58 protein-coding genes, 1 tRNA gene and 2 pseudogenes (2 of these 61 only partly in view) are annotated in these 55,123 nt (G+C 70.7%); 28 read left to right on the plus strand and 33 right to left on the minus strand.

Annotated elements, in window-relative coordinates; translation table 11 throughout:
- The 9 genes from ACXNSR_RS19075 to ACXNSR_RS19115 all read left to right on the plus strand — a co-directional run.
- Positions 1-1,380, plus strand: the 3' portion of a protein-coding gene (locus ACXNSR_RS19075) for a phage tail protein (protein ID WP_458643166.1). Its footprint begins 861 nt before the window's first position; 1,380 of the gene's 2,241 nt are visible here — the last part of the coding sequence; the start codon falls outside the window, past its left edge; its stop codon occupies positions 1,378-1,380.
- Positions 1,381-1,384: 4 nt separating this feature from the next.
- On the plus strand, positions 1,385-2,287 hold the full coding sequence (locus ACXNSR_RS19080; protein WP_458643167.1) for a phage distal tail protein: 903 nt from the start codon (positions 1,385-1,387) through the stop codon (positions 2,285-2,287).
- 13 nt (positions 2,288-2,300) lie between these two features.
- Positions 2,301-3,260 (plus strand): hypothetical protein, encoded by a 960-nt coding sequence (locus tag ACXNSR_RS19085; RefSeq protein ID WP_458643168.1) that lies wholly within the window; start codon positions 2,301-2,303, stop codon positions 3,258-3,260.
- A complete protein-coding gene (locus ACXNSR_RS19090) occupies positions 3,257-4,357 on the plus strand; it encodes a hypothetical protein (RefSeq protein ID WP_458643169.1) in 1,101 nt (366 codons plus the stop codon). The genes ACXNSR_RS19085 and ACXNSR_RS19090 overlap by 4 nt, the downstream gene beginning before the upstream one ends.
- Positions 4,357-5,121: a hypothetical protein gene (locus ACXNSR_RS19095; RefSeq protein WP_458643170.1), complete on the plus strand. Its 765-nt coding sequence runs from the start codon at positions 4,357-4,359 to the stop codon at positions 5,119-5,121. The genes ACXNSR_RS19090 and ACXNSR_RS19095 overlap by 1 nt, the downstream gene beginning before the upstream one ends.
- 116 nt (positions 5,122-5,237) lie before the next feature.
- Positions 5,238-6,737, plus strand: coding sequence for an SGNH/GDSL hydrolase family protein (locus ACXNSR_RS19100; RefSeq protein ID WP_458643171.1), 1,500 nt, complete (start codon positions 5,238-5,240; stop codon positions 6,735-6,737).
- A gap of 71 nt (positions 6,738-6,808) precedes the next feature.
- Positions 6,809-7,609: a peptidoglycan-binding protein gene (locus tag ACXNSR_RS19105; RefSeq protein WP_458643172.1), complete on the plus strand. Its 801-nt coding sequence runs from the start codon at positions 6,809-6,811 to the stop codon at positions 7,607-7,609.
- Between the two features lie 55 nt (positions 7,610-7,664).
- Entirely contained in the window at positions 7,665-7,895 is a 231-nt protein-coding gene (locus ACXNSR_RS19110) for a hypothetical protein (RefSeq protein ID WP_458643173.1), read from the plus strand.
- The gene (locus tag ACXNSR_RS19115) at positions 7,892-8,161 is read left to right on the plus strand and encodes a hypothetical protein (protein ID WP_458643174.1); all 270 of its coding nucleotides are present in this window, start codon (positions 7,892-7,894) and stop codon (positions 8,159-8,161) included. Before ACXNSR_RS19110 ends, ACXNSR_RS19115 begins: the two co-directional genes overlap by 4 nt.
- 55 nt (positions 8,162-8,216) lie before the next feature.
- On the opposite strand, the gene ACXNSR_RS19120 is transcribed toward ACXNSR_RS19115, so the two are convergent.
- The 5 genes from ACXNSR_RS19120 to ACXNSR_RS19140 form a co-directional block, all read right to left on the minus strand.
- Positions 8,217-8,672: a hypothetical protein gene (locus ACXNSR_RS19120; protein ID WP_458643175.1), complete on the minus strand. Its 456-nt coding sequence runs from the start codon at positions 8,670-8,672 to the stop codon at positions 8,217-8,219.
- A gap of 666 nt (positions 8,673-9,338) precedes the next feature.
- A complete protein-coding gene (locus ACXNSR_RS19125; protein WP_458643176.1) occupies positions 9,339-9,770 on the minus strand; it encodes a DUF6082 family protein in 432 nt (143 codons plus the stop codon).
- 294 nt (positions 9,771-10,064) lie between these two features.
- Positions 10,065-10,346, minus strand: coding sequence for a hypothetical protein (locus ACXNSR_RS19130; protein ID WP_458643177.1), 282 nt, complete (start codon positions 10,344-10,346; stop codon positions 10,065-10,067).
- Positions 10,343-10,588, minus strand: coding sequence for a hypothetical protein (locus ACXNSR_RS19135; protein ID WP_458643178.1), 246 nt, complete (start codon positions 10,586-10,588; stop codon positions 10,343-10,345). The genes ACXNSR_RS19130 and ACXNSR_RS19135 overlap by 4 nt, the downstream gene beginning before the upstream one ends.
- A complete protein-coding gene (locus ACXNSR_RS19140; protein ID WP_458643179.1) occupies positions 10,585-10,788 on the minus strand; it encodes a hypothetical protein in 204 nt (67 codons plus the stop codon). The genes ACXNSR_RS19135 and ACXNSR_RS19140 overlap by 4 nt, the downstream gene beginning before the upstream one ends.
- Before the next feature lie 368 nt (positions 10,789-11,156).
- On the opposite strand from ACXNSR_RS19140, the gene ACXNSR_RS19145 reads away from it, so the two are divergent.
- Both ACXNSR_RS19145 and ACXNSR_RS19150 read left to right on the plus strand, forming a co-directional pair.
- Entirely contained in the window at positions 11,157-11,918 is a 762-nt protein-coding gene (locus tag ACXNSR_RS19145; protein ID WP_458643180.1) for an XRE family transcriptional regulator, read from the plus strand.
- On the plus strand, positions 11,905-12,372 hold the full coding sequence (locus ACXNSR_RS19150) for an NUDIX hydrolase (protein WP_458643181.1): 468 nt from the start codon (positions 11,905-11,907) through the stop codon (positions 12,370-12,372). Before ACXNSR_RS19145 ends, ACXNSR_RS19150 begins: the two co-directional genes overlap by 14 nt.
- Positions 12,373-12,460: 88 nt before the next feature.
- Here the strand turns inward: ACXNSR_RS19150 and ACXNSR_RS19155 are convergent.
- From ACXNSR_RS19155 to ACXNSR_RS19215, 13 genes and pseudogenes are all read right to left on the minus strand, one after another.
- A pseudogene (locus tag ACXNSR_RS19155) lies at positions 12,461-12,688 on the minus strand (fatty acid--CoA ligase); the annotation flags it as partial.
- 160 nt (positions 12,689-12,848) lie between these two features.
- Positions 12,849-13,382: a SigE family RNA polymerase sigma factor gene (locus tag ACXNSR_RS19160; protein ID WP_458643182.1), complete on the minus strand. Its 534-nt coding sequence runs from the start codon at positions 13,380-13,382 to the stop codon at positions 12,849-12,851.
- A 134-nt stretch (positions 13,383-13,516) separates the two neighbouring features.
- Positions 13,517-14,683, minus strand: a complete 1,167-nt coding sequence (locus ACXNSR_RS19165; RefSeq protein ID WP_458643183.1) for a lipid-transfer protein — start codon at positions 14,681-14,683, stop codon at positions 13,517-13,519.
- Positions 14,680-15,063 carry a MaoC family dehydratase gene (locus ACXNSR_RS19170; RefSeq protein ID WP_458643184.1) on the minus strand — a complete coding sequence of 128 codons (384 nt, stop codon included), beginning with the start codon at positions 15,061-15,063 and terminating at the stop codon, positions 14,680-14,682. The genes ACXNSR_RS19165 and ACXNSR_RS19170 overlap by 4 nt, the downstream gene beginning before the upstream one ends.
- Positions 15,060-16,106, minus strand: coding sequence for an acyl-CoA dehydrogenase family protein (locus ACXNSR_RS19175; protein ID WP_458643185.1), 1,047 nt, complete (start codon positions 16,104-16,106; stop codon positions 15,060-15,062). The genes ACXNSR_RS19170 and ACXNSR_RS19175 overlap by 4 nt, the downstream gene beginning before the upstream one ends.
- Positions 16,106-16,999 carry a bifunctional MaoC family dehydratase N-terminal/OB-fold nucleic acid binding domain-containing protein gene (locus ACXNSR_RS19180; protein WP_458643343.1) on the minus strand — a complete coding sequence of 298 codons (894 nt, stop codon included), beginning with the start codon at positions 16,997-16,999 and terminating at the stop codon, positions 16,106-16,108. The genes ACXNSR_RS19175 and ACXNSR_RS19180 overlap by 1 nt, the downstream gene beginning before the upstream one ends.
- Positions 17,000-17,085: 86 nt before the next feature.
- The gene (locus ACXNSR_RS19185) at positions 17,086-18,237 is read right to left on the minus strand and encodes an acyl-CoA dehydrogenase family protein (protein WP_458643186.1); all 1,152 of its coding nucleotides are present in this window, start codon (positions 18,235-18,237) and stop codon (positions 17,086-17,088) included.
- Positions 18,238-18,403: 166 nt separating this feature from the next.
- On the minus strand, positions 18,404-18,700 hold the full coding sequence (locus tag ACXNSR_RS19190) for a hypothetical protein (RefSeq protein WP_458643187.1): 297 nt from the start codon (positions 18,698-18,700) through the stop codon (positions 18,404-18,406).
- Between the two features lie 552 nt (positions 18,701-19,252).
- Positions 19,253-19,729: a DUF6344 domain-containing protein gene (locus ACXNSR_RS19195; RefSeq protein WP_458643188.1), complete on the minus strand. Its 477-nt coding sequence runs from the start codon at positions 19,727-19,729 to the stop codon at positions 19,253-19,255.
- 380 nt (positions 19,730-20,109) lie between these two features.
- Positions 20,110-20,235: a hypothetical protein gene (locus ACXNSR_RS19200; protein WP_328789715.1), complete on the minus strand. Its 126-nt coding sequence runs from the start codon at positions 20,233-20,235 to the stop codon at positions 20,110-20,112.
- Positions 20,232-20,900, minus strand: a complete 669-nt coding sequence (locus ACXNSR_RS19205) for an ABC transporter ATP-binding protein (protein WP_458643189.1) — start codon at positions 20,898-20,900, stop codon at positions 20,232-20,234. Before ACXNSR_RS19205 ends, ACXNSR_RS19200 begins: the two co-directional genes overlap by 4 nt.
- 28 nt (positions 20,901-20,928) lie before the next feature.
- On the minus strand, positions 20,929-23,019 hold the full coding sequence (locus ACXNSR_RS19210) for a bacteriocin-associated integral membrane family protein (protein WP_458643190.1): 2,091 nt from the start codon (positions 23,017-23,019) through the stop codon (positions 20,929-20,931).
- 114 nt (positions 23,020-23,133) lie between these two features.
- A complete protein-coding gene (locus ACXNSR_RS19215) occupies positions 23,134-23,421 on the minus strand; it encodes a lactococcin 972 family bacteriocin (RefSeq protein ID WP_458643191.1) in 288 nt (95 codons plus the stop codon).
- 287 nt (positions 23,422-23,708) lie between these two features.
- Here ACXNSR_RS19215 and ACXNSR_RS19220 point away from each other — a divergent pair, with 287 nt between their 5' ends.
- Positions 23,709-24,332, plus strand: a complete 624-nt coding sequence (locus tag ACXNSR_RS19220) for a hypothetical protein (RefSeq protein ID WP_458643192.1) — start codon at positions 23,709-23,711, stop codon at positions 24,330-24,332.
- Positions 24,333-24,426: 94 nt separating this feature from the next.
- Here the strand turns inward: ACXNSR_RS19220 and ACXNSR_RS19225 are convergent.
- The 6 genes from ACXNSR_RS19225 to ACXNSR_RS19250 all read right to left on the minus strand — a co-directional run bounded on the left by ACXNSR_RS19225 (position 24,427) and on the right by ACXNSR_RS19250 (position 29,912).
- Positions 24,427-24,514, minus strand: a tRNA-Ser gene (locus ACXNSR_RS19225).
- Positions 24,515-24,566: 52 nt separating this feature from the next.
- On the minus strand, positions 24,567-25,514 hold the full coding sequence (locus ACXNSR_RS19230) for a trypsin-like serine peptidase (protein WP_458643193.1): 948 nt from the start codon (positions 25,512-25,514) through the stop codon (positions 24,567-24,569).
- Positions 25,515-25,738: 224 nt separating this feature from the next.
- Positions 25,739-26,785 carry a YeiH family protein gene (locus tag ACXNSR_RS19235; RefSeq protein ID WP_458643194.1) on the minus strand — a complete coding sequence of 349 codons (1,047 nt, stop codon included), beginning with the start codon at positions 26,783-26,785 and terminating at the stop codon, positions 25,739-25,741.
- Complete coding sequence (locus tag ACXNSR_RS19240) at positions 26,785-27,333, minus strand: cysteine dioxygenase family protein (protein WP_458643195.1); 549 nt, start codon at positions 27,331-27,333, stop codon at positions 26,785-26,787. Before ACXNSR_RS19240 ends, ACXNSR_RS19235 begins: the two co-directional genes overlap by 1 nt.
- A gap of 79 nt (positions 27,334-27,412) precedes the next feature.
- Positions 27,413-28,318: a LysR substrate-binding domain-containing protein gene (locus tag ACXNSR_RS19245; protein WP_458643196.1), complete on the minus strand. Its 906-nt coding sequence runs from the start codon at positions 28,316-28,318 to the stop codon at positions 27,413-27,415.
- A 100-nt stretch (positions 28,319-28,418) separates the two neighbouring features.
- Positions 28,419-29,912 (minus strand): S1C family serine protease, encoded by a 1,494-nt coding sequence (locus tag ACXNSR_RS19250; RefSeq protein WP_458643197.1) that lies wholly within the window; start codon positions 29,910-29,912, stop codon positions 28,419-28,421.
- A gap of 240 nt (positions 29,913-30,152) precedes the next feature.
- Here ACXNSR_RS19250 and ACXNSR_RS19255 point away from each other — a divergent pair, with 240 nt between their 5' ends.
- The 3 genes and pseudogenes from ACXNSR_RS19255 (at position 30,153) to ACXNSR_RS19265 (ending at position 32,838) form a co-directional block, all read left to right on the plus strand.
- The gene (locus ACXNSR_RS19255) at positions 30,153-30,941 is read left to right on the plus strand and encodes a glycerophosphodiester phosphodiesterase (RefSeq protein WP_458643344.1); all 789 of its coding nucleotides are present in this window, start codon (positions 30,153-30,155) and stop codon (positions 30,939-30,941) included.
- A 59-nt stretch (positions 30,942-31,000) separates the two neighbouring features.
- A pseudogene (locus ACXNSR_RS19260) lies at positions 31,001-31,638 on the plus strand (ATP-binding protein).
- A gap of 225 nt (positions 31,639-31,863) precedes the next feature.
- A complete protein-coding gene (locus ACXNSR_RS19265; protein WP_458643198.1) occupies positions 31,864-32,838 on the plus strand; it encodes a DUF5926 family protein in 975 nt (324 codons plus the stop codon).
- A gap of 181 nt (positions 32,839-33,019) precedes the next feature.
- On the opposite strand, the gene ACXNSR_RS19270 is transcribed toward ACXNSR_RS19265, so the two are convergent.
- Both ACXNSR_RS19270 and ACXNSR_RS19275 read right to left on the minus strand, forming a co-directional pair.
- Positions 33,020-33,592: a hypothetical protein gene (locus tag ACXNSR_RS19270; protein ID WP_458643199.1), complete on the minus strand. Its 573-nt coding sequence runs from the start codon at positions 33,590-33,592 to the stop codon at positions 33,020-33,022.
- 109 nt (positions 33,593-33,701) lie between these two features.
- Positions 33,702-34,475, minus strand: coding sequence for a bifunctional DNA primase/polymerase (locus tag ACXNSR_RS19275; protein WP_458643200.1), 774 nt, complete (start codon positions 34,473-34,475; stop codon positions 33,702-33,704).
- A 397-nt stretch (positions 34,476-34,872) separates the two neighbouring features.
- Between ACXNSR_RS19275 and ACXNSR_RS19280 the strand changes: the two genes are divergently transcribed.
- Both ACXNSR_RS19280 and ACXNSR_RS19285 read left to right on the plus strand, forming a co-directional pair.
- Complete coding sequence (locus tag ACXNSR_RS19280) at positions 34,873-36,429, plus strand: PP2C family protein-serine/threonine phosphatase (RefSeq protein ID WP_458643201.1); 1,557 nt, start codon at positions 34,873-34,875, stop codon at positions 36,427-36,429.
- Between the two features lie 119 nt (positions 36,430-36,548).
- Complete coding sequence (locus tag ACXNSR_RS19285) at positions 36,549-38,015, plus strand: aminopeptidase P family protein (protein ID WP_458643202.1); 1,467 nt, start codon at positions 36,549-36,551, stop codon at positions 38,013-38,015.
- A 72-nt stretch (positions 38,016-38,087) separates the two neighbouring features.
- Here the strand turns inward: ACXNSR_RS19285 and ACXNSR_RS19290 are convergent, their stop codons facing one another.
- Positions 38,088-38,531: an ATP-binding protein gene (locus tag ACXNSR_RS19290; protein ID WP_458643203.1), complete on the minus strand. Its 444-nt coding sequence runs from the start codon at positions 38,529-38,531 to the stop codon at positions 38,088-38,090.
- Between the two features lie 210 nt (positions 38,532-38,741).
- On the opposite strand from ACXNSR_RS19290, the gene ACXNSR_RS19295 reads away from it, so the two are divergent.
- The 9 genes from ACXNSR_RS19295 to ACXNSR_RS19335 all read left to right on the plus strand — a co-directional run bounded on the left by ACXNSR_RS19295 (position 38,742) and on the right by ACXNSR_RS19335 (position 48,551).
- A complete protein-coding gene (locus ACXNSR_RS19295) occupies positions 38,742-39,575 on the plus strand; it encodes a hypothetical protein (protein ID WP_458643204.1) in 834 nt (277 codons plus the stop codon).
- 109 nt (positions 39,576-39,684) lie between these two features.
- Positions 39,685-40,410 carry a YcnI family copper-binding membrane protein gene (locus ACXNSR_RS19300; protein WP_458643205.1) on the plus strand — a complete coding sequence of 242 codons (726 nt, stop codon included), beginning with the start codon at positions 39,685-39,687 and terminating at the stop codon, positions 40,408-40,410.
- Positions 40,411-40,479: 69 nt separating this feature from the next.
- Positions 40,480-41,133, plus strand: a complete 654-nt coding sequence (locus ACXNSR_RS19305) for an SCO family protein (protein ID WP_458643206.1) — start codon at positions 40,480-40,482, stop codon at positions 41,131-41,133.
- Positions 41,130-41,609: a copper chaperone PCu(A)C gene (locus ACXNSR_RS19310; protein ID WP_458643207.1), complete on the plus strand. Its 480-nt coding sequence runs from the start codon at positions 41,130-41,132 to the stop codon at positions 41,607-41,609. Before ACXNSR_RS19305 ends, ACXNSR_RS19310 begins: the two co-directional genes overlap by 4 nt.
- Positions 41,610-41,631: 22 nt before the next feature.
- Positions 41,632-43,677, plus strand: coding sequence for a copper resistance CopC/CopD family protein (locus tag ACXNSR_RS19315; RefSeq protein WP_458643208.1), 2,046 nt, complete (start codon positions 41,632-41,634; stop codon positions 43,675-43,677).
- Positions 43,678-43,682: 5 nt separating this feature from the next.
- A complete protein-coding gene (efeB, locus tag ACXNSR_RS19320) occupies positions 43,683-44,960 on the plus strand; it encodes an iron uptake transporter deferrochelatase/peroxidase subunit (protein ID WP_458643209.1) in 1,278 nt (425 codons plus the stop codon).
- A gap of 42 nt (positions 44,961-45,002) precedes the next feature.
- Positions 45,003-45,938, plus strand: coding sequence for a prephenate dehydratase (pheA, locus tag ACXNSR_RS19325; protein ID WP_161290762.1), 936 nt, complete (start codon positions 45,003-45,005; stop codon positions 45,936-45,938).
- 526 nt (positions 45,939-46,464) lie between these two features.
- Complete coding sequence (gene serS, locus ACXNSR_RS19330) at positions 46,465-47,742, plus strand: serine--tRNA ligase (protein ID WP_458643210.1); 1,278 nt, start codon at positions 46,465-46,467, stop codon at positions 47,740-47,742.
- Entirely contained in the window at positions 47,739-48,551 is an 813-nt protein-coding gene (locus ACXNSR_RS19335; RefSeq protein ID WP_458643211.1) for an HAD family hydrolase, read from the plus strand. Before serS ends, ACXNSR_RS19335 begins: the two co-directional genes overlap by 4 nt.
- Positions 48,552-48,689: 138 nt before the next feature.
- Here ACXNSR_RS19335 and ACXNSR_RS19340 read toward each other — a convergent pair whose 3' ends face one another.
- Positions 48,690-49,232, minus strand: a complete 543-nt coding sequence (locus ACXNSR_RS19340) for a hypothetical protein (protein ID WP_458643212.1) — start codon at positions 49,230-49,232, stop codon at positions 48,690-48,692.
- Positions 49,233-49,395: 163 nt separating this feature from the next.
- Between ACXNSR_RS19340 and ACXNSR_RS19345 the strand changes: the two genes are divergently transcribed.
- Complete coding sequence (locus ACXNSR_RS19345; protein ID WP_458643213.1) at positions 49,396-50,391, plus strand: sensor histidine kinase; 996 nt, start codon at positions 49,396-49,398, stop codon at positions 50,389-50,391.
- Between the two features lie 10 nt (positions 50,392-50,401).
- Positions 50,402-51,055, plus strand: a complete 654-nt coding sequence (locus ACXNSR_RS19350; RefSeq protein WP_458636814.1) for a response regulator — start codon at positions 50,402-50,404, stop codon at positions 51,053-51,055.
- A 7-nt stretch (positions 51,056-51,062) separates the two neighbouring features.
- On the opposite strand, the gene ACXNSR_RS19355 is transcribed toward ACXNSR_RS19350, so the two are convergent.
- From ACXNSR_RS19355 to ACXNSR_RS19375, 5 genes are all read right to left on the minus strand, one after another.
- Positions 51,063-51,698, minus strand: a complete 636-nt coding sequence (locus ACXNSR_RS19355) for a rhomboid-like protein (protein ID WP_458636815.1) — start codon at positions 51,696-51,698, stop codon at positions 51,063-51,065.
- Between the two features lie 83 nt (positions 51,699-51,781).
- Positions 51,782-52,501: an ABC transporter permease gene (locus ACXNSR_RS19360; RefSeq protein ID WP_453418428.1), complete on the minus strand. Its 720-nt coding sequence runs from the start codon at positions 52,499-52,501 to the stop codon at positions 51,782-51,784.
- Positions 52,502-52,522: 21 nt separating this feature from the next.
- Positions 52,523-53,434 carry an ABC transporter ATP-binding protein gene (locus ACXNSR_RS19365; protein ID WP_458636816.1) on the minus strand — a complete coding sequence of 304 codons (912 nt, stop codon included), beginning with the start codon at positions 53,432-53,434 and terminating at the stop codon, positions 52,523-52,525.
- On the minus strand, positions 53,431-54,318 hold the full coding sequence (locus tag ACXNSR_RS19370) for an ABC transporter permease (RefSeq protein ID WP_458636817.1): 888 nt from the start codon (positions 54,316-54,318) through the stop codon (positions 53,431-53,433). Before ACXNSR_RS19370 ends, ACXNSR_RS19365 begins: the two co-directional genes overlap by 4 nt.
- Positions 54,308-55,123, minus strand: partial view of an ABC transporter ATP-binding protein gene (locus tag ACXNSR_RS19375; RefSeq protein WP_458636818.1) — the 3' portion only. The gene runs 174 nt beyond the window's last position; the window shows 816 of its 990 coding nt (coding positions 175-990); its start codon lies beyond the right edge, outside the window — the gene reads right to left on this strand; it ends in the stop codon at positions 54,308-54,310. Before ACXNSR_RS19375 ends, ACXNSR_RS19370 begins: the two co-directional genes overlap by 11 nt.

Genomic DNA, 55,123 nt, shown 5'->3' on the forward strand with positions numbered 1-55,123 from the left:
CCCGCACTGGCTTCCCTGGGCCCGCCGCTCGCGCGGCTGATGACGGCCCTGGGCGACGGCCTCGCGCCGATCGTGGGCGCGCTCGGGCCCGTACTCGGCGCGGTCGCGGGCGCGTTCGGCACGCTGATCGACGCCGTCTCGCCGCTCCTGCCGGTCATCGGCGCGCTGGTCGCCTCCGTCCTGCCCGCCGTAACGCCCCTGCTCAACGCGCTGGGCGACGTCCTCGTACAGCTGGGCCCCACCGTCGGGATCCTGGTCGAGGCGCTGGCCGGTGCACTGTCCCCGATCCTGGCCCAACTCCCGGGCCTGGTAACACCGTTCGCGGCTGTCATCGGGGAACTGGCAGAAACGATTCTGCCGATCCTCGCGGATCTGATCTTGGCTCTGTCGCCGTCGCTCGCGACGGTCGGCGCGGCCTTCGGTCAGGTCCTCGTCGCCCTGGCCCCGCTGCTGCCCGCCATCGGTCAGCTGCTCATCGGCGCACTGAACGCGCTGATGCCGCTGATCACCCCGCTGATCGGGCTGATCGGACAGCTCGCGGGCATCTTCGCAAACGGCCTGGCCGCCGTCATTTCGCAGGTCGTCGTACCCGTCATCAGCGCCGTCGTGGCCCTGCTGAACGGAGACTTCGGGAAGGCGTGGGACCTCGCCAAGCAGGCCGTGTCCAACGCGGGCCAGCTGATCGGACAGATCGCCGGGAAGTTGGGCGAGTGGATCAGCGCGGGCATCGACAAGGCCGTCGAGTTCCTGCGCGGCCTGCCCGGCCGCGCGGCCTCCGCCGTCGCTCCCATGGCCGGCCAGCTGCGGGACCGCGCGGTGCAAGCCATGTCGGACTTCAAGAACGGCGTGGTCAACAAGGCGAACGAGGCCGTCAGCTGGATGCGCGGCCTGCCCGGCATGCTGTCGTCCGCCCTGGGGAACCTGGGCTCGCTCCTGGTCGACAAGGGCCGCGACGTCGTACGCGGCCTGTGGAACGGCATCCAGTCCATGGGGTCCTGGCTCCGCTCCACCTTGATGGGTTGGGCGAAGGATCTGATCCCCGGGCCAATCGCCAAGGCTCTGGGGATCCACTCCCCATCGCGCGTCATGGCGCGGGACGTCGGCCGGTGGATCCCGGCCGGTCTGGTCAAGGGCATCGAGTCCGGACAGGGCGCGGTCGACCGCACCATGCGCCAGCTCGTCACCCCGCCGCCCGCGCCGGCCCTCGCGTTCGCGGGCGCCAGCGTGGGCGCCAGCCCGTTCGGGCAGACGTCGCCGTTCGGCACGGCCGGGGGCGCAAGCGGCGCGATGGTGCACGTCGAGCACTGGCACGCCGCCGAGAACGGCACACCCGACGACAACGCCCGCGCGCTCGCGTGGGCCGCGAAGGCACGGGGGTGAGCTGATGTCCGCTGGTGATCAACTCACCTCCCCCGGGCAGGTCCAGTTCGGCGGCCTGCTGCTCGGCGCGGGAACGCCGTACCGGTGGAAGACCCTGGCCGGGTGGGAGTCCCTTCCCCCGCTCGACTCCGGCACCGTCCTGCGGGCCGGCGGGCACGGCGCCTACCCGGGCAGTCTGTTCGCCCAGGCCCGCACCATCACGCTCGACCCGCTGTTCATACGGGCGCCGTCCCACCGAATCGGCGAGGTCGTAGGCGCGCTGAACGCCGCTACCGGCGTCGCCGCCGACGAGCAGCCCCTCGCCGCGTGGCTCGACGAGCGCGGGCCCCTGCTCGTCCACGCGAGGATCCTGCGGCGGCACATCCCCGTCACGACCGGATACCAGCAGGGCGTCATCACCGGGGCCGCACTCCAGTGGGAGGCGACCGACGCCCGCCGGTACGGCATCCACGAACAAGAGGCCGCCGCCCGACTGCCGCAGGCCGAGGAAGGTCTCGACTGGCACACCGACCCCGGCCCGGAGCACCTAGCCGAGCCGCTGGACTTCGGTACGCCCGGGTCCACCGGAACCCTGATCGCCGTCAACGACGGCGACGCGGACACCCACCCCGTCGTCACCTTCCGCGGCCCCGTGTCGATGCCGTCCCTGACCAACATCACCACCGGCGCCGTACTCGAATACGACCTCGACCTCGCCGCCGAGGACCGGCTCACCATCGACACCGCAGACGGCACCGTCGTCCTGAACGGCACGGCCAGCCGCCTCTATACCGCCACCTCGCGCAGCGCCGCCGAAGAGGCGTACACCCTGCCGCCCGGCCCCACCGCGCTGATCTTCCGGGCCGCCCCCGGCAGCGACGACCCCGCCGCTTCCGTCACCGTGCGCTACCGCGCCGCCTACTGGTAGGAGGACCCCCCTTATGACCGTGCGCGCCGGATGGCTGCTGCCCAACGGACAGACCCGCGAAGACACCCGCCTCGCCCCCCTGGGCACCATGGCGCCCGAAGGCACCCTGACCACCCGCGATGGACTGATCGCCGGAGGCAGCGGACTGGCCGCCACCGGCGTAGGCGCCATGCAAGTGCAGATCAACACCGGCCGCGCCATCATCCAGGGCACCACCGCCCAGGGCGCTTACCCGGTCGCCGTGACCGCGCCGGTCACCCTGACCGTGCCGGACGGGCACGCCCAGCACCCCCGCATCGACGCCGTCGCCATCCGGCTGTACGACGCGCTGTACGACACGAGCCAGCAGACCGCTGTACAGCTGGAGATCGTCACCGGCACGCCGAGCGCAACGCCGAGCGCGCCGGGCCTGCCCAACTCGTCCATCCGGCTGTGGGAGATCGCTGTACCCGCCGGGACGTCCGCCGGTACGGGCGGGATCAGCTGGGCGTCCGCGCTCACGGACCGCAGGCGGTACACCTCCGCGTACGGCGGGATCGTGCCGCGCGGCTACTCCCTCTCCTTCAACGGCGGGTATCCCGGGCAGTACCGCGACAACGGGGCCGAGCTGGAGCGCTGGAGCGGGACCGCGTGGGAACCCGTGATCAAGCCGATCCAGTGGCAGGCCCTTCCCCTGCCCGCCGGCCTGGTCTCGCCCTCGCACTCGCCTGCCCAGTACGCCATCCACAACGACCGCGTATGGCTGCGCGGGGAGATCGCCAAGTCGGGCGGGGGCAACATCAACAACGGCGCCGTTGTGGTGAACCTGCCCGGCACCATCCCCGCGCCTTTCTGGCTGCACCTGCCGTGCGGCCTCGCAGGGAGCACCGCCCCGACCGGCGCCCTGGTGGGCCGTACCGGGTTCGTCCTCAGCATGGCCGGCCCCACGTGCTGGGCCATCTACCTGAACGGGATCTCGTGGGCGCGCCCATGACCAGGGCGTACCGCGCCCTGATCTGTGATCTCCGCTCCGATCAGCTGCTCGACGTACTGCCGCTGCACGGGGTCTCCCTCGACACCTTCATAGGCAAGATCGGCAGCTGTACCGGCACCATCCCCATACCGAACACCCGGATCGCCGCCCGGGTCCGTGAGTCCGTCATCCCCGGCCGCACGGCCCTATGGCTGGAGCGCGACGGCGACATCTGGTGGGGCGGTCTGATCTGGACCACCGAGATACGAAGCGACGAACGCGGCCGGATATCCATGAGCCTCCAGGCCGGATCATTCGAAAGCTACCTCGACCACCGGCTGTTGATGACGTCCGGCGTCGCCGAGGGCATGGACCAATTCGACCTGGCCCGGTACATGGTCGAGTACGCCCAGGACACCACCGGCGGAGACATCGGCATCGAGTACGACGCCCGCACCTCCGGGGTACTGCGGGACCGCACCTACTCGCGCTACGACCTCAAGACCATCCGCGAAATGCTCGACGGCCTCGCCGGGGTCGAGAACGGGTTCGAATGGCGGATCGCCGCGCACCGCGACCCCGTCAGCGGGCGCCGCATCAAGCGGTTGCAGCTGGGACACCCGGTCATCCGCACCGGCCGGAACGACATCGTCCTCACCCGGCCGGGCCCGGTCCTCTCGTACACGTGGCCTGTCGACGCGACGAAGCAGGCCACCGTGTGGCAGTCCCGGGGCGCCGCCATCAACACGAACGCCGCCGCGGATTCCGTACCGCTCATGTCGGCCGAGCTGGTCGACACCACCGCGCACGCCGCCGGGTGGCCGCGCCTCGACGGCTCCAGCGACCACACCACCGTGGAACAGCTCTCCACCCTGAACCGGCACGCCGCAGGCGACTGGGCCGCCGCGCGCACCCCGCGCACCATCCCCGAAGTCACGGTCGCCCTCGCCCGCACCCCCCTTACCCCCGCCCTGCTCGGCGCGACCGTCCGCCTGCGGATCAACGACCTGATGTGGCCCGACGGCCTCGACGCCCGGTACCGGGTCGTCGGAGTCGCCATCACCGCGCCGGAGCGCGGACGCCCCGAAGTCGCCCGCCTCTTTCTGGAGTTGCCCTAATGGCCGCTGTTCCGCAAGACCTGCTCGACCGCGTCCGCGACCTCGAACGGCGCGTCCGCGAACTCGCCGGGCGCGCCCAGATGCGTCCGGCCCTGACCGAGATCATGCACGGCGACATCCGGATCGGCGAGGGTGGCCGGCTGATCGCCCAGGCCCCAACCGGAAAGGTCGTGTTTGAGTCCGGACAGACCCCCCAAGGGGACTGGGGTATCAAACTCGCCCGCGAGAATGGCACCCCTGCCCTGACCGTCGGACACGACGTGTCCACCACCAGTCAGATGATCCGCATTCAGTCGCGGGACGAGGGCGCGAAAAACCGGCAGCTCTTTATGGACGACTTCTACTCGGACCGATTTCTGGGCCGCCCGTGGATTCCGCTACAGCTCCACCCAACTGAGCGACAGGACACCGGCCAGACCAGTTACGAAATCGCATGGTGGGGCGGGGGCCCCGCCATCAACGCCGTCGCCGAGATCACGCTCGTGACCTACGCCGCCGCAGGTGGGGGACAGGTCAAGGTCACTAAGGAGTCCGCCGCCGGATCCCAGATCGTAGCCGAATACGACTGCCCGGCCACCGACTGGACCACCCGCGTAATCACCGTCCCCATGCACGGCGTCGAATACATGGAATACGTGACGTGGACGGTAGAACACCGCTGCAAAACCTCCGGGTCCAACATCGAGACCCGCCTCTATTGCGCTACCGGCCGGAACACATACACAGCGGCTGAAAAGCCCACCGACCCGATTCGAACCCCTTAGGAAGGAGCCCCGCCATAACTCTGCCCGTCACCATCCCCGTCGTCACCGTTCGGGGACGCTTCCTATTCCCCAACGGCCAGCCCCTCACCGGGTCCGTGTCCTTCCGGGCCCCAGCAATGTTGACCTTCGGCGCCGCCGACGTCATTCTCGGCGGCCCGGTCACCGCCCAGCTCGACCCCCAGGGCCGAATATCGGTCACCCTGCCCGCGACGGACGCCCCCGGGATGACGCCCACCGGCTGGTCCTACGTCGTCACCGAACAGCTCGCCGGGGTCGGTACGAACCGCTCGTACAACATCCTCATCCCCGCCGCGAAAGACGACGTTGACCTCGCCGACATCGCGCCCACCGACCCGACGAAGCCCAACTATCTGGCCGTCCCCGGACCGACCGGCCCGAAGGGCTCCACCGGCCCCCAGGGCATCCAGGGCCCGCCCGGACCGTCGAACACGAAGTGGCGCCGCCGCGACCTACCCGACCTCTTCACCGCGGATTCCCTGTACCCCGGACCGGCCCCGGTCATCACGACCACGCTCGGCACCACCCCGACCGCCGGATACATCCGGCACGTGCCCGCCCCCGTCGCCCTCACCGGCAGCGAGGTCCGGGGCGCGTTCACGTTCGCAGGGGCAGGCGGGTTCCTGGCCGGCACCGGCACCCCCGACAACCAGTACGTACTACCGACGTCGAGGTACCCCAACCTCTACACCAGCGGACAGGCCGTGTGGTGCGTCGAGTTCGGCACCGACAGCCGGTACATCCAGGTCCGTTACAAGCACATCAGCACCGCGTCTCAGTTCCGCCTGACCATCGACGGGCGCAAGGTCAGCGACACCACCCAACCGGCGGGCGGCACCAACGCCGGATCAGGCCACCTGATCACCATCGACCTTGGCAGCGCCGTCCCCCGGACGATCCGGCTCGACTGCACCACGATGCCGTTCGGCGGGGTCTACCTCCCCCCGACCGCTGGTCTGTGGCGCGTCCCGTTGCAGGGCGGGCGCCTGGCCGTCCTGGGCGACTCCATCAGCGACGGGAGCGCCCACAACACGGGCGGGGGCCAGGGCACATGGGTGGCGCGCGCCGCCCGCCTGCTCGGCACCACCGACGTGTGGGAGTCGGGGCGCGGCGGTACCGGGTACGTCAACCCGGGCACCTTCGCCACCTTCGGCACCCGGGCCCCGCTCGACATCATCGGATGGGCCCCCGACCGGCTGATCATCTTCGGGGGGTACAACGACGTCGCCGGGAACGACCAGGCCGTCATCCGGGCCGCCGCCGACGCCCTGTACGCCCAGATCAAGCAGGGCCTACCCGCATGTGAGACGTACGTACTCGGCTGCTGGGCCCCGACGGGCACGCCGGCCCCCAGCATCGTCGCCACCGACGAGACCCTGAGGGCCGCCGCCGCAGCCGCCGCCCTGCCGTTCGTCTCCCCGGTCACCGGCACGATCTACGCCGCGAACGGGCAGGCCGTCGCCACGCACGGCCCGTGGATCACCACCGGCAACGCCCCCATCTACGTGGGCACCGACCTGGTGCACCCCACGGACGCCGGGCACTTCTACCTCTCGCGCCGCATCGTCGGCGCCGTGCGCGAACTGCTCCCCGCGTAACCACCCCTCCCCGCCGCACCCCCGCCGCGCACCGCGCCGGGGGCCACAGCCATGCCCAGAAAGGGCCCCGCGTGAAGTTCATCAGCCGCACCCAGTGGGGCGCCCGCGCCTCCCGCTACAAGCTCACCCGCATACCCGACGCCCGGGGCGTGAAGGTCCACTACGAGGGCTCGTACGTCCCCCCGAGCCTCGCCAACCCCGACGCGCACGGCCAGTGCGCCGGACGCGTACGCGCCATCCAGGCGCAGCACCTCGCCGACGACGACGAGGACTATTCGGATATCGCGTACTCGGCGATGGTGTGCCCGCACGGCTACGTCTACGAAGGCCGCGGCGCCCACTACCAGACCGGCGCCAACGGCACGTCCGCGCTGAACCGGGCGCACTACGCCGTGTGCGCCATGGTCGGAAACTCCGGCCTCACCGAGCCGACCCCCGCCCAGCTCGACGGCATCCTCGACGCCGTCGCATGGCTGCGCGCCGACGGCAACGCCGGAGACGAGATCAAGGGCCACAAGGACGGGCACCCGACCGCCTGCCCCGGCGGTCCGCTGTACGCGTGGGTCCAGCGCGGCGCACCGCGCCCCGGCGGCACCCCGGACCCGGGCCCGACCTCGGGCCCGAAGTTCGAGCCGTTCCCCGGGGCCGCGTGGTTCAAGAGCGCGCCCCGCTCGCCGATCGTCACCGCCATGGGCCGGCGCCTGGTCGCCGAAGGGTGCGGCCGGTACCGCAGCGGCCCCGGCCCGCAGTGGACCGACGCCGACCGCCAGAGCTACGCCGCTTACCAGCGCAAGCAGGGCCACACCGGAACCGGCGCCGACGGGTGGCCGGGCCCGAAGACCTGGGACGCCCTCCGCGTCCCGAAGGTCTGACCCCCACCCACCGATCCGGCCGCCCGGGTGGCCGGACCCACCCCGAGAGGTACCCATGACCCCCGCCAACAAGCGCACCGTCCGCACCGCCCTACAGACCGCCGTCGCACTCGCCCTCGCGCTGCCCGCCATCGTCGCTGCGTCCGGCATCCCGGCCACCCTCCCGTACGTCGCGGGCGCCCTGGCCGTCGCCGCTGGCCTCGCCCGCGTGATGCAGCTCCAGGCCGTCGAGGCGCTCCTCGACCGCGTCGGCCTGGGCCTGGTCGACACCGAGGCCGCAGAGTGACCCCGCCGGCCCCGGACGACACCGCCCCCGGCGTCGCCCTCGAACTCGAACGCCTCCGCGCGGTCGTCGAGGTCGGCATGACCCGTATCGACGGCTCCCTCGCCCTGCTCGTGCAGCGAAGCGACCAGACCGACAGCAAGATCGCCGACCACGAGGCCCGCCTCGACAACCTCGAACGAGGCCGCTGGCCCCTCCCGTCCCTCGCGGCCCTGGTCGCCGTCCTGGGCGTCCTACTCGCCCTCTGGCAGGCCGGGCCCGCCCGATAACACCAACGCCCCCCGTACGGCCGCTCAGGGCCGTACGGGGGGCGCTTCTCTGCGTTCAGGGCCTGCTCCACCCCGTGGTGGTCGGTAGGAGTTCTCGCGCCTGCTTCATCAACACCTCATCTTTCAGGGCGAGTCGTCCGATGTGCAGCTCGCTATGGCCGTACATGTTGCCCCCGTTGCCGTGGGGCACGGACCGCCCCTCAGATTCGAGGACCCACTCGGCATCCTCCACTTCCAAGGACCCCGACTTGGGCACCGTCCGCGCGGACCAGGCCGTGCACAAGATCCAGTCGGTTCGCTGCGACGCTGCCGCGTTCGACGGAATGTGCCGGGCCGCCACGTCCGTGAAATGGATGTCCGGCGCCTCAGGGATGGGGATATACCCGACGATCGCCACCGTGCCGAAGTGCCCATATGACGTGTAAGCGGCCACGCCCCAGACTTGGGGCTCCCACATGTGCAGCAGTGGGAACAGCGTGACTCTCCCCGTGCCGGTTAGCTCTCTTGCCATCTGCGCCTCTCCTCGCCCAGTGGAACAGCCCCGCCCCAGTGTCCCAGGGCGGGGCCGTCTTCACTCACCGGTCACGCGGATGGTTAGGCCGCTTCGGGGGTCTGGGGCGGGTTGCTGCCGCCGCCGTCGCCGTCCTCGATGTCGGTGTTGTCGGGGTCTCCCGCGACGACTGCCCAGCTCTGCACGGTGCTCGTGTTCATGTGCCTTGCCCTTCTCTCGATGGGTGGTGCATGACCTAGCTGGTGGTGCTCCCGCCCCGCAGCAGGGCGAGCGGACGTGCTACGCCACGACCGGCGGCGGGGGCTTCCCCTGGTTCTCGCGCGGATCGGACATCGACACCTCCTGATCCATCACCCGCCCACCCTGGGCGGGGGCTTGCACCGTCCCTGCCGGGATCCCGAGACGAAGGCAGGTAGGGGAGCCTCGATCTCGGTTCCGTCCGGCAACGACGGAGACGTGGGGCGGCGCCGCAGGGCGCCGCGTCGTGGGCGCGGCCCCGCTCGCTGGAGCGGACGGGCGGGGCCGCGGTGGGGCGCCAGGGGTGGGGCTTGGTCCCCCGGCGGCTTCGGCTGTGTCGGTGGGAAGGGGACAGCCGAAGCGTTCAACCCGCCCCCTGCGTATCTCGCGGCCATGGCGGATAGCGGGCAGGAGTCGGAGTCTTCGAACCTAGGCCGCGACCCGGGGGCAAGCGGCGCGGTAGGCGGCGTCAACGACCTTGTTGAACTCCTGGTCGGTCTTGTCGCGCGCGCTGTTCAGGCGGAGGGGCCTAGCGACGTTCCAGAACGCGCGGAACGCCTCGCCGTCCATCGCGTTCCGCACGTAGTACGACACGTCGTCAGCGGAGAGCACACCCACGCGGTAGGAGAGTCCCCACAGGCTGATCCACCGGTTGATGTGCCGGAAGCGGGCCGGCGCTTCGTCCTCGTAGACCCCGGCCCACACGGCCGCCAACTCGCCGTTGTTCTCCTCGTCAGACAGGAGACGTTGATGCATCTGCGCAACGGTCATGTGCGCCTCCTTCCGGCTCTGCCGGATGGTCAGCACGCTGTGCGCGGCGACGGCCGCGACGACCAGCACGGCAGCGGGGTGGATCTTCACAGGGGTCCCTTTCGGTGGTGACCGGTTGCTACTTCATGAGGACGGTGTGCACCTGGTGTGCTCGCCAGCGGATGCCGACCGCCGTCCCTCCGTACTGGTAGTGCAGAGGTCGGAGCGCGCATTCGTGCCAGCCCGACCCGGGCCCCGACCCGTGCCACTGCCGTGCGCATACGGCCACCTCTCGCACGGCGCCGGTCCACGCGGGCGCCCGTACGGGCTTCCTGCGAACGTCCGCGATGTGCTCCGGTCTGAGAACGACCACGGCACCGCACATGCGCACGGGCGCGGGCGGGATCACCAGGCACTCGCAAAGGCCAGGATGATGACGGCCCCCGTCGTACCCGCGACGGTCACGAGGAAGAGCGGGCCCGCGAACCGCGCCACGAAGTCGTACGCCTTCCTGGTCCTGCTCCGGGGCCGGCGCGCCACGGCCGCCGCACGCATCAACAGCGGCACGGCCTCTTCTATGGCGGCCGAAACCGCCGCGGCTTCCTGCTTGACGACCATGTCGACCCAACCCGCTTCCAACTCGGCGCGCTCCTCCGCCGTGAACGCGAAGACCTCTTCCGGATTCACAGGTGCCCCCAGCTCCGCGCGTTGGCGTGCCGGACACCGGCGCTGACGCGTTCCTCGTTGGTCGGCTTCACCAGGTCGCCGGACTCGACGTCCACCTCGACCCCGCCCCCCTCGGGACGGACCTGACACAGGCCCCAGTCACGGCCCATGAGCCGGCCGAGCGTCCCCGTGGACTCGATCTTGACCAGGTCGCCGATGTGCGGCACCCAAGCGGCTTCGCCGCTCTCCTCGGGGGCGCTCACGCCGACACGTCCTCGCCGTCGGTCACCCGGTGGGGGTGCGCACCGATGATCACGTTCATGGCCTGAACGCCGACCGTCCTACCGAGCCGACGGACCGCCTCTCGGTGTCGCCCGGCGGCCCCGCAGATCATGCACCCCGGCACCGGTACGGGCTCCAGGTCCGGGGAGTGGAGCGCAAGGAGCGAGCTGGCCTTACTCATCGTTCAACCGCCTTTCCAGCCCGGCCGTCAGGGCTCGCAAGATCTCGGGGGTTGCTCGTGCAGTCGTCCGGACCGGCGCGACGTCGGGCGGCACCCATTCGGGCATCGGGGAGTCATCGAGGCCGAGCCGGTGAAAGTCCCTCCGGGCTATGGCGGCGTCCAGATCACTCACGCGCCGAACGCGCTTCGGGAGCTGCTTCGCCATGTTCATCCCGCCCTCCGGGTAGCCCGCGGCTAAATGACTGTCCGTGTTGACACGGAACGATCCTGCGACGGTGGGCGGCGCGTTCCTACCCCGTTTGCAGGACGTTTGGGACGTTCCCTGGCTACGGTTCGTCCAAGGGCCATACGTCCCTGGGAGGCGAACCGTGAATCACGCTCTGCGTCGGGCCATGGCCGATGCGAACATGACCGAAGCTCAGCTCGCGCAGCATTGTGGCGTTGACGCCAAAACGGTGGGGCGCTGGATAGCACAGCCGACCCGCATCCCTCACGCACGGCACCGTTGGGCAGCCTGTGAGGCATTACGTGAGGAGGAACAAGCCTTGTGGCCAAATGCGATCCGTTCGGTTCACACCACAGGCCCGAACCGTGAAATCGTCCAGGTCTACCCGTACCGCTCGGCGGCACCGGCAAGCCTGTGGCGTTCCCTGATCACGAAGGCTCAGAACGAGCTGACGTTCGCCGGGTACACCAACTACTTTCTGTGGCTGGAACAGGCCAATTTGGCCGGCGCGTTGCGGCGAAAGGCGCAGACGGGGTGCCGAGTCCGCTTCCTGATTGGCGATCCGGACAGCCCCATTACAGCGGCCCGGGAGGAAGAAGAGGGCGTCGCCCTCACCCTCTCAACTCGGATCGCCGTAACCCTGGGTGAGTTGGAAAAGCTCCAGGACGTCCCGGCCATCGAAGGCCGCTTCGAGACAGGGCACGTCAGCTTGTCCGTGTTCCGTTTCGATGACGACATGATCGTCACACCGCACCTCGCCCGCAGGGTTGGCCACGACTCCCCGATGATGCACCTACGGAGGTGCATGGCGGACGGCATGTTCGACCGTTTCGCTGCGCACGTCGAAGAGCTGTGGGGACGCGGACGAGACATCCGGGAGGCTGCTGAGAATGCCCAGGCGTGACTACGAAGACGACCCGAACGCCCCTGCGGCGAACAGCCTGGTACCGGCAGCATCGGCCGTTGTCGTGGCCAGTGATGGCCGGGTGCTGTTGCAGCGGCGTGCCGACAACGGCATGTGGGCACTGCCCGGCGGAAAGATGGATCTGGGCGAGTCCATCGGGGAGTGCGCGGTTCGCGAGACGCTGGAGGAAACCGGCATCGTCGTAGAGATCACAGGCGTTGTGGGGACGTACACCAACCCCGGCCACGTGTTCGCCTACGACGATGGAGAGGTACGTCAGGAGTTCTCGATCTGCCTTCTGGCCCGTCCGATCGGCGGCACGCTCCGAACCTCGGACGAGTCCGTCGAGGTGGCGTGGTTCGCGCCGGCTGCTACCGACGATCTGCCCATGGTCCCCAGCATCCGGAAGCGGATAAGCGACTGGCGGGCGGGGCAAGGACCAGTGGTCCGTTGATCAGGAGACGCCTGGCAAGATAGCAGCGCCCCCGGTCCGCAGTCCGGGGGCGCTGTATTTCCGCAGGTCACACCGCGAGTGTTTTGGAACTGGTGTTGCACATGAGGGTGGCGACCCGCTCGTCCTGCTGCACTCCGAGCTCGTCACGCAGGGCGCCGGCGAGACGGGTGGCGCGGCTGCCGATCTCGGCGAAGCTGCGGCGGTGCGGCTCAGCCTCCCCGGTCCAGGTCGTGACCTGGGACTTCCCGTGGATCGTCATCCCGTGTCGGAGTATGCGGGTGACGAGGAGCGGTACGTCCTGCATGGTGCTGAGCAAAGCGTCCTCCCGGTGAGCGCTGCGGCGCTGCGGCGGCTACGGATGCTGCCGATTCTGCGCACGTACCGGTCGGTCTGTCACTACCCAGGAGTAGAAACCAGGGCGTGTTTCACGTGAAACATCCCCGGGCGTCGTCGTGTTTCACGTGAAACACCATCCGTCACCGGACCGGCATGAGCTCCGGGTCCTCGCGGAGCTTGCCCAGTGCGCGGGAGACGGCGCTCTTGACCGTGCCGACCGAGACCCCGAGCAGTTCCGCCGTCTGCACCTCGCTCAGGTCCTCGTAGTACCGCAGGACGACCATGGCCCGCTGCCGGTCGGGCAGCCGGGTCACCGCACGCCACATCGCGTCGCGCAGCGCCTGCGCCTCGGCGGGGTCGCCGGCCGGAACCGTCTCGGTCTCCGGAAGCTCGTCGCATGCGAACTCGTCGACCTTGCGCTTGCGCCACTGGGAGGTACGGGTGTTGACGAGGGTCCGACGGACGTAGCCGTCCAGGGCACGGTGGTCCTCGATCCGGTCCCAGGCCACGTACGTCTTCGCGAGGGCTGTCTGGAGCAGGTCCTCCGCATCGCACGGGTTGGCGGTGAGGGAGCGCGCGGTGCGCATCAGGACCGTGCCGCGGGTCCGGACGTACGCCGAGAACGACGGGTACGGCGTCGGATTCGAGGCGAGCGTGCACACAGGCGTGGTCATGTCTCCACGCTAGGAGCGCCCGCCCGCCGTGGGATCGGCCGCAGGTGCCGAAGGTGGATCCACCTCAGGTTGTAGGAACGAGGCCTCCCCCACCCCCTGAAGGTGGAGGGGGCGGGGGCCACGGGTCCCGGGTCTCAGCCGTCGGTGCCGAGGATGAGACCGGAGGTCGGTACCCCGGTACCGGCCGTGACGAGAGCGTGCGCAGCCCCCGCGACCTGGTTGACGGAGGTGCCGCGCAGCTGGCGGACGGCCTCGGCGATGCCGTTCATCCCGTGCAGGTACGCCTCTCCGAGCTGGCCGCCGTGGGTGTTGAGCGGCAGCGCGTCCGCCGCCACGAAATCCGCTGCCTCGCCCGGCGCGCAGAAGCCGAATTCCTCCAGCTGCATCAGCACGAAGGGGGTGAAGTGGTCGTAGAGGATGCCGACGTCGATGTCCGAGGGCCGCAGCCCGCTGGTCCGCCACAGCTGGCGGGCGACCACGTCCATCTCCGGCAGCCCGGTGAGGTCGTCACGGTAGAAGGAGGTCATGCCCTCCTGGCGGCGCCCGGCGCCCTGCGCGGCCGCGGTGATCACGGCGGGCGCCTGCCTCAGGTCCCGGGCGCGCTCGGTCGTCGTGACGACGACGGCCTGGCCGCCGTCCGTCTCCTGGCAGCAGTCCAGGAGCCGCAGCGGCTCCACGATCCAGCGGGAGGCGGCGTGGTCGGCGAGGGTGATGGGCTTGCCGTGGAAGTAGGCAGCGGGGTTGTTCGCGGCGTGCCGGCGGTCGGTGACCGCGACGTGCCCGAACGCCTCGGGGGTGAGGTTGTAGGTGTGCAGGTAGCGCTGGGCGGCCATGGCCACCCAGGACGCGGGGGTCAGCAGCCCCCAGGGCAGCGACCAGCCGAGCGCCGCGCCCTCCGCCGAGGGCTCCCGTTGCTGGACCCCGGACCCGAAGCGGCGTCCGGAGCGTTCGTTGAAGGCGCGGTAGCAGACGACGACCTCCGCGACCCCGGTGGCGACGGCGAGGGCTGCCTGCTGGACGGTGGCGCAGGCCGCGCCGCCGCCGTAGTGGATACGGGAGAAGAAGGACAGGTCCCCGATGCCCGCCGCCTGGGCGACGGTGATCTCGGGGCTGGTGTCCATGGTGAAGGTGACCATGCCGTCGACATCGGCGGGGGCGAGTCCGGCGTCGTCGAGGGCGGCGTGCACCGCCTCGACGGCGAGTTTGAGCTCGCTGCGGCCGGAGTCCTTGGAGAACTCGGTCGCTCCGATGCCGGCGATGGCGGCGCGGCCGCCGAGCTCGTCGCGGGTGCGGACGCTCATGCCGGGACCTCCGCGGTGACCGTGCCCGTGACGTGATGGCCGATACCGTTGGCACCGACGACCCGGATCTCGACGGTGTCGCCGTGCACGGCGGTGACGGTGCCGGTGAGGGTCATGGTGTCCCCCGGATAGTTGGGGGCGCCCAGGCGGATGGCGACCTTGCGCAGGACGGCGCGCGGCCCGAGGTGGTCGGTGATGTAGCGGCCGACCAGGCCGTTGGTGGTCAGGATGTTCATGAAGATGTCCGGGGAGCCCTTCTCCCGCGCGAGCGCAGCGTCGTGGTGCACGTCCTGGTAGTCGCGGGAGGCGATGGCGCCCGCGATGATCAGGGTGCGAGTGACCGGGATCTCCAGTGGCGGCAGCGTGTCGCCGACGTTCATGCCGGTTCCTCCTCGGCTCGTTCTCCCTCGGCTATCGCAGCTCCGAGCTCGGCCAGCAGTTCGCTGCCGCAGCCCAGGTAGGCGTCCAGCTGGCGTCCCCACAGGAAGTGCCGGTGGACGGGGTGGTCCAGGTCGGCGCCCATGCCGCCGTGCAGGTGCTGGCCCGTGTGCACGACCCGCTTGCCCGCCTCCGAGGCCCACCAGGCTGCCGTCAGCGCGTGTTCGTGAGCCGGAAGGCCCTGGTCGATGCGCCAGGCCGCCTCGTACGTGGTGACCCGGATCGCCTCGGTGTCCATGTACGCGTCGGCCGCGCGCAGCATGACCCCCTGGTTGGTGGAGAGCGGCCTGCCGAACTGCTCCCGGGCGGAGGTGTATTCCACCGCGCGGGCGAGAGAGCCCGCGCAGACGCCCGCCTGGAGCCCGGCGAAGGCGGTGCGGGCAGCGGCGAGCGTGGCCTCGTACGCGCCGTCGGAGCCCAGGCGTTCCCCCTCCGCCGCCGTCAGCGTCAGCCGGCCGGCCGACCACGGGGCGGTGGTCTCCACCGGTGAGGTCCGCACACCGGGCGCATCGGTCCGTACGAGCCACAGTGCCCGGTCCGCGTCCGGGACCAGTACGTGCGTGGCGTCGCGCAGCCATGGCACGGCGGGGGCGGTCCCGGTGAGCCGGCCGCCCTCGGCGGTGATCCGGCCGCGCGCCGGGAACGCTCCGGTGGCCACCGCCTCGCCCGTGCCGAGGGCGGGCAGCAGGCGGTCGCGCTGCTCGGGGCTGCCGTGCGCGGCCACGGGGAGGATCCCGTACACGCAGGTGGCGGCGTACGGGACCTGTGCGGTGGTGCGGCCCTGTTCCTCCAGCAGCAGGACCAGCCCGAGCAGGCCGATCTCCTCGACGGCGCTGGTCAGTCCGGCCGTGGTGAGGGCCTTCCACAGCTCGGCGTCACTGCCGGTGCCTGCTTCGGCGAGGCGTTCGTGGGTGGCGAGGTCGGAGAGGATCCGGGCGGCGAGAGAGGCCGCGGCGGCCTGCTCCTCGGTGGGGTGGAAGTCCATCAGCCCTCGCTCCCGCGGAAGACGGGGAGTTCGAGGCCGTCGTCGACGCGCAGGAACTCCAGCCGCACGGGGAGGCCGATGCGCACCTTGTCGTAGGGCACCCCGGTGATGTTGCTGATCATCCGGACTCCTTCGGCGAGCTCGACGAGTGCGACCGCGTAGGGCGGGTCGAAGGCCGGGAAGGGCGGATGGTGCATGACGACGTAGCTGAAGACCGTCCCGGCGCCGGAGGCCTCGACCGTGTCCCAGTCGGGGCTCGCGCAGGCGTTGCAGCCGGGGAACCACGGGAAGCGGAGGGTGGCGCAGGAGGTGCAGCGCTGGATCAGCAGCTTGTGGTCGCGCACCCCGTCCCAGAATCCCTGGTTGTCGCGGTTGACCACCGGGCGGGGACGCTGCGACGGGGGACGCTGTGCCGGGGGCCGCTCCACCGGCCCGGCGGCGGGCGCGTACTTGAGGATGCGGAAGCGGTGGGTGCCGGCGAGCTCCCCGTCCGCCCGGACGTCCATGCGGGTGGTCACGAAGTGGCCGGTGCCCAGTTTGGTCGTCTTGCGGGGCGACACTGTCTCGATGACGGCGTCGAAGGTGATCGTGGCGCCGGGGCGCAGGGGGTGGTGGTACTCCTGCTCGCAGTCGGTGGCGACCACGGAGGTGCAGCCGGCGCCGTCGAGGAGCGTGAGGAGCTCGTCGTAGGCGGAGGAGCGGTCCGCGTGGCCGGAGAGGCCGCCCATGGTCCAGGCCTGGAGCATGGTGGGCGGCGCGATGGCGTCCGGGCCTGTGTAGGCGGGGTTGGCATCGCCCATCGCCTCGCACCAGTGTCGGATCATCGGCTCGTTGACCGCGTCCTTGCCCCGGCCCGCGGTGGCGGCCGGCTGTCCCTCGAAGGCCGCCAGCATCGCGTGGAACCGGGCCGCCGCCGTTGCCGCGGCCGCGACCGTGCCGTCCACGTCGTCCACCTGCGTGTCCGCGTCCGCGCCCGCCGTCATCGCTTCCTCCCCTTCATGCCGAGCCGCATCATGGCGACGATCTCCCGCTGGACCTCGCTGACCCCGCCGCCGAACGTGTTGATCTGGGCGGCCCGGTTCATCCGTTCGAGCTCGCCGCCCGCGAAGGCCGCAGGCCCGCGTATCAGGGCCTCCTCGCCCACCACCTCCTGGCACATCCGGTACACCTCGACGGTGGACTCGGTGCCGAGGAACTTCACTCCGCTGGCGTCGCCGGGGGCCAGGGAGCCGCTGCCCACGTCCTGGACGAGCCGCCAGTTGAGGAGGCGTACGGCGGCCAGGCGTGCGTGCGCCTCGGCGAGCCGGGACTGCACCCAGGGGAGGTCGGCGGGCCGGTCGCCGGTGTCCGGGTCGGGTGTGCGGGCGTGGTCGAGCGCGTACGTGTAGAAGTCCTCGGCCTGCATGCCGATGGCGGCCAGGGCGACGCGCTCGTGGTTGAGCTGGTTGGTGATCAGACCCCAGCCGCCGTTCTCGGGGCCGACGAGATGGCCGGCGGGCACGCGGACGCGGTCGTAGTACGTGGCCGTGGTGGTGAGCCCGCCGACGGTTTCGATCGGGGTCCAGGAGAAACCCGGGGTGTCGGTGGGCACCAGGATGATCGAGATGCCCTTGTGCTTGGGGGCCTCGGGGTCCGTGCGGCAGGCGAGCCAGATCCAGTCCGCGTGCTGGGCATTGGAGGTGAAGACCTTCTGCCCGTCGATCAGCCAGTCGGATCCGTCGCGGACCGCGCGCGTGCGCAGGGCGGCGAGGTCGGTACCGGCCTCGGGTTCGGAGTAGCCGATGGCGAAGACGAGGTCACCCGCGAGGATCCGGGGGAGGAAATAGGCCTTCTGCTCCTCGGTCCCGTACTTCATCAGGGTCGGGCCGACGGTGTTGAGCGTGACCATGGAGACGGGGGCACCGGCCCGGTAGGCCTCGTCGAAGAAGACGAACTGCTCGTCGGCGCCCCGTCCCCGGCCGCCGTACTCGACGGGCCAGCCGAGGCCGAGGAGCCCGTCGGTGCCTATGCGGCGCAGGAGTGCCCGCTGGCAGGCCGGATCATCGGGGAGGCCGTCCGGCAGCAGGTCCTTGAAGTACGCGCGCAGTTCGGCGCGGAGCCGCAACTGGCCTTCGGTCGGGGCGAGGTGCACGGCGCTGGCCTCCCGGCATCACATCATCGAGGGAAACTGACTGTCCGTCAGATTTGCCTGTGATGTCAAGGCCGGGAGGGACATGCGCGAGGGCGCCCGCGCTACCGGACCCCAGCCGGTCCGGTCGCACGGGCGCCCTCAGGAATCGGAGCGGCTCAGGCCGCGACTACCACCAGGGGACGAAGTGGACCGCGACGTTCGTATTGGACTGGTCGATCGCGGTGAGGGCCGAGCCGTTCACCTGAGCGGTGTTGTTCTGGTTGGATGCGCCGGCACCGGTGGCCACCTGCTGCGACGTCGACGAGTTGCCGTTGTTGTCGCCGCCCACGCCGCTGCCGATGACGCCGGCCAAGCTCGCATTCGACCCGTCGTTGTCCGCCGACGCCACCCCACCGAAGAGAGCGACGGCGAGGGGGAGCGCGGCGACGGCCGCGATGACGCGGGCGGTACGGATGCTTGCCATGTCTTCATTCCTCCAGAGAACCGAAGTAGGACTTGCTCCAAGGCAGTTGGCCGACCGCCTCGGTCGTTCGTTCCGTGTGGTGACGACGTCGCGAGACCAGAGTTGCCCACCGAATCCCCGGCGAACCATCCCGGAGCGACCGATTCCCCCGCAAGTATGACCAACATCGGATAAACCTCATTCGCGCCCTCGAAGCCCCAGGTCAGCCCCCTGGAAGCAGCTGAATCCCACGCCTCACAAGGGATGAAGCGTTCCGCCAGACCGCCGCGTCCCGGACATGCCGAAAAGGGCCGCGTCGTCCGGGAACCCCACCGTCTCCCGGGCCTGCGGCCCTGCAATGCCAAGCTTCACGCCCCCTGTGCGCCCCGGCGCAAGCCGGGGTGATCCATCCGTGCCCAGCCCACGGGCACCCGCGCGGCGCGATCCACGGTCACGACCGACCGGGCTCCAGCGCCTGTTACCGGGCCTGCTGCTGCTCTTGTTCCTGGTGGTCCTCTTGCCACTGCACGTACGGGACTACGGGAACTACAGGGACTGCGGGGACTGCGGGGACTACGCGGCGAGCGCGAGCGCGCCCCGGGCGTCGCCGGCGGCGACTGCGGGTACCGCGGACTCGGGGGCGGACGCCGCGACGGCGGCGGCAGGTACCGACGTACGTTCCGCGGTGCGTGCTGCGGCGGGCGCTGCGGCCGAGGTCGACGCCGGGGAGGCGGTTCCGGCACCGGCACCCATGGCCGCGGCGGTGGTGGAACGTCGTACGGAAGGGGTCTTGCCGTGCGCCTCGGCGTGGATCCGCTGCTTGATGGTCGGCGGCAGCGAACCGCCCCGCATCATCGCCCGCCAGGTCCGCCGGGCCGCGACGGCCGGCCGGCGTACGGCGGTGGCAGCGGTGCCGGCAGGGGCGGCGGGGACGGGGGCGGAGGCAACGGCCGGAGCCGGCTTCCCCGTGATGCCGAAGCCGGAGAGGACGGCCATCAGGGCGGTGAGGACGACGGTCCAGATCGACGTGAGGATGCTGCGGTGAGTCATGACGAGGTGCCTCGATTCACGATGTTCGGACGGGCGGATCTGAATACATTCGTCATGATGTGGCCGCAACCGCACCGTCCCCGTGACCCGCGCCGATCTTCCGACAAACACCACTCGGACGGCGCAAGGACGTGCGGCAGACCCCCGGTCGCCGTCCTCGAAACCGCCGCAAAACCTACGCCTGAACCTGCTCTGACCTGCGCATTCGCTTCAGCACGGGGCCGACCGACCGGCAAGCCGGGAATCTCCTCGCCTGCCCGGCCCCGGCGGATCACGGACCGGGAGGCACGCACGCGAGACGGCAGCAGGCCCGGGTCGGAGACCCGGGCCTGCTGCGGAGAAGGGCGAAGGAAGAAGGGAGAACGGAGAAGGGCGGAGCGTCAGAAGATCCGGAGCCCGATCCGGCCGAGGATGGTGCCGGCGTGCGTGCCGTAGACGGCCAGCACCGCGATGCCGGCAAGGAGCACGGCGCCGATCACGGCACGACGGACGAGGCGGGCGTTCATGAGAGCTGCCTTTCTTTCACGGGTACGGGGTGTGTGGCGTCGCCGACGGTCAGGACCACGTCGCAGCGGTCGCGGACGGCGTCGTCGTGGGTGGCGATGACGACAGCGCAGCCCTCCTCGCACATCGTGCGGAGGATCTCGACGACCATAGAAGTGTTGTCGTGGTCGAGGGCGCCCGTCGGTTCGTCGGCCAGGACGAGGGCGGGCTGCTTGACGATGAGGCGGGCCAGCGCGACCCGCTGCTGCTCGCCACCGCTGAGCCGGTGGACCTGCTCCTTCTCGCGTCCGGCCAGCCCGACCCGCGCCAGGGCCTCGGCGACGGTCGGAGCGCCCTTCCTCGCTCTGCGCGGCTTCATGGCGACCTCCAGGTTGGCCGCGACGCTCGCGTTCTCGATCAGCGCGTAGTTCTGGAAGAGGTACCCGAGCACGTCACGCCGGTAGTGCCGCGTGGCGCGCGGGCCGAAGCCGGTGATGTCGCGGCCCTCGTGCCGGATCGCCCCGGAGCTCGGTGCGTCGAGCAGGCCGAGGCAGTTGAGCAGCGTCGACTTGCCGGAGCCGCTCGGGCCCGTGAGCGCCAGCATCTGGCGGCGCTCCACGGTGAAGGAGAGACCGGACCAGAGGGTTCGCGGGCCGAAGGACTTGGACAGGCTCTCGATCTCGATCACGTGGAAGCTCCTGCAGAAAGGTGGGGGATCACGACTCGGTCGCCCCTTCCTTGACGATCCGGCGGTGGAATACGACGAGGGCCACGAGCACGGCCGCGACCTCTACGGCGACGAGCACACCGGTGACACCGAGGTCGAGCCCGGTGAATTCGGCGGTCGGGCGGGGCGCGGGGATCCCGAGGGTTTCGTACCGGGCGATGTCCTGGTTCTGCTGCCACACCTGGAAGGGCACCCATCCGGCGAGCAGCACGGCGAGGACGCCTTCGACCAGCAGGACGGGACGGTGGGTGGCCGTGAAGGTCCAGCCGCTGATGTGGCGGGCGAAGATCGCCTGCGCGTTCTTGCGCGAGTGGACGATGCAGACGCCCACTCCGGTGATGAGCAGGACGGCCACGGCCACGGCCAGGTTGAACACCTGGAGCCGGAAGTCCCCGACCACCTTGCGCAGTTCCAGCGCGGCGTCCTGTCCCACGGGAGTCATGGCGGTCACGTACGACTCGAGGTGGCGCTTCTCGACGCCGGCCGTGACGTCGTCCGGGTCGTGGAAGACGATGCTCCGCTGTGAGGCGTAGCTGGTGTAGCCCTTGTCGCTCAGGAAGGGCGCTCCGTTGGGGAACACGATGATGACGGGGTCCGTCACCAGGGAATCGTCCGCTCCGGGGTTGTCCGCGGCGTGCGACTTGCCTCGCGGGTTGTAGGTGAAGACGCGCTGTCCGTCCTTCGACGGCAGGGTCTTCACCTGGGTGGGAGCGATCTTGCCGGGGTCGCTCGGGCTCAGCCATGTCGGAGTGAGCTCCTTCAGGCGGCCGGTGTGCTGTGCGAGGCCCTCGGGGACCAGGAGCCTGATCTGGTCGGGTGCCGCGGCGGTGGGTTCGATCCTTCGCCCCGCCGGGTCGAGGACGGGCTGCTCGGCGAGGAAGGACTCGTTGACGACGAGCAGGTCGCCCTTGGTCAGGCCCGGTATGCCCGCCGACAGCCGGAGGTCCCGGTGCCCGGCGACGACGATCTGGCCGTCCCGGTCGGCCTGGCGCAGCCAGGGACCCACGTTCTCGTCCAGGCTGCGCAGGGCGGTGTCGCTCGCGAGGCTGCCGTTGAAACGGATCGACGTGGCGTCGCCGATCTTCGCGTACGCCTCTCGGCTCTCCTGGCGGGCCAGGACGTCCTGGGCGCCCAGCACGACGGCCGTCGCGATGCTGAGGGCGAGCAGGAGCGCGGGTATCCGTACGAGGTAGGCGCTCACCGACGCGGCGCGCGCGGGCAGCTCGCCCTTGAGGGCGCGCAGGACGTCGGTCTGGAACGTCAGCCAGAGCATCGCGCAGTGGGTGACGAGGGCGATGAGGCTGAGGGCGGCAGTGCACCCGAGGGCGATCGCGGCGAACCGGCCGATCCAGGCCAGCCCGTTGTAGAGGCCGAGGAGCAGCAGGGTCGCGGCGGACACCGCGGCGCAGGCGACGGCCCAGAAGGCCCCGAGCTGCCGCATGTCGCGCAGCAGGATCTGCCCGAACGACTTCCCCTGGAGCCGCTGCACCCCGTAGGCCTTGGCGTTGAGCAGGACGCTCGCGCCGGTCATCGTCACGACGGCGAGCGCGACCACGAAGAACGAGCGGTAGAGCGCGCTGTCGGCGTAGACGGTGGTCAGCTGTGCCAGGGAGAAGGGCTGGTTGACGGAGGCGACGAGGCCGAGGCCGTCGAGGGTCCGGGTCAGCGAGGCGGCGGCCGCGTCGGGGCCGAAGACGTAGTAGAAGCCGCGCGGGTCGCGCTGCCCCAGCTCCGCGACGGGGTGCACCTCGGTGTGGTAGCCGCGGCTGAACGCGGGATAGCCGTCCCGCAACCAGTCGGAGTGCGGGCCGCCCGGTGCGAGGTAGAGATGGCGGCGGTTGGAGGGGTCCTTGAGGTCGGGGACCTCGCGCGCGATCGTCGCGTGGTTCTTCGCGGCGAATTCGGCGATCACGCCGGCGACCTGCGAGCCGCTGGCCGCGCCGTCGGAGTCCGTCACCCAGACGACGGCGGAGTGTCCGAGGGCCCAGTCCTCATCGAGGCTCCGGAGGAAGAGGAAAGAGAGGGTCGCGGAGAACGCCAGTACGACGGCGTGGGCGAACTTGATACCTCGATGCAGCATCTATTGCCTAGCTAGGGGCACTTCTGGAGCGCGATTCGTGGGGGGCGAGCCGTCCGGCCGTACGGCGCGGACGGCTCATCGCTGCAAGGCCGGGTCGTCGGACCCGGCCTCAGATCAGCAAGAGGTGTTGTAGTACGACTTGTTGCCGCTCAGCTTCACCTTGGCCGAGGTGATGGACCAGGAGCCCTTGGCGGCCTCGTCGCTGTCGATGTACGCACCGACGGAGGTCGAGCCGTGGCACTTGGAGCCGTGGTAGTAGTCCGACCACACGGTGGCCGTGCCCGCGCCGTAGCTCCACTCGCCGCCACCGACGTAGGCGGTGGTCGCGAGGGCCGGAGCGGCACCGGCGATGACGAGGGCGCCGGTGGCGACCGCGAGCTTCATGCTGCGCTTGATCTGCACTGCAAACATCCTTCTTTTCACGCATTGATGATCATCAGAAAATGATCACTGCGGAGATTGCCGCACCGGTTCGATGGATGTCAACCGGCCATATGGCTCAAAGCCGTTGGTACGCCTGGGCTCCACGGCGGCGTGATGATCATCACGTCCGACGGGGTCGGGGCAACCTCGACCGCACACCCCTGCGTCCGGTCGCGACCGCGCCGAAGTGACACGTGCCAGTGCCGTCGGGCACGGGCCGGAAAGCCCGTCGCACACCTCTGCCCCGACGGAGAACAATGCCGGGCATGGGGACAGACATACACGGGTTCATCGAGTGCCGCTGGGATCGCTGGCTGGACGAAGACGACCGCAGCTGGGACGGGGCGATCGACCTCGGTCACCTCTACAACGGGCGCTCCTACGTCGCCTTCGGGGCCCTGTTCGGCGTGCGCGACACCACGTCCTTCCGACCGCTCGCCGACTGGCGCGGCCTACCCGCCGACGTGTCGCCGGAGGCCCTCGCCGGTTTCGAGTCCTGGAGCCCGGACTCGACCAGTGCGTCCTGGATCACCTGGGCGGAGCTGGTCGCCACGGACTGGGATGAGGTCGCCGACGAGGTGGATGAATGCGTCCATGAGTACCGCCTCGGGCCGGACGGGACCTGGGTGCTGCACGGACGGAACACCAGCCTCGACCGCTTTGCCGAGCTCGCCGGCCCCACCGATCCCCACGCCCTCCACCGGGCGGGCCGCACCTACCCCGAGGGCACCGAGTGGCCAGACGGCGATCGCCTCTTCCGCGTCGGACGCCTCCGACGGAAGCACGCCGTGCCCGACCGCGACTGGGGTGCCGTGTGGTCGGTCATGAGGACCCTGGCGGGCCTGCACGGCGACGAGGGTGTGCGCCTGGTCGTCTGGTTCGAGGGGTGAATGCGCCGGATCCGAGCTCGATGGCGGGCCTCGCATGCCAGTAGGGGCACCACCGGATCGGTGGCGCCCCTACTGAACCGGGCCTCGGCCCGCTTGGCGGTGGGTGTGGGATTTGAACCCACGGTGACTCGCGCCACGACGGTTTTCAAGACCGTTCCCTTAGGCCGCTCGGGCAACCCACCTGGCCGGTACAGAGTACCGGCCAGGTGGGGGTGGCGGGAGCGGCTCGAGGGGTCAGGACGTCTGGGCCTTGTCGTAGGCCGCCTTCGCCTCGTTGCCGAAGTACGGGCCGTACATCCGGTTCGGCAGGAAGTTGTATCCGAAGCTGTTCACCGAGACCTGGGTGCCCAGGCCCGTGGCCTCGTTGAAGTCCTGGAACCAGGGGCCGCCGCTGGAGCCGCCGGTCATGTTGCAGCCCAGGCCGTGGTCCTTGGTCAGCAGGAAGTCCTTGCTGCTGTTGCCGCTGCAGTAGACCAGCTTGGTGCCGTCGTACGGGGCCGCCGCGGGGAAGCCGAAGGAGTACATCTTCTTGTTGTATCCGCCGTTGAAGGCGATGCTCTGGGCCCCGACGGCCTGGCTGAGGGTCTGGCCGTTCAGCGGTGCGACGACGGCGAGGCCGACGTCCATGTTCATGTCCTCGCTCGCGGCCCACTGGTCGGTGGCGAAGGTCTTGGTGGCCGACCACTGGCCGTAGGGGGCGGAGCCGTTGTTGTAGGCGGGGACGAAGACCCAGTTCGTGTGCCAGGCCCCCTGGTACTTCACGCAGTGGCCGGCCGTGATGACCGTGCTGCCGTTGGCGCTGGTGACCGAGTCGCCGGAGCAGGACGCGGTCCGGTCGCCCATCGTGAAGAAGACCCGCCCCGAGGTCTTCACCACGGCGCCGCCGCCCGTCCAGGCACCGCCCGCCTGCGGGAACGCCGTGGGGGACGCCGCCGCCGTCGGGGCGATGGTGGTGGGGGTCGCCGACGTGGCGACCGGGGTGCGGGCCGCGCCGGGGACCGCCGTCACGTCCAGCGGGGCGGCGGCGCGCATCCGCTCGGCGGTCCAGAAACCGTCGGTGTGCTGTTGCCGGAAGGACGCGGGGGCGTCCGCGGCGATCGAGGCAGGGGCCGCCGTCAGGGCGCCCGCTACCAGGGCGCCGGCCGCGAGCAGGACGGACAAGGCCGTGCGATGACGATTCACGCATGACTCCTTCTGCCGTGCCCGGGCCGGGTGGCAAAACCGGGCAGGGTGGGGGTGAAGAGCGGTCGGTGCGGATCGGCTGTGCGCGGTTCGTGGTGCGTCGTACGTCGTGCGTCGTGCGGATTACCGGGCAGAGTGACACGGGTGCGTCGCAATGTCAGCGGGCAGTCGGAACGGTCGGTCGGTTCCGGCCAGGAAATGGCCAACTCCCCGTCGTTGCACCGTCATACGGTGAGCATCACGCCCGCGTACGAAACCCCTGCCACGACCACCCACGCCCCGAGCCCCAGCGCCGCGGCCCGCCCGCCGGTCCTGGCCAGCGTCGGCAGGTGCACCGCGCTTCCCAGGCCGAACAGAGCCGCCGCCAGCAGGGCCTCCTGGGCCGTGTGTGCCCACTCCAGCGCTACGTCGGGCAGTACCCCGGTGGCGCGCAGCGCGGCCGCGGCCAGGAACCCGAGGACGAACAGCGGCACCGGCGCCGGCCTGCGGCCCGAGGCGGTGCGCACCCCACGGCGCCGGGCCCGTACCGAGAAGGCGACGGCCGCCACCAGCGGGGCGAGCAGCGCCACGCGCATCAGCTTGACCAGTACCGCCTCGCCCAGGGCGGCGGGGCCCGCGGTCTGCGCGGTGGCCACGACCTGGCCGACGTCGTGGACCCCGGCGCCGACCCACCTCCCGAAAGCGGGGTCGGAGAGCCCCAACGGCCCCTGGAGGAGCGGCAGTATCCCTATGGCCAGCGTCCCGCAGAGGGTGACCAGGGCCACCGAGGCGGCCACGTCCTCCTCTTCGCTGCCGGACACCTCGCTCACCGCGCCGATCGCAGAGGCACCGCAGATCGAGTACCCGGTGGCGATCAGCAGCGGCTGATCGCCCGGCAGGCCCAGCCGGCGGCCCAGCCAGAGGGTGCCGAGGAAGGTGGCCGCGACCACGCCCACCACCATGGCCACCGTGGCCCAGCCCAGCCGGAGCACCTGGTCCAGCCCCAGGCCGAGGCCCAGCAGGACGATGCCCATCCGCATGAGCCGGCGGCCGGCCAGGGAGAGTCCCGGCCGTGCGGCCGCGCGTACGAACGTCCGCAGGACGGGCAGGTGCGCCACCGCGATGCCCAGCACCACCGCAGCGGTCAGCATCGGCACGGCGGGCACGAGGCGGTGAATGCACCAGGCGGTCAGGGCGCCGCCCGCGGCCATCGCCAACCCGGGCCATGGAGTGGGTGTTTCACGTGAAACATCCCGAGCCGCCGTGCTCTGCGGGCGGTGGAGGAGGGCCATCAGTCGACGGGGAGCGAGTAGACGCGACGGATGCTGGTGCCCAGCCGGGAGACGTCGGCGCCGTACACGTGCACCGATATCGCCTTGTCCGTACAGGAGTTGCGCACCTTGTGGATGTCGCCGGGCGGGGCGAACCCGCAGACGTCACCCTGGGCGTTGACCACGTCCTCGGTGGCCACCAGCCGGGCGGGACCGGTACCCGGCGCGAGCCGGAAACGGCGTTCGCTCTCCTCGCCCTGGTGCACCCCGGCCACGCACCAGGACACGTGGTCGTGGATGCAGGTCTCCTGGCCGGGCAGCCACACCAGCGCCACCACGGAGAAGCTGCCGTCGGACTCGGCGTGCAGGATGTGCTGCCGGTACCGCTCCGGGTCGCCTTCCCGCTGCGCCTCGGTCAGCAGGTCGGGGGCGCCCAGGTGCGGGGCGAGCCGTTCGCCCACCAGGTAGGCGGTGAGGTCGGGAGCCAGCCCCCGCTCCACGACGGTGCGGATCTCACTGACGAGGGCGGCCATCCTCGTGGTGGTACGGGCCGGCGTGGTGGTGGTCATATCGGCAGCGTGCTGCCGACCTTCCATCACGTCCAACGACAGTTATGACCTGAAATCCCAAGTACCGCTTATGGATTGCTCAGCAGCCGACGCGGTTCGCCGCCGCCTGCTTCAGCGCGTCGAGCACCACGGCCGTCGCCGGGATCCGCAGATGGTCGCGGTAGACGTACGCGGCGATGTGCCGGCGCGCGGCGGGCTGGAGGGCCCGCCCGCAGACCCGGCTCAGCGAGAGGGAGGGCAGCACGAGCGCGGGCATCATGGCCACGCCCAGTCCCTGTCCGACCATGCTCTGCACGACCAGGTTGTCGTCGGTGGCGAAGCGGATGTCGGGCACGAAGCCCAGCTCCGCGCACTCGTGCAACAGGTTCGCCCGGCAGCGCGGGCAGCCTGCGATCCACCGTTCCTCGGCGAGGTCGGCCAGGTGCACGGCACGTCGGCGGGCCAGCTGGTGCCCGGTCGGGAGCAGCACCGTCAGCTGGTCCTCCAGCAGCCTGACCTCGGCGACCTCCTCCGGGATCTCCTCGTGCAGGCCGGGATAGGTGAAGGCCAGGGTGATGTCGCACTCCCCGCGCTCCAGTCGGCGCAGCGACTCCGGGGGCTCGCCTTCCAGCAGTTCCACCTGTATGCCCGGATGGTCCTTGGCCAGGCCGCTGAGGGCCTCGGGGACGAGGGTGGCATTGGCGCTGGGGAAGCCGCACAGCCTGACCCGGCCGGTGCGCAGCCGGGCGTACGCCCGCAGCTGGGCCTCGGCGGCGGACAGGTTGCCGAGGATGGTCCCGGCGTGCCTGGACAGGGACTCCCCGGCCTCGGTCAGCTGCATCTTGCGGCCCACGCGGGTGAACAGCGGGGTGCCGACGGCGCGTTCGAGCGCCTTCATCTGCTGGGTGATGGCGGGCTGGGTGTATCCGAGCTCGCGGGCGGCGGCGGAGTACGACCCGGAGGCCACCACCGTGTGAAAGGTCCGTATGTGCCGAGAATCGAACACCAGCGAAGCATAAGCGGACATTGGAGGGGCCGTAGGCGAAATCCCGCCTACGGCCCCTCGACATCTGGCCGCCGCCGCGGCCGGTGGTGCTCGGGTGCTGCTACTTGTCGCCGATCCGCGAGCCGAGCGTGATGTCGACCGTGGTCGGCTTGCCGCCGCGCAGGTAGGTCAGCTTCACGGTGTCGCCGGGCTTGTACGTCCAGATCATGCTGATCAGGGTCGGGCCGCTGTCGACCGGCTTGCCACCGAACTCGGTGATGACGTCCCCGGGCTTGAGGCCCGCCTTACCGGCCGGGCCGTTCGGGTCGACGAGTTCGCTGGCGGCCGCGCCCTGCTCGGAGATCTTGGCGCCCTCGGACTTGGCCTGGAGGTCGACCGAGACCGAGATCACCGGGTAGACCGGCTTGCCCGTCTTGATCAGCGATTCCGCGACGTTCTTCGCCTGGTTGATCGGGATGGCGAAGCCGAGGCCGATGGAACCGGCCTGGCCGCCGCCGAAGCCGCCGTTGCCCGCAGACTGGATCGCGGAGTTGATGCCGATGACCGCGCCGCGGCCGTCGAGCAGCGGACCGCCCGAGTTGCCCGGGTTGATCGAGGCGTCCGTCTGGAGGGCGCTCATGTAGGAGTTCTTGCTGCCGCTGCCGTCTCCGGAGGCGACCGGGCGGTTCTTGGCGCTCACGATGCCGGTGGTGACCGTGTTGGACAGGCCGAACGGGGCGCCGATCGCGATGGTCGAGTCGCCGACCGCGACCTTGTCGGAGTCGCCGAGGGGCAGCGGCTTGAGGCCGGCCGGCGGGGTCTTCAGCTTGAGGACGGCGACGTCGTAGCCCTGGGCACGGCCCACGACCTCGGCGTCGTACCGCTTGCCGTCGGAGAACGTCGCGAAGAGCTTGCCGCCGTTCGCGGCGGAGGCCACGACGTGGTTGTTGGTGAGGATGTGGCCCTGCTGGTCATAGACGAACCCGGTGCCGGTGCCGCCCTCGCCGTCGCCGGCCGAGGCCTCGATGGTGACCACGCTGGGCAGGGCGCCCGCGGCCAGACCGGCGATGGAGCCGGCCTCGCGCTTGATGTCCTTGGGGGTGTTCGCGGCGCTGATCGTGGTGGAGCCGGTGCCGTTGTTGCTGCGCTCGGCGGCCCAGTAGCCGACGCTGCCGCCGATGCCGCCCGCGAGGAGGGCCGCCACGAGCACGGCCGCGATCAGGCCGCCCCTGCCCTTCGGCTTGGGCGCGGGAGCCCCGTCGGCGGTCAGCGGGGCGCCCCAGACGCCGCCGCCGTGGCCGCCCGCTCCGTACGCCGGCACCGTGGGCGGCGGGGGCGGCCAGCCCTCGGCTCCGTGCGCGGCCGGGGCGGGGCCCTGGCCATAGGCCTCGGGCGCCTGTGCGGGAGCCTGACCGTAGGCCGGAGGCGCCTGCGCGGGCGGAATCTGCTGGGTGGGCTCGGTGCCGGGCGCCGGGGTCGGCGGCAGCGGCTGGGTCACCGGCTCGCCGACGGCGGGCGCGGGGGCCGCATCCTGCGTCTCGGAGGCCGGAGCAGGGGGTACGGACGGGGCCGCGGGAGGTTTCGGGGCCGCGGTGCCCTCGTTCTCGGTGCTCACAGCGCTCTCTCCTCGTCACACACGGCTTCGGACAATTCTCTGGCGATGTCGGTCCGACTGAACGTTCGACGTGCCGCACAAGTTCCTGGGCAAAGCCTTTCCCATGACCCGTCAGAGCACTGTAAGCCGGACCTGTGCATCTCTCCCCATTCTTTATATCCGACATTTCGGATGCACTCTCGGGGCTGACCCCGACACCCGGGCACCTCTCGGTGGCACCATGACCCGGTGACCCACGCAATGCCGCGCACCATCCAGGTCGTCGCTCACCGCGGCGCCTCGGAGGATGCCCCCGAGCACACCCTGGCCGCCTACCGCAAGGCCATCGAGGACGGCGCCGACGGCCTCGAGTGCGATGTCCGGCTGACCGCGGACGGCCATCTGGTCCTGGTCCACGACCGCCGCGTGAACCGCACTTCGAACGGCCGCGGCGCGGTCTCCGCCCTGGAGCTGGCCGATCTCGCCGCCCTCGACTTCGGCTCCTGGAAGGACCGTGAGGAGTCCCCCGACTGGGATGCGGACCCCGAGCGCACCTCCGTCCTCACCCTGGAGCGCCTGCTGGAGCTGGTCTCCGACGCCGGGCGGCCGGTGCAGCTCGCCATCGAGACGAAGCATCCGACCCGCTGGGCCGGACAGGTGGAGGAGCGCCTCCTCGCCCTCCTGGGGCGCTTCGGCCTGGACGCCCCGCCCGCCGAGGGACCGCACCCGGTGCGCATCATGAGCTTCTCCGCGCGCTCCCTGCACCGGATCCGGGCGGCCGCGCCGACGATCCCGACCGTGTACCTGATGCAGTTCATCTCGCCCCGGATGCGGGACGGGCGACTGCCCGCCGGCGTGACGATCGCCGGACCCGGAATGCGGATCGTGCGCAACCATCCCGCCTTCATCCACAAGCTCCAGGGTGCGGGCCACTCCGTGCACGTATGGACAGTGAACGAACCCGAAGACGTTCAGCTCTGCGCTGATCTGGGCGTGGAAGCAATCATCACGAACAGACCACGCCAAGTTCTGTCCCAACTCGGGCGCTGAAGTCCCTTTTTGCACACCCGCCACCCCCAACCCGTTCGTTACAGGGTGTGCTCCGGCGCATCCGCTCCGCATTCGGTCGGTATGAATGCGTCAGAGGGGCCCGCTTCGGGCCGCTTCGACGGTTTCCGGTCCAGGCCATTGGGGCATCCAGACCATGCGTGGGGCTAAGGAGGTTGCGGGGGTGGCGTTGGTGGTGGCACAAGAAGTGCCCACGTCGTCGTGCATGGACGTACGCCATGGTCCTGCGGGCGTGGGCGAGGCGCGACACCGGATGCGCGAGCAACTGCGCATCAGCGGGGTGCCCGAATCGGTCGTGGACGATGCCGTACTGATTCTTTCCGAACTGCTCAGCAACGCCTGTCGACACGGCAGGCCGCTCAGCTCTCGGGAAGTCGGGGACGGGGAGATACGCGCGGCATGGCGCGTCGACAGAGCGGGACGACTGACGGTCGAGGTCACGGACGGAGGCGGGCCCACCCGCCCGGTTCCCGCCACGCCCTCGGTCACCGCACGGGGCGGCCGGGGGCTGAACATCATCAGCGCCCTGGCCCAGGACTGGGGTGTCCGGGACGGAGCGGCGGGTGAGGTCACCGTGTGGGTGATCGTTGCCTGTGGGCCCCGGCACGATGATTTCGCTACGCGCGTTGCGCCCCCGGCGATCGACTTCAGTACGGCGTTCGGCGACCTCGATCCCTGAACCGGGGATCCCCGGACGCGCGACCGCTTGACCGACACGACCGACACGACCGACACGAGAGCAAGGCAGCACGACACACAGCAGTACCGGTCATCCGCACAGGCGGCCGTCCGGGAGCGCACGCCGACCGTGCTCCCGGCCGCACCCAACCGGTTCCGGCGGTACGAACGGCTAGGCTCGCGCCCAGACACGACGCCGTACCGCCGCAACCGGGAGACACGCACGATGGCCAAGAAGCGCCCCGCAGCCAAGACTGCAAAGCCGCAGCTCAACAACGGTGAGATCCCCGTCGTGGGCGCCCGCGAGCCCTGTCCCTGCGGATCCGGCCGCCGCTACAAGGCCTGCCACGGCGCAGCCGCCGCGCACGCCGTCACCGAGCACGTGCGGCGCCCCTTCGAAGGACTGCCGGGCGAGTGCGACTGGGTCGCGCTGCGCGAACTGGTGCCCGCCGCCACCGTCCCGCTGTCCCTCAAGGGCGGCCTGCCCGAGGGCGTCCCCTCCGTCACGCTGGTGACCGTACTGCCCATGGCGTGGCCGGCGCTGCGGCGTGAGGACGGGTCCGTCCTGCTCGGCCTGCAGAACGAATCGTCCTCCGGGGACCTCGGCCGGGACATGGCCGACACCCTGGAGCGTGCCCTCGTGGCGGAGCCCGGTACGCCGGTCGCCGCCCGCCGGGTTCCCGCCGAGGGTCCCCGACTTCAGGATCTCCTGGACACCGACGGCGGTTTCGAGCCGGTTGTGCACACCGGGTTCGAATTCTGGATTCCGGAATCCGAGAGCGCTCAGAACTCCTCGCCGGAGATCGCCGCCTCGCTGGAGCGCGCCAACGCGGCCGCCATTCCCACCGTCAAGCTGACCGGCGTGGACGCCGCCTACTGGTGCGAGACGCCGGACAAGAACCACCTGCGCTGGGTCATGCCGCACCCCGAGGAGAAGTTGCTCGACGCCCTCGCGCGGCTGCACGCGGCCGGGACGTCCTCGCTCGGCGAGGGCACGAAGCTCGTCGGCTCCTTCCGCGCCCACGGCCTGATGGTTCCCGTCTGGGACCTGCCCACCGGGGTCACGGCCGACGACGTCGAGAAGCCCGCGGCGGAGTTCGCCGAGCGGCTGGCCGGGGCTCTGGCCACGGACACCCCGCTGACCACGGAGGAGCGCCGGGCCCGCGGCGGGCTCACCAACCGCCAGGTGACGCTCAGCTGACCGAGCGCCCGCGGGAGAGCCGGTGACCGGAGTCACAACTCCCGCTAATCGTCTGCAAATCGGTGTCTGAATATCGGAGATCGAATTTGCGAACAGGCGATCTCTTGTTACCGTTCTTGTAGCCCGGTCGCTGGTGCATCCCCCGTCGCCAGCGACCGGGCCCTTGTTTTTCGGGGTGCGATCAACCGTCACCCGGTACCGGTGAGTTGCTCCCGGACCTCAGGAGCAGTTCCCCTTCATCATCCGGAACTGCAAACTCCGCTACGGCCGAGTAGCTCTCCGGATCGCCTGCCGAGGCCTCCTTCGGCGTCTCGCACAGACCCGGTTCGTCGCCCGCGCCCACCGCGCAACGGATCTGGACCGTGCGCCCGGCCGGACCCATCAACGTCAGCACGGCGTCCAGTGCCCGACCGCTGGTGTTCCGGTAGTAACTCCGGCCCCATGTCCGGCCTTCACCGATCAGCACGCAGGTCTGCGCCTCCACCCCGTGCGGCGAGGACAGTTCGGGGCCGCAGCGGGAATCCGTGCGGGGCTGTTCGGCCGGGCCGGGCTGCTGCGGGCCGGCCTTCGGCGCCGAGCGCGCGGGCACTGCGGGGGCTGTGCGCGAGGAGCCCGAAAGCCCGAGCGCCGAGAACAGGCCGCCGCCTTTCCCGTCGTCCTGACCGGCAAAATCCGACCCGGCGATCGCCCCGGCGAGCGGGAGCGACAAGATGATCAACACACCGGCGCCGATACCGATCAGGCGGAGATTCATTCGCCGAAGATAGCGAGGAGGGAATGGGCCACGGAGATCCCCGCGCCCAATTCCCTTGGAAACTCGTCCCGCAGACACCCGTACGAGTGATCCTCACAGGCCCGGCAGGTCAGTACGCGAGCCTGCTGCCGCCGCCCGACGCACCGCTGCTGGCCTCGACCAGCGCGTCCACGACCGCCTCGATCTCGGGCAGCCAGAGGTTTCCCGGCCGCGCCTGCACAGGCGACAACTGCGCCTGTGCAGGCGCCGACCGTGCCCGCGGCCGCTGCGCCGCCGACTGCGCCCGGGGCTCCCGTTCCCAGCGCACCTGCCCACCGCTGGACGCGGCGGACGGCGGCAGCAACAGGTATCCGCCCTCGCCGTGGAAGCGCAGGGAGGAGGGCACATGGTCCTTCGCGTACAGGAGTTCGCCGAGCCGCTCCAGCGAGTAGGGCGCCACCAGCAGCGCCCAGCGGGTGGGCGTGGCCACGACCGGACCGAGCCGCATGCCTTGCGCGTCCAGCCGTACGAGAGCGCGCGCGGCCGCGCCGGCCGGCAGGCTCACCGCGCACGGGGCGGTCCCGCCGGTGGCCATCAGGACGGGGGCGGCGGGCCGGTTGGTCCACCACCAGGTCACCATCCGGGGGTCGGTCGTGGCGGCGAGCAGTCCGGGATCGAAGGGATGCGCGCCGGGGACGGCGCAGTCGGGGTCGGGGCAGGCGCATCGCTTGCCGTCGGTGCCGGACCGGCCGACGCCGGGCAGGACGGGCCACTGCCAGGTGGTGGCGCAGACGAGCGCCGCGTCGAGGAGAGCTGCCGGGCCACCGCTCTGTTCCGGGTCGGGGCGCAGGGATTGAAAGCGATCGCGGAGCCGCTGGAGACGCCTTCCGAGGATCTCGCGCATGTGCGCTCGTTCCTTTCCGTTGAACGCCGAGGGCCACATCACACCGTGCAACCGGTGTCTCACCACACGTACAGGTTTCGCGTCACTGTCCGCCAGAGGCAGGTTCGCACGGTTCGTGCAGTCTTCTTACAGGTCCATCAAACGTCCCGCGGGGGTGGAGTGCGACCCGCGCCGGCCACCGAGACCGGCGGCCGCCGCTAAGGACGACGGCCCGCACTGGGTGGTTCCCGGCGGCGCCAACTGGCCTCGTGCATCACCGAGTACGTACCCGAGGCCCCTGCGGAGCCCGCTCAGTCGATCGCAAAAACCGATCGCTTCCAGCTTTTTCCGGCCAAGTTCTAGCCTTGGCTCGACAGTGAGTTGCGGTCCCACGGACACCAGGATTCCCACCTGGGCAATGCTGGACATGCATCCATGTGTGCGTGTAGATGTGGATTCCTTGATGGCGGCGCAGCACGATCTGGGGGTTTGCGATGCTATTCGGCGAATCGCACCAGGTGGAAAGGCGGACGCCATGAGCGCCCCGCATCTGCCGAAAGTGGCTGGAATCGATCCAGCAGCAACCGCGTCGCCGCACACTGCGGCGCCCGCGCCCGCCCGGACCACCCCCGCACCGGCCCCTCCGCCCGGCGGCACGGGCAGTGTCATCCAGGACCGGCTGGCGGGCATGGTCTCGGACCTCACCACCCTGCACGAGCTCACCGAGCGCATCGCCCGCGCCACTGACCTCGACACCTCGCTGCGCGAATTCCTGCGCGCCGGAGCCGCGCTGGTCGGCGCCCGCCGCGGCCTGGTCGTCCTGGAACCCTCCGACGGACTCGGCCCGACCAGCACGATCGGCCTCGGGCTCGGCCACGCGGAGCTCGGCCACATCGAGACCGTGCCGCGCAGCGCCACCTCCTACGGGCGGATCCTCGACGGTCTGCCCGACGCCCAGGGCGGTTCCGATTTCCTTCCCGAACCGGGCGCGCCCGCCGGAGCCGGGGGTTTCGCCGCCCCCGTGGACCCCCGCCACCGTGAGGTCGCCGCCCGGCTCGGCTACGCCGCGAGCTACGCGCTCCCCCTCACCGCCGAGGCCACCGGCCGGCTCGGGGCGGCCGTCTGGCTCTACGACGAGCAGGCCGAGCCGAGCGACCGCCAGCGCGACCTCGCCGGCCTGTACGTGCGGCACGCCGCCGAGCACCTGGCCCGGATGCTGGAGGTGGAGCGCTCCCGCTCGCACCTGGCCACCGTCTCCGAGGAACTGCTGCCGAGCCGGCTCCCCCGGATCCCCGGGGTCCAGCTCGCGGCCCGCCACCACACGGGGCCCCTCGGCGGGGGCGACTGGTACGACGCGCTGCCGCTGCCCGAGGGCGCCCTGGGGCTGGCCGTCGGCTCCGTCACCGGATCCGGCCCGAGCGCCGTCGCCGCGATGGGGCGGCTGCGCGCCTCGCTGCGTGCCTACGCCGTCATGGAGGGCGAGGACCCCGTAGCGGTCCTCTCCGACCTGGAGCTGCTGCTGCGCCTCACCGAGCCCGCCCGCGCCGCCACCGCGCTCTTCGCCTACTGCGAGCCCGCCGGGGGGCCGCAGTCCGGCAGCCAGGGCAACAAGATCATCCTGGCCGGTGCCGGGCACACCCCGCCGCTGCTGATCGGCGAGGACCGCACCGAGTACGTGGAAACCTCGCTCTCCGCGCCCCTGGGCATGCTGTCCTGCTGGGAGGCGCCGAGCGTGGAGATCGAACCTGCACCCGGAGAAACGGTGCTTCTCTACACCGACGGGCTGCTGCACCACACCGGCGACCCGATGGACCGGGCCTACGCCCGGCTGCACGCCGCGGCCGCGGGGGTCCCCCGCGGCGTCCGTGAGGACCCGGCGGCCCTCTGCGAACACATCCTGCGGACCGTGCTGCCCGGCGGGGAGCCGACCGAGGCCCCCGAGGACATCGTGCTGCTCGCGGCCCGGTTCGAATGAGGCGCGGAGCCCGTTCCGAATCGTGACGGATTCCACGATTCGGAACGGCTCTCTACGCACACGCATACGATGGATGCGGTCCACACCCAGGTCCGTACCGTCGTAGCTGAGGAGAAGACGTGGCTGACGAGCTCACCCCGGAGACCCCGGAAGAAGAGCAGCCCAAGAAGACGCACAAGCAGCGCAAGAACGGTCTGTACCCGGGCGTCAGCGACGAACTCGCGGAGAACATGCGCGGCGGCTGGGCCGACACCGAGCTGCACGGTCTGGAGCCCATCGCCCAGGCCGCCCACACCCTCGCCCGCCGCGACGCGCTGTCCCGGCGCTTCCCGGGCGAGCGCCTCGTCATCCCCGCGGGCCGTCTGAAGACCCGCTCGAACGACACCGAGTACCCCTTCCGGGCCTCGACCGAGTACGCGTACCTCACCGGCGACCAGACCGAGAACGGCGTCCTGGTCCTGGAACCCAGCGGGGCGACCGGTCACACCGCGACGATCTACCTGCTGCCGCGTTCCGACCGGGAGAACGGCGAGTTCTGGCTGTCCGGGCAGGGCGAGCTGTGGGTCGGCCGCCGGCACTCCCTCGCCGAGGCCGAGCAGCTCCTGGGCATCCCCGCGCAGGACGTCCGCAAGCTCGCCGAGTCCCTCACCGAGGCCGAGGGCCCGGTCCGCGCCGTGCGCGGCCACGACGCGGTGATCGAGTCCGCCCTCACCGACAAGGTGACCAAGGAGCGCGACGAGGAACTGCGCGTCTACCTCTCCGAGGCCCGCGCCGTGAAGGACGCGTTCGAGATCGGCGAGCTGCAGAAGGCCGTCGACTCCACCGTCCGCGGCTTCGAGGACGTCGTGAAGGTCCTGGACAAGGCCGAGGCCACGTCCGAGCGCTACATCGAGGGCACCTTCTTCCTGCGCGCCCGGGTCGAGGGCAACGACGTCGGCTACGGCTCCATCTGCGCCGCCGGCCCGCACGCCTGCACCCTGCACTGGGTCCGCAACGACGGCGACGTCCGCTCCGGCGACCTGCTGCTGCTCGACGCCGGTGTGGAGACCCACTCCCTCTACACCGCGGACGTCACGCGCACGCTGCCGATCAACGGCACGTACACCGACATCCAGCGCAAGATCTACGACGCGGTTTACGAGTCCCAGGAAGCCGGCATCGCCGCGGTGAAGCCGGGCGCGAAGTTCCGCGACTTCCACGACGCCTCCCAGCACGTGCTGGCCGAGAAGCTCGTCGAGTGGGGCCTGCTGGAGGGCCCGGTCGAGCGCGTCCTGGAGCTGGGCCTGCAGCGCCGCTGGACCCTGCACGGCACCGGCCACATGCTCGGCATGGACGTCCACGACTGCGCCGCCGCGCGCACCGAGGCCTACGTCGACGGCACGCTGGAGCCGGGCATGTGCCTGACCGTGGAGCCGGGTCTGTACTTCCAGGCCGACGACCTGACCGTGCCCGAGGAATACCGCGGCATCGGCGTCCGGATCGAGGACGACATCCTCGTCACGGAGGACGGCAACCGGAACCTGTCCGCCGGGCTGCCACGCGCCTCGGCCGACGTCGAGGCCTGGATGGCGCGCCTGAAGGGCTGACGCCTGCACGTCGCGTATCGGTGGGCGGGATTCCTTGCACGGGGTCCCGCCCATCGGCGTTCCCGGGAACGCCTAGGAGACCTTCAGCAGCGCGTCGTCGCGCCACTTGAGGATCTTGTCGAAGCTCACCACCGCGCCGCGGCCCGGCCGGTTGCGGAAGCGGACGTGGTCGGCGAGTTCGGCGATCAGGTGCAGGCCCCGGCCGTGTTCGGCCAGGGAGGGTCTGCGGCGGCCCACCGTCGCGGGCGGGAACCCGGGACCGGAATCGGTCACCTCGATGCGGCAGCAGTCCCCGTCCAGATAGGCCGTGACGTGGTACGCCTCGGTATCGTCCGGGATTTCGCCACCCCCGCCGTGCTCCACCGCGTTCGCACACGCCTCGCTCAGCGCCACCGAGAGATCGAAGGAGATGTCCGGGTCCACCCCCGCGGTCTCCATCGTCCCCAGCAGCAGTCGCCTGGCGAGCGGCACGCTCGCGGCTTCGCGCCTCAAGTGGAGAGACCACCAGATGCTCATACGGTTACCTATTGCCGCCCGCGAGGGGACGTAAGCGCCCTGCGGCCGTCCGAGACCTCAATACGCCCGTCCGGCCGATGCGGCCCGCCCGGGGAGCGGTGTACGCGGCCGTCCGGGGCGGGTCCGGACGGTCCTCGCACAGAGGACTCATACGGACCTTCCGGACCTGCCGTATGAAGGGCCTAAGCGCAGTGCGATGATGGCCCGGCCATGTCTGACCCCCATGCGACGCACGCCGGAGCCGGCCTCCGGCTGATCCGGGCCGCGGTGTTCACCGCGGTCTGTGTCGTGCTGTCCGCGACCGGACACGCACTGGCGTCCTGCGCCACCGTGCCCTGGTGGTCCCTCTGTCTCGGCTTCCTCGCCGTCTTCGCGGTCGCCGCCCCGCTCGCGGGCCGTCGGCGGTCACTGCCCGGCATCGCCGCCGGGCTCGCCGCCGGACAACTCGGCCTGCACGCGATGTTCGGCCTCGGCCAGCACAGCGCCGCGGCGGCGCAGGCACCGGCCGGCTCCGCCGACGCCTCGCTCTCCGAGCTCGCCGCGCGGCTGGTGTGCGGGGACGACTCCGTACCGCTCAGCCCGGCCGACGCCCGGCGGATCCTGGAGGCCGCGGGCCTGGACCCGGCCGCCCTGGCCGAGCAGGCGTCACAGGCCGGTCAGGTCGTGGCTCAGGGGCACGGCGCGCACGCGCACGTGGCCCAGGCCGTCACCTCGGCGCCCGCGACCGGCCTGTTCAGCCCGGCCATGCTGGCCGGGCACCTGCTGGCGGCACTCGCCGCGGGCTGGCTGCTCGGCCGCGGCGACGCCGCGCTCTTCCGGCTGGTCGAGCTGTCCCGTCGCTCCGCCGAAGCCGCCCCGATCCGTCCGCTGCGCGCCGCGCTGGCCTTCGTACGCGCCCTCGGCGCCGGGCTCCCGGGCTCGGCCACCCGTACCCCGCAGGGCCCGCGGACCGGTTCCGACCCCGCTCCCCGCACAGGGCGGGAAGCACTCCAGCACACGGTGATCCGGCGCGGACCACCCGTGGCACTCGCCCTCGCAGCCTGACGCGGCACCCTTCCTTCCCGGACACAGAGCGGGATACCGGTGCCGCGAACTCCGCGCGCGCCCGTGCGCGGAGCCACCGCCACCACTGCTTCCGTGGAGTGTTCCTGCCATGAAGACCTCTCGCGTCTCCATCGCCGCCGCCATCGCCGCCGGTTCCGTCCTCGTCCTCTCGGGCCCCGCCTTCGCCCACGTCGGCGTGCAGCCCGCGGGCGAGGCGGCCAAGGGCGGCTACGCGACGATCAACTTCAAGGTCCCCAACGAGCGGGACAACGCGTCGACCACCCAGCTGGAGGTCAACTTCCCGACCGACCAGCCGCTCAGCTCCGTGATGCCGCAGGACGTCCCCGGCTGGACCGTGAAGGTCGAGACGAGCGACCTCGCCACGCCGCTGACCGTGCACGGCAAGCAGATCACCAAGGCCGTCACCAAGGTGACCTGGTCCGGCGGCAAGATCGAGCCCGGGAAGTTCCAGCAGTTCCCGCTCTCCGTGGGCAAGCTGCCCGAGAGCGCCGACCAGATGGTCTTCAAGTCCATCCAGACGTACGACAACGGCGAGGTCGTCCGCTGGATCGAGGAGGCCAAGGAGGGCGCCGCGGAGCCGCAGAACCCCGCGCCCGTCCTGAAGCTGACCGCCCCCAAGGGCGACGACCACCACGGCAGCGGTGCGAAGGCCGACGAGCCGAAGAACGCCGACAAGGCCGCCGAGCACGGCCACGACGAGGCCGCCGCCGAGCACGGCTCCGACACCACCGCGCGCGTCCTCGGCATCGCCGGCATCGTCGTCGGACTCGGCGGTGTCGCCTTCGGCATCGCCTCGCGCCGCCGCTCCGCCTGATCCGCCGCGCCCATGGGCGCTGTCGTTCCCAAACGTCCGTAGCATCCCCGATCCCAGGGACATTTCTTCATGCGCACCACACGTGTGACGGTCGCCGCGCTGCTCGCGGCGGCCGCACTCACCCTCACCGCCTGCGGCGGCGAGCCCGCCAAGACCGGCGGAGTCACCCAGATCTCCGGCGGTCAGAACAACACCAAGGCCTCGACCCTCCTGGACCGCCCCTTCACCAAGCCGGAACTCGTCCTCACGGACACCACCGGCAACCCGTGGAACCTGCGTGAGCAGACCAAGGGCAAGCCGACCCTCATCTACTTCGGGTACACCAACTGCCCCGACGTGTGCCCGCTGACGATGAGCAACATCGCCGTCGCCAAGAAGGCACTCCCCAAGGCCGACCAGGACAACCTCCGGGTCGTCTTCGTCACCACCGACCCCGAGAGGGACACTCCCGAGTCCCTCGGCGCGTGGCTCAAGTCGCAGGACCCGTCCTTCATCGGACTCACCGGGGACTTCGCGACCATCCAGGCCGCCGCACGCACGCTCGGCATCGGCATCGAGGCCGCCACGAAGGGGGCCGACGGCAAGGTCGTCTCCATGCACGGCGCGCAGGTCATCGCGTTCTCGCCCAAGACCGACGAGGGGTACGTCCTCTACGGCGAGAGCACCACCGTCGACGACTACACCAAGGACCTGCCGAAGCTCATCAAGGGGGAGAACCCGTGAACGCCCGCACCACCCGCACTCTCGCCGCCGCCCTCTCCCTGACGGCAGCGCTCGCCATATCCGGCTGTGCCGGGAAGGCCGAGCCGAAGATGACCGTGAGCGGCGCGTTCATGCCCCAGCCCGTGAACGACAAGATGGCCGGCGGGTTCATGGTCATCAAGAACGGCTCCGGGACCGCCGACAAGCTCACCGGCGTCACCTCCTCGCTCTCCGACGATCTCCAGATCCACGAGACCAAGGACCAGAAGATGCAGCAGGTCCAGTCGATGGACGTGCCGGCGAACGGCGAGCTCCGGCTGGAGCGCGGCGGCAACCACATCATGTTCATGGGGCTCAAGAGCACTCCCAAGGTCGGCGAGAAGGTCACCGTCGAGCTCCGTTTCGAGAAGGCCGCTCCGGTCAAGGTCGAGCTGGACGTGAAGGACCGGACCTACAACGCCCAGACTCCGACAGCTGCGTCCGGCAACCACCACTGACGGACCGAGGAGCTGACCCGCCATGACGGCCACCGCCCCCGCCCCCTCCACGGCTCGCGCCACGGCATTGCTGCCGCGGCTCGCGCTGGTCCTCGCAGCCCTGCTGGCAACCCTGTTCACCGCGGCCTCACCGGCCACGGCGCACGCCGCACTCACCGCGAGCGACCCCAAGGACGGGGCGGTGGTCGCCACGGCGCCCGCCCAGGTCACGCTCTCCTTCTCGGAGCAGGTCGCCATGGGGGACGACTCGGTCCGCGTGCTCGACCCCCAGGGCAGACGCGTGGACACCGGTGAACTGCGCGACATGTGCAGCGGGAACACCGTCCGCTACGGCACCGCACTGCACACCGGACTGCCGAACGGCACCTATACCGTCGCCTGGCAGGCCGTCTCGGCCGACAGCCATCCGATCTCCGGCGCCTTCACCTTCTCCATCGGCGCGCCCTCGGCCACCGATGTCACCCTGCCCACCGCACAGGCGGGCGGCGGGCCCGTGGGTATCGCGTACGGGATCGCCCGCTACGCCGCCTACGCCGGGTTCACCGTCCTCGTGGGCGGGGCCGCCTTCATCCTGCTGTGCTGGCGCAGGGGTGCCGCCGAACGGCCGTTCCAGAAGCTCGTCGTGCGCGCCTGGGTCACCCTGACCGCCGCCACCCTCGCCATGCTGGTGCTGCGGACCCCGTACACGGGGTCCGGCGACTTCTCCGACGTCTTCGATCTCGACGGGCTCCGGGCCGTCCTGCAGACCAAGACCGGCGCCTCGCTCGTCTCCAGGCTGCTCCTGCTGGGCGCGGCCGCCCTGTTCGTCGCGGTCCTCTTCGGCGTCTACGCGCGCCGTGTGGCGGGCCTGGAACCCGATGACGCCGACCGGGCCGAGGGGGAGGCGGACGGGTCCGGCCAGGCCGGGATTCCGGACGACACCAGCGATCTCACCTTCGGGCTGGCCATCGGCGGCGCCGTCGTGGCCGGCGGCATCGCCGCCACCTGGGCCCTCTCGGAGCATGCCTCCACCGGGATCCAGCCCGGTATCGCCATGCCCGCCGACATCCTGCACCTGATGGCGGTCGCGACCTGGCTCGGCGGTCTCGCCGCGCTGCTCGTCGCCCTACACAAGGTCCCCGGGATCGAGCGCGCGGCCGTCCAGCGCTTCTCCCGGGTCGCCTTCGTCAGCGTCGTGGTGCTCGCCGTCACCGGTGTCTACCAGTCCTGGCGCCAGCTCGGCAGCTGGTCCGCCCTCACCGGAACCGACTACGGGCAGCTGCTGCTCCTGAAGGTCGGCCTGGTCGCCGTCCTCCTCGGCATCGCCTACGTGTCCCGCAAGTGGACCGCGCGGCTCGCCGATGCCTCCGCGGAGTCCGCGACCGCCGCAGCCGTCGCCGGCTCCGTCGGGCAGACCCCGGAGGATGTTTCACGTGAAACGCGCTCCGGCACCGTCTCGGAAGACACTGGTGTTTCACGTGAAACAGAGCCGGTGCCCGCTCCCGTTCCCGCGGATCCGCAGCGCGCCGCCCAGCTCGCCCGGCAGCGTGCCGCACGCGAGAGCGCGCTGGAGAAGCGCGTGCGGGACGCGGACCCTGACCGCGCCGGCCTGCGCCGTTCCGTCCTCGCCGAGGCGGCCATCGCCGTGATCCTGCTCGCCGTCACCACCGTGCTCACCAGCACCGAGCCCGGGCGAACCGTGGAGCGGGAGTCGGGCCGCGGTTCCACGGCCACCGCCGTCCCCGACCGGGCTGTCAAGATCACCTTGCCCTTCGACACCGGCGGCCCGAACGGCAAGGGCTCCGTCCGGCTCGAACTCGACCCGGGACGGGTCGGGGCGAACACGCTGCACCTCTGGGCGGACTCCGCCGACGGCGCCCCCTTCGACCTCCCCGAGATCAAGGTCGCCTTCACCCTTCCCGCCAAGGACATCGGCCCGCTGCCGCTCGTCCCCGAGCAGGCGGCCCCCGGACACTGGACCGCCTCCGGCGTCCAGCTGCCGCTCGCCGGTGAGTGGCGCATCGACGTGACCGTCCGTACCTCCGACATCGACCAGACCACCGTCCAGAAGACCGTGAAGATCGGCTGACCAGCGTGACCGAGAGCAACCCCGACATCCAGATCTCCCGGCGCAGGCTGCTGGGTACCGTCGGCGCCGCAGGCGCCGTCGGTATCGCCCTCGGAGCCACGGGCGGCGCCCTGGCGCATTCCGCGCTGGACGACTCCGGAAACGGCTCCTCCCCCGGCGCGGCCGGCGGTCCGGCCTCCCTGGGCGCCACCCAGGTGGCCTTCCACGGAGGCCACCAGGCCGGCATCACCACCCCGCTGCAGGCGAAGGGACACCTCGTCGCCTTCGACCTCACCGCCGGGGCGGGCCGCACGGAGGCCGCCGCGCTGCTGCGGCGCTGGTCCGACACCGCCCGGCGGCTGATGGCGGGCGAGCCGTCCTCGGCCTCCGACACGGGGATCGCCCTGGACGCCGGTCCGTCCTCCCTCACGGTCACCTTCGGCTTCGGCCACTCCTTCTTCGAGCGCACCGGCCTCACCGCCCGCCGCCCCGCCGCCCTCGACCCGCTCCCGGACTTCTCCTCGGACCGGCTCGACGCCCAGCGCAGCAACGGCGACCTGTGGGTCCAGATCGGCGCGGACGACGGCCTCGTCGCCTTCCATGCCCTGCGTGCGCTGCAGAAGGACGCCGGGGAGGCCGCCCGCATCCGCTGGCAGATGAACGGTTTCAACCGGTCTCCCGGCGCCACCAGGACCCCGATGACCGCCCGCAACCTGATGGGCCAGGTGGACGGCACCGGCAACCCGAAGCCCTCGGAGCCCGACTTCGACAAGCGGATCTTCGTGCCCGACGCGGGCCCCGGACCCGCCGAGCACGCCTGGATGGCCGGGGGCTCGTACGCCGTCGTCCGGCGCATCCGCATGCTCCTCGACGACTGGGACAAGCAGTCGCTCGCCCAGCAGGAGCAGGTCATCGGCCGGACCAAGGCCACCGGCGCCCCGCTGACAGGCGGCGGCGAGACCACGGAGATGGAGCTCGACAAGATCGGGGCCGACGGCAAGCCCGTCATCCCGTCCAACGCGCACGCCCGGATCTCCGCCCCGGAGCAGAACGGCGGTGCCGCCATGCTGCGGCGGCCCTTCTCCTTCCACGACGGGATCGGCCCTGACGGCGCTCCCGACGCCGGGCTCCTCTTCGTCTGCTGGCAGGCCGATCCGTTGCGCGGATTCGTACCCGTACAGCGCAAGCTCGACCGCGGCGACGCACTGTCGGCGTTCATCCGGCACGAGTCCAGTGGCCTGTACGCGGTTCCGCCCGGGCCCCGCAGTGGCGAGTACGTGGGTCAGCGGCTGCTCGAAGGATGAACAGCAACCCGGTGGGCAGCACCCCGGCATTAGGCTGATCGCATGTCAGCCACCCGCTTCACGTATCTCGGTCCCGAGGGCACCTTCACCGAGGCCGCCCTGCGCACCCTGCCGGAAGCCGCGACCCGGGAACTCGTCCCGATGGTGTCGGTCCCGGCCGCCCTGGACGCCGTGCGCAACGGCGAGGCGGCCGCTGCCCTCGTCCCGATCGAGAACTCGGTGGAGGGCGGGGTCACCGCCACCCTCGACGAGCTGGCCTCGGGCGAACCGCTGATGATCTACCGCGAGGTGCTGCTGCCCATCACCTTCGCGCTGCTCGTGCGACCGGGGACCGCCCTGTCGGACGTCAAGACCGTCACCGGGCACCCGGTCGCCCAGCCGCAGGTGCGCAACTGGCTGCGGGCGAACCTGCCCGACGCGGTGTGGGAGTCGGCCGCCTCCAACGCCGACGGAGCCCGGCTGGTCCAGGAGGGCCGCTTCGACGCCGCCTTCGCCGGCGAGTTCGCCGCCGCCACCTACGGGCTCGTCCCGCTGGTGACCGAGATCCACGACGCGGAGAACGCCGAGACCCGGTTCGTCCTGGTGGGACGCCCCGCCCGGCCGGCCGCGCCGACCGGGGCGGACAAGACCTCCGTCGTCCTGTGGCTCGGCGACGACCACCCGGGTGCGCTGCTGGAACTCCTCCAGGAGTTCGCGGTCCGCGGGGTCAACCTGATGCTGATCCAGTCCCGTCCCACCGGACAGGGGATCGGCAACTACTGCTTCGCCGTCGATGCCGAGGGCCACATCTCCGACCGGCGCGTCAGCGAGGCGCTCATGGGCCTCAAGCGGACCTGCCCCCAGGTCCGCTTCCTCGGGTCCTACCCACGGGCCGGTGTCGCTCAGAGTGATGTCCGGGCTCCTCGGCCCGGGACCTCCGACAGTGACTTCACGGCCGCCTCCGACTGGCTGGGGCGTTGCCTCGACGGGCGTGCGTAGGGCGTCGTCCACTGTCCACAGAGTTATCCACAGGCAGAGATGGGGACCTGGGGACAAGTCGACAGAACGGCACGACAAGGTCGACAAATCGCCCGGGAGTCTCAGGTTTCGCTCTGGGGAGCGGGAGGTGAACGGTGTCACCCCCGCATCGCCGATCAACTCTTTGGGGCGAGTCATTCCCACCCGAATGAGTGTGTGAGGGCGGTTTGAACCCTGATTCGCCCCGGCCGCCCACCGATCAGGAATGATCTATTCCTGTGTCCACAGAGACGGCACACAGCCTGTGGATAAGATGCCGGCCACGGCAATTCCTGTGGACAAGAAGCCCCTCCGGCCCTGCTCAGCGCCCGCCCGCCGACCGGCATTCTGCCCCTTTTCGGGGAATGGGACCGCTTTTATTGACACCCCGGCAAGGGTCACTTCCGGTCAGTCGGCGAGACTTATTCATTCGTTGCAATTAGGACATAGCGACACGCAGCGTGATATCGGTGTGATCCCAGGAAGCCCAGCCCGGTAGCCTGGAGGGGTGATTGACCTCCGGCTGCTCCGTGAAGACCCTGACCGTGTCCGCGCCTCGCAGCGCGCCCGTGGAGAGGACGTCGAACTCGTCGACGCACTGCTCTCCGCCGACGAGCGCCGCAGGTCCTCCGGCATGCGCTTCGACGAACTGCGCAATGAGCAGAAGTCCCTCGGCAAGCTCATCCCCAAGGCCTCTCCCGAGGAGCGGGCCGAGCTGCTGAAGAAGGCCGAGCAGCTCAAGCAGGACGTCAAGGCCGCCGAGGCCGAGCAGAACGAGGCCGACGAAGCCGCCAAGCAGCTTCTCCTCCAGCTCGGCAACATCGTCCACGAGGACGTACCCGTGGGCGGCGAGGAGGACTTCACCGTCCTGGAGACGCACGGCACCATCCGGGACTTCGCCGCCGAGGGCTTCGAGCCCAAGGACCACCTGGAGCTCGGCGAACTGCTGGGCGGCATCGACGTCGAGCGCGGCGCCAAGGTCTCCGGCTCGCGCTTCTACTACCTGACCGGTGTGGGCGCCCTGCTGGAGCTGGCACTGGTCAACGCGGCCATCGCCCAGGCCACCGAGGCCGGCTTCATCCCGATGCTGACCCCCGCGCTGGTCCGCCCGCGCGCCATGGAGGGCACCGGCTTCCTCGGCCAGGCCGCCGAGAACGTGTACCACCTGGAGAAGGACGACTACTACCTGGTCGGCACCTCCGAGGTCCCCCTCGCCGCGTACCACATGGACGAGATCATCGAGGGCGACAAGCTGCCGCTGCGGTACGCCGGCTTCTCCCCGTGCTTCCGCCGCGAGGCCGGTACGTACGGCAAGGACACCCGGGGCATCTTCCGCGTCCACCAGTTCGACAAGGTCGAGATGTTCTCGTACGTCGCACCGGAGGACGCCGAGGCCGAGCACCAGCGGCTCCTGGAATGGGAGAAGCAGTGGCTGACCAGCCTGGAGCTGCCGTTCCAGGTGATCGACGTCGCCACCGGTGATCTGGGCGCCTCCGCCTCGCGCAAGTTCGACTGCGAGGCGTGGATCCCCACCCAGGGCAAGTACCGCGAGCTGACCTCCGCCTCGAACTGCGACAGCTTCCAGGCCCGCCGCCTGTCGATCCGCTACCGCGACGGCAAGAAGACCCAGCCGCTGTCGACGCTGAACGGCACGCTGTGCGCGGTACCGCGCACGATCGTCGCGATCCTCGAGAACCACCAGCAGGCCGACGGTTCGGTACGGGTGCCCCAGGTGCTCCGTCCCTACCTCGGCGGCCGCGAGGTCCTGGAGCCGATCACCAAGTGAGCCCGGCCCCGTTCCCGTACAAGCTCGTCGCGACGGATCTCGACGGCACGCTGCTGCGTGGCGACGACACCGTCTCGGAACGCACCCGTGAAGCGCTCGTCGCGGCCACCGCGGCGGGCGCGGCGCACATCATCGTCACGGGTCGGGCCGTGCCCTGGACCCGGCACGTACTGGACGATCTCGGCTACAAGGGGATCGCGGTCTGCGGGCAGGGTGCGCAGGTCTACGACGCCGGTGCGCACCGGCTGCTGACCTCGGTGACGCTGGACCGGCAGCTGGCCGGTCTGGCGCTGTCGAAGCTGGAGGCCGAGGTCGGCCCGCTGGCCCTGGCGGCCAGCCGGGACGGGGTGGACGGCGAGGTCCTGTTCGGGCCGGGGTACCGGGCACAGGAAGGTCTCCCGGCCCTCCACCTGGAGGACGCGAAGGCCCTCTGGGCGGCTCCGCTGAACAAGCTCTACATCCAGCACCCGGAGCTGGACGACGACGCGCTCGTCAAGGTGGCCCGGGAGACCGTGGGCAGCCTGGTCGACATCGTCATGGCGGGTCCCGGCATCGTCGAGATCCTGCCGCTGGGGCTGACCAAGGCCACGGGCCTGTCGCTGGCCGCGCGCCGGCTGGGAGCGAAGGCGGCGGAGACGATCGCCTTTGGTGACATGCCCAACGACATCCCGATGTTCGGCTGGGCCGCGCACGGGGTCGCGATGGCCAATGCCCATGCCGAGCTCAAGGCCGTGGCCGACGAGGTGACGACCTCCAACGAGGAGGACGGCATCGCGGTGGTGCTGGAGCGTCTGCTGGGCGCCGCATAGCGCGTGTGACGTAGGAGAGGTCCGGGACAGCCCGCGCCGCAAGGCGCGCTCGAAGTGGCTGCCCCGGACCTTTTTGTTGCTCCCCGCACGACTCACTCTGCACCGGGCGCAGGTCCCTTACCAGCGAATTTCCGAGCATCAACCGTGGATCCGGCGGCGGCGCCAGTAGGCGGCGGTGAGGATGCCCAGCAGCGGACCCCAGAGCAGCAGCGGTGCGTAGGTCAGGTCGAAGATCCGCAGGGCGAGCCCGGTGGGCGCATCGGGATTCGCGGCGTTGACGTCGCTCCAGGTCCACGCGCCCAGGACCGTGATGCCGGTGAGCGCGATCGCGCCCAGCGTGGCGGGAACCACCGCCACCAGGGGGTGGATCCGGCGTCCGCCCAGCACGGGGATCCAGCCGGGCACCTGCTCGCCCCAGCGCTGGACCATACCGAGGCTCAGCAGGGCCAGGCACTCCTGCAGGACGCAGACGAAGACGAGGACCAGCGACCCGGAACCCGGGTAGTACGAGTGGTGCAGATCGCTGCCCGGACCCCAGCCCATGGGAATGCCGACCGCGACCGCCAGCCGCCACAGGCAACTGGGAAGCACGGTCAGCGAGGTCAGCCCCGCAAGCCGGCGAAGCCACGGGGAGACTCCGGGCACGGTGTTCGAGGCGCGGGGGACGCTGCTGGATGTCATCTGCCAAGTCCTCTTCGGGAGCTGCCGGTTGATGGCTCAAGCCTGGTCGGACGAGACCTTCGCAACCATCCGCCGATCAGCAGGCCTGTGGTCGGGGCACGTCGCTGCCGCTCTGCCGATCGGCAGATGGCCGGACTCCGGGGTGCGCTCGTAGGGTCGGTTCATGACCGTCAGTCTTCGTGCCGCGTACGCCCCGTTGCTCGCCCTGGCCGGCGGCGTCGGCCTCCTCGCGGTGTTCCTGGGTGCGCCCCCGGCCTGGCTGCTGATCTGGGTGGGACTGCTGCTGCCGCTGCTGGCTCTGGTCGCCCGCTGGTCCCCGGTACGTTCGGGGACGGTCGCGGCCTCGCTGGGCGTGACGGCCGTCGCGGTGTGGCCGGTACCGCTGATGTGGGGGACGGCGTCGTGGCTGGAGGCCTGCGGGGCGGCGGCGTTCTGGGCGGCGCCCGCGCTCGGGGCCCTGGCGGCCGGAGGATATCTGCGTCGTCAGGCGAGCCGGATGCGCCGGGCCGTCCGGGACAGCCGGCGCGACCAGCAGCTGGAACTGGCCCGGGATCTGCACGACTTCGTGGCGCACGACGTGAGCGCCATCGTGGTGCAGGCCCAGGCGGCCAGGTTCGTGGCGGACAAGGACCCCGAGCAGGCGGTCCGTGCGCTGGAGCGGATCGAGGCGGCGGGGCTCGGCGCACTCGCCTCGATGGACCGGACGGTCCACGCGCTGCGGGAGGCGGCCGGTGCGCGGTCCGCCTCGGTGCCGGGGACCTCGGAGCTGCCGGAGCTGGTGGAGCGGTTCGAGGGCGGGGTGCTGGAGGCCGACCCGGCGGCGGCCCGGGAGTTGTCACGGGAGGCGGACACCACCGCCTACCGGGTGGCCGTGGAAGCGCTGACGAACGTACGCCGGCACGCGCCCGGAGCGGCGGTCGTACGAGTGCGCCTGCACCGGGTCACGGAGGGGATCGAGCTGAGCGTGGCCAACTCCGCGCCGGCCCGGGGCGCGGGCGGACTGCGCGGACTGGGACTGCGGCGGCGGAGCGGAACCGGGCTGGCGGGTCTGCGCGGCAGGGTGGAGGCGGCGGGCGGGACGCTGCGGGCCGGCGCGAGCGCCGATGGCGGGTGGCGGGTTCACGCCGTCTTCCCGGCGCGGGAGCACACCCTCGGGTGATCATGGCGGCGTGACCACACGCATCCTGATAGCCGATGACCAAGAGGACATCCGCAGCGGTTTCCGCCTCATCCTCGATTCACAGCCGGACATGACCGTGGTGGGGGAGGCCGCGGACGGGGAGAGCGCGGTGGCACTGGCGCGGGAACTGCGGCCCGATGTGGTGCTGGCGGACATCCGGATGCCGAGGCTCGACGGGCTGGAGGTGACCCGGCTGCTGGCGCCGCAGACGCGGGTGGTGGTGGTGACCACCTTCGATCTCGACGAATACGTGCACACCGCGCTGCGCAACGGGGCCTGTGGCTTTCTGTTGAAGCGGTCCGGGCCGACGCTGCTGATCGAGGGGGTACGGGCGGCGATGGCGGGGGACACGCTCATCAGTCCGCAGATCACGGTGCGGCTGCTCGGCCGGCTCACGCAGGCGGGTCCGGTCGCCCGGCCCGCGGCGCATCCGCTGACGGAGCGGGAGGTGGACATCGTGCGCCTGGTGGCGCGTGGGCTCACCAACGCCGAGATCGGCGCGGAACTGTTCATCAGCGCGGGAACGGCCAAGACACACATCGCGAACGTCCAGGCCAAACTGGGGTCCCGCAATCGGGTGGGAATCGCGGCCTGGGCCTGGGAGCACGGCATCGCCACGGCGGATCCGGAGGCCGAGGGCTAGATCCTCGTCATGTTTCACGTGAAACAACGTTGCGGGTGAGCGGCCAGGCGAGCAGGCCGACGGAGAGCGCGATGGCGTGGCCGAGGTCCGTGAAGGTGCCGCCGGTGATGAGCGGCACCCCGAAGAAGGTGACCGCTCCGGCCAGGTAGAACCATCTCCAGGGCCCGGGGAGCCGGTAGGTGAGGACGCCGATGGAGGCCGCGAGCCCGTAGCTGACGCCGATGTCGACGACGTGGGTCATGCTGTGCGGGGCCCGGTGGTCCTGGATGGCCATCAGGAGGATCTTCTGGCTGACCAGGGTGGCGACGATGTGGGCGGTCGCGACGATCAGGAGCCAGCGAAGGGTGCCGAGCCAGCGTTCGACGGGGGCGTGGAACAGCTCGAAGAGCACGGCGTACAGGGCGAGGGAGGCCGGGTTCGCGATCCAGAAGGCGCTGCTGACGAGTGCCCGGACGGGGTATTTGACGAGCTGGTTGATGTTGCTGCTGTTGCGGTGGAGGAGGACGCTGTCGACCCGGTCGGGTGCGATCGCGACGATGATGCTGGTGACGGCGATGATCAGCAGCCAGACGTGCGTTCCGGGCGAGGAGCGTATCCAGGACCGCAGTGGCCTGGACGGCTCCGGCTCGGTGTGCACGACCATGCACCGATGATGCCGCGTGAACCTGTGCCCCGCCCGGCCGATGGGCCGGGCGGGGCACAGGTTCACGTGCGCCGCGGCGGGACCTACTCCTCGCCGGCCAGGGTGAGGCGGCGGAGCTTCTGGCCCGCATAGACGGTGGCGCCGACGGTGACCGCGCAGAGCAGGATCACGGCGGTGGGAAGGCCGACGGTGGCATCGACGTATCCGTCCCCGGCGACCTTCTCGGCGACGGACAGGGCCCACTGCTGGACGCTGAGGGTCTTGGCCCCGGAGACCAGGCTGCCGAAGAGCGACTCCCAGATCAGGGCGTAGACCAGACCGAAGACGACCGCGTGCCGGCTGACGGTGCCGAGCAGCAGGAACAGCGCGCTGTAGGCGATCGAGGCCACGAGCGCGGCGATCGTGTAGGCGACGGCGATCTGCTGGCCGTTGCCGTTGAGGATGAAGCCGGCGATCAGGGTGGGGATCGCGGAGAAGACCATCGTGACGGCGATCGCCACGATCAGCTTGGTCATGATGATCTTCGGGCGCTTCACCGGCTTGGCCAGCAGGTAGACGATGGAGCCGTCGTCGATCTCGGGCCCGATGGCTCCGGTGCCGGCGATGACACCGATCAGCGGAACCATGGTGGCGAGGGCGAAGCCCCCGAGGAGGTCGGCCGCGACCTTGTCGTCCACTCCGACGAAGGCACGGACGACGAGGGCGATGACGATCAGCAGGGCGGGCAGCGCGAAGAGGATCAGCGCGCGGCGCCGGCCGAGCAGGGCCCGGTAGGTGAGCCGGGCAACGGTGGGTTCGTACACGTACATGGGTGCCAGCTCCTTTCAGGCCGCGACGAGGTAGGAGAAGACCGACTCGAGGGACTCGTCGGAGGGCGAGACCGTCAGCAGCCGGATGCCGTGCGCCCGGGCCACGCGGGGCAGCAGCTCGGTGAAGCGGCCGAAGTCGACGGCCTGGATGCGCAGCGCGCCTTCCTTGTGGTCGACCTCGATGCCGGCGGTGGAGGGGTCGGCGATCAGGGCCGCGGCGAGCGCCCGGTCGTCGGAGGAGCGGATGACGTAGCGGTGCGGGCGGTCCGTCATCAGGCGGCGGATCTTGCGGAAGTCGCCGGAGGCGGCGTGCCGGCCGGCCACGACCACCTCGATGTGCGAGGCGAGCTGCTCGACCTCCTCCAGGATGTGGGAGGAGAACAGGACGGTGCGTCCCTCGTCGCCCATCCGCCGCAGCAGGTCCATGAGCTGCATGCGCTGGCGCGGGTCCATGCCGTTGAAGGGCTCGTCGAGGAGCAGGACGGCCGGGTCGTGGACGAGGGCCGAGGCCATCTTCACTCGCTGGCGCATGCCCTTGGAGTAGGTGGAGATCTTGCGGTCCTGGGCGTACTCCATCTCGACGGTGGCGAGCGCCCGCTGGGCGGCCGCGTCGTCGAGGCCGTGGAGTTCGGCGTTGGCGACGACGAACTCCCGGCCCGTGAGGAAGTCGTACATGGCCTCGCGCTCGGGCACGACGCCGATCTGCTTGTAGACCTGCTCGTTCTGCCAGATCGGTGCGCCGTCGAGGGTGACGGTGCCCGTGGAGGGGGCGAGGAAGCCGCCCATCATGTTGATGAGGGTGGACTTTCCGGCGCCGTTGGGACCCAGGAGCCCGGTGACACCGGGTCCGATGTTCATCGTCACGTCGTTGACGGCGACGACGTTCCCGAACCAGCGGGAGGTGTGGTCGATGTGGATGGTGGTCACAGCCCGGCCTTCCGGTAGCGGGCCATCAGGGCGGCGTAGGAGCCGACGATGAGGCCGAGGGCGACGAGCAGGTAGACGACGCCGGCGCCGGCCGAGGGGCCCTCGCCGCCGGGGAAGGCGGAGGTGGCTCCGAGGAAGGCGGTCTGCACTCCGTCGATCAGGGTGATCGGGGAGAACAGGCCCATCCACTCGATCGGTCCGGTGTTGCCGGTGCTGTAGGAGATCCCCTGGACCGCGGTCACCGCGCCGAACGGGATCAGGAGCACCGCGATGATCGCGGCGACGCCGAATCCGCGGCGCGGGGTGAGCGCGGCCATCACCAGGCCGAGGCCCGCGAAGAGCAGCGACAGCAGCAGAACCGACACGAGTCCCTGCCCGAATCCCTTGGTCTGGTGGGCGAAATCGAACTTCGCCAGGAGCGACCCGATCCACATGATCAGCAGCGGGGTCGCGGTGAGGACGAACAGGGCCGAGGCCATGGCCGCGTACTTGGCCACGACGTAGTCGACGCGCTCGATGGGCCGCGAGAAGTAGAGCGGCACCGTCTTGAAGCGCAGGTCCCGCGAGACCGACTGCGGCGCCTGGGACGCGAGGAAGAGGCCGATGATCACCTGGGTGGTGAGGGCGTACGTCGTGTACTTGATCGGCAGGTCGGTGGAGCCGGGGACCGCGATGGCCACCGCGACGATGATCAGCGCGGGCACGCACATCACCGCGAACAGGAGCATCGGGAGGACCTTGGACTTGGCGGAGCGGCCGAGTCCGTAGGCGCCCCGCAGCGACTGCGAGAACAGCGACTTGCGGGCGTAGGCGCGGCCGAGCCGGGGTCCGTCGTAGGACCGGTAGCCGATGTTGTGGATCTGGGTCGAGGTGTCAGGCGCCATCGGAACCGGCTCCCTTCTGCTGGACGGAGTACGAGGGCTGGTCGTTGTCGCGGAAGACCTCCGCGATGTGGTGACGGCGCTGTTCCATGCGGACCAGGCCGATGCCCAGTTCGGCGACGGTGTCGCGGACGGTGTCGTACGTCTGCTCGCCGGTGGCCTCGACGAGGAGGATGTGGCCGGCTCCGGGCAGGCCCTGCTCCTCTCCGGCGTGCAGGGTGACACCGGCTTCGGCGAGCGCCTTGCGCAGGGCGGCCGTGCCGTCCGGGTGGGTGTCGGAGTCGGTGACCTCGACCGCGAGGGTCGTGGTGATCTGGGTGAAGTCGCTGGTGGAGCTGGAGCGCAGCAGTTTGCCGCCGTCGACGACGACGACGTGGTCGCAGGTCCGCTCCAGCTCGCCGAGGAGGTGGGAGGTGACCAGGACGGAGATGCCGAAGTCGGTGTAGATGCGGCGGATCAGGCCGAGCATCTCGTCGCGGCCGACCGGGTCCAGACCGTTGGTCGGCTCGTCGAGGAGCACGAGCTGGGGGTCGTGGACGAGGGCCTGGGCGAGCTTGACGCGCTGCTTCATGCCGGTGGAGTAGCCGCCGATGGGGCGGTAGCGCTCCTCGTACAGCCCGACGTGGCGCAGAGTGTCGGCGGTGCGCTCGCGGGCCGCGGTCGGCGGCAGCCCGGACATGCGCGCCATGTGGACGACGAACTCGGTGGCCGAGACGTCGGGTGGCAGGCAGTCGTGCTCGGGCATGTAGCCGACGCGTTCACGGATGGCGCTGCCATGCGTGTGGACGTCGAGGCCGAGCACGGCGGC

It is taken from the genome of Streptomyces sp. NC-S4 (genome assembly GCF_054353315.1).

Bases quoted from the DNA above. Each gene is read 5' to 3' on its own strand.
- ACXNSR_RS19085 (WP_458643168.1), top strand. From the start codon at position 2,301: ATGACCGTGCGCGCCGGATGGCTGCTGCCCAACGGACAGACCCGCGAA.
- ACXNSR_RS19170 (WP_458643184.1), bottom strand. From the start codon at position 15,063: ATGAACGTCGGCGACACGCTGCCGCCACTGGAGATCCCGGTCACTCGC.
- ACXNSR_RS19120 (WP_458643175.1), bottom strand. From the start codon at position 8,672: ATGGCAAGAGAGCTAACCGGCACGGGGAGAGTCACGCTGTTCCCACTG.
- ACXNSR_RS19180 (WP_458643343.1), bottom strand. From the start codon at position 16,999: ATGCTGGCGGCCTTCGAGGGACAGCCGGCCGCCACCGCGGGCCGGGGC.
- ACXNSR_RS19370 (WP_458636817.1), bottom strand. From the start codon at position 54,318: ATGGCGCCTGACACCTCGACCCAGATCCACAACATCGGCTACCGGTCC.
- ACXNSR_RS19080 (WP_458643167.1), top strand. From the start codon at position 1,385: ATGTCCGCTGGTGATCAACTCACCTCCCCCGGGCAGGTCCAGTTCGGC.
- ACXNSR_RS19160 (WP_458643182.1), bottom strand. From the start codon at position 13,382: ATGACCACGCCTGTGTGCACGCTCGCCTCGAATCCGACGCCGTACCCG.
- ACXNSR_RS19290 (WP_458643203.1), bottom strand. From the start codon at position 38,531: ATGAGCATCTGGTGGTCTCTCCACTTGAGGCGCGAAGCCGCGAGCGTG.
- ACXNSR_RS19275 (WP_458643200.1), bottom strand. From the start codon at position 34,475: ATGCGCGAGATCCTCGGAAGGCGTCTCCAGCGGCTCCGCGATCGCTTT.
- ACXNSR_RS19190 (WP_458643187.1), bottom strand. From the start codon at position 18,700: ATGGCAAGCATCCGTACCGCCCGCGTCATCGCGGCCGTCGCCGCGCTC.
- ACXNSR_RS19300 (WP_458643205.1), top strand. From the start codon at position 39,685: ATGAAGACCTCTCGCGTCTCCATCGCCGCCGCCATCGCCGCCGGTTCC.
- ACXNSR_RS19315 (WP_458643208.1), top strand. From the start codon at position 41,632: ATGACGGCCACCGCCCCCGCCCCCTCCACGGCTCGCGCCACGGCATTG.
- ACXNSR_RS19175 (WP_458643185.1), bottom strand. From the start codon at position 16,106: ATGGACTTCCACCCCACCGAGGAGCAGGCCGCCGCGGCCTCTCTCGCC.
- ACXNSR_RS19195 (WP_458643188.1), bottom strand. From the start codon at position 19,729: ATGACTCACCGCAGCATCCTCACGTCGATCTGGACCGTCGTCCTCACC.
- ACXNSR_RS19095 (WP_458643170.1), top strand. From the start codon at position 4,357: ATGGCCGCTGTTCCGCAAGACCTGCTCGACCGCGTCCGCGACCTCGAA.
- ACXNSR_RS19140 (WP_458643179.1), bottom strand. From the start codon at position 10,788: ATGAGTAAGGCCAGCTCGCTCCTTGCGCTCCACTCCCCGGACCTGGAG.
- ACXNSR_RS19110 (WP_458643173.1), top strand. From the start codon at position 7,665: ATGACCCCCGCCAACAAGCGCACCGTCCGCACCGCCCTACAGACCGCC.
- ACXNSR_RS19090 (WP_458643169.1), top strand. From the start codon at position 3,257: ATGACCAGGGCGTACCGCGCCCTGATCTGTGATCTCCGCTCCGATCAG.
- ACXNSR_RS19355 (WP_458636815.1), bottom strand. From the start codon at position 51,698: ATGGTCGTGCACACCGAGCCGGAGCCGTCCAGGCCACTGCGGTCCTGG.
- ACXNSR_RS19240 (WP_458643195.1), bottom strand. From the start codon at position 27,333: ATGACCACCACCACGCCGGCCCGTACCACCACGAGGATGGCCGCCCTC.
- ACXNSR_RS19165 (WP_458643183.1), bottom strand. From the start codon at position 14,683: ATGAGCGTCCGCACCCGCGACGAGCTCGGCGGCCGCGCCGCCATCGCC.
- pheA (WP_161290762.1), top strand. From the start codon at position 45,003: ATGTCAGCCACCCGCTTCACGTATCTCGGTCCCGAGGGCACCTTCACC.
- ACXNSR_RS19345 (WP_458643213.1), top strand. From the start codon at position 49,396: ATGACCGTCAGTCTTCGTGCCGCGTACGCCCCGTTGCTCGCCCTGGCC.
- ACXNSR_RS19150 (WP_458643181.1), top strand. From the start codon at position 11,905: ATGCCCAGGCGTGACTACGAAGACGACCCGAACGCCCCTGCGGCGAAC.
- ACXNSR_RS19340 (WP_458643212.1), bottom strand. From the start codon at position 49,232: ATGACATCCAGCAGCGTCCCCCGCGCCTCGAACACCGTGCCCGGAGTC.
- ACXNSR_RS19280 (WP_458643201.1), top strand. From the start codon at position 34,873: ATGCTGGACATGCATCCATGTGTGCGTGTAGATGTGGATTCCTTGATG.
- ACXNSR_RS19270 (WP_458643199.1), bottom strand. From the start codon at position 33,592: ATGAATCTCCGCCTGATCGGTATCGGCGCCGGTGTGTTGATCATCTTG.
- ACXNSR_RS19200 (WP_328789715.1), bottom strand. From the start codon at position 20,235: ATGAACGCCCGCCTCGTCCGTCGTGCCGTGATCGGCGCCGTGCTCCTT.
- ACXNSR_RS19305 (WP_458643206.1), top strand. From the start codon at position 40,480: ATGCGCACCACACGTGTGACGGTCGCCGCGCTGCTCGCGGCGGCCGCA.
- ACXNSR_RS19295 (WP_458643204.1), top strand. From the start codon at position 38,742: ATGTCTGACCCCCATGCGACGCACGCCGGAGCCGGCCTCCGGCTGATC.
- ACXNSR_RS19255 (WP_458643344.1), top strand. From the start codon at position 30,153: ATGCCGCGCACCATCCAGGTCGTCGCTCACCGCGGCGCCTCGGAGGAT.
- ACXNSR_RS19235 (WP_458643194.1), bottom strand. From the start codon at position 26,785: ATGGCCCTCCTCCACCGCCCGCAGAGCACGGCGGCTCGGGATGTTTCA.
- ACXNSR_RS19265 (WP_458643198.1), top strand. From the start codon at position 31,864: ATGGCCAAGAAGCGCCCCGCAGCCAAGACTGCAAAGCCGCAGCTCAAC.
- ACXNSR_RS19100 (WP_458643171.1), top strand. From the start codon at position 5,238: ATGTTGACCTTCGGCGCCGCCGACGTCATTCTCGGCGGCCCGGTCACC.
- ACXNSR_RS19210 (WP_458643190.1), bottom strand. From the start codon at position 23,019: ATGCTGCATCGAGGTATCAAGTTCGCCCACGCCGTCGTACTGGCGTTC.
- ACXNSR_RS19220 (WP_458643192.1), top strand. From the start codon at position 23,709: ATGGGGACAGACATACACGGGTTCATCGAGTGCCGCTGGGATCGCTGG.